The following is a 56314-nucleotide window of genomic DNA, read 5'->3' on the forward strand; positions in this document are numbered from 1 at the left end:
CGGGGGTGGGGCTCGCCCCACCCCCGGCAACGCAATCATCTACACCGGGAAATTACACCACGTGAGCGGACGCTAACCAAAATCGCCTACAGTAAGCCCGCGACGAAACCTAAATCCTTTGAACATATGCGTAGTCTCTCTCGTTTTTGATAGAGACCTCTTGTAGTATGAAATTAAATTGAAAGCGGGTGGGAAATAGCGTGCACAAATAATCTCCTATAGAAAGTCGAAGTCTTAGGATTAGAGGACATACATTGATCCAGATGCTGCCTATCAGGCGGTGTGTGCTGGTCTCCTCCTTCCAGAGTGACTGAGAAATACTCCGAAAACAACCGAATCTTAGGCCAAGATCGACGCTTCGGAAGATATCTTCGGCTGGGTAGTGATCTGATCGGCGTGCTATCAGACGACAGCCTAGTCGTCCTCCAACAGCAATACTGCCCACAAGCATGCCAATTCACGCCGGCGCTCGTTATGCTGGGAGCGGTTATAGGTATCCATCCGGGTAGGGCCGCGGGGTAGTTCAGATGTCTTTCATGAAGTCCGACCGGCGTTCGTCGAGGAGGTCTTCGAGGTAGTCGAGGCCTTTGCGGGTGAAGCCGGTGACGGACGCGGCGTTTTCGTCGAGGCTGTCGATGATGCTGAGGCAGCCATCCTCGGGTTCCATTTGTTCGGCCATTTCTTCGATGACATCGAGATCGACGCCAAGGCGGCTTGCCGCAAAGCGTGCGGTGAACACCATGCTGGGCGCGGCCATCAGGCCGCCCGTGCGAACCTGATCGACGCCGCCCAGTTCCAATGCAGCAGTTCGTCGAGCCGGCTTGCCGGGTGATCGGCGATGCGCGCGAGGACGTCAGTCAGCCACGCCTGCGGGTCGACGTCATTGAGCCGGGCTGACTGGATCAGCATGTAGAGGACGGCCGCGCGGTCACCGCCGCGGTCGGAGCCGCAGAACAGGCATGCTTTGCGGCCAAGCGGCACGCAGAGCAGCGCCCGCCCGGCGGCGTTGTTCGACAGGCAGACCTGGCCGTTATCGAGCAAGCGAGCGAACGCCGCATACCGAGCGTCCATTTCGTTCTTCCGAAGCCGGTCGAACGGTGGTCCGCAAATGGTCCGCAGATAGCCGCACGTTCGCTTCCTGTTCTCGTATTTTAGTGCGGGTTTTCCGCCCATCAGTTTGATGAGTGTTGTCCCCGTCTCCTTTACACGGACAGGGCCGGGGGTTCGAAACCCTCACCGCCCACCGCCCACCGCGCAGCGCGGCTTTGGCCAGTGCGCAGCACTGGACATGGACTCGCGCAAGCGCGGCCGGGCTGGCTGGCGGCCCTCAGGCCGACAGAACAGCTTCGACGGCGCGGCTTTGCCGCGCTCTTTCTTCTCTTTCTACCCAACCCTGCGGACTCGGCGGCTTTGCCGCCGGCCGCGCGGTCACCCTTCAATGATGAGTTCGTGCCTGACTCCCGCGGCCGGCGGCAAAGCCGCCGAGTCCGCTTCTTCAGAAAGAAAAGAAAGCAAGAGCGCGGCAAAGCCGCGCCGTCGAAGCGGTTCGGCGCGCAAGAGCGCGCGCCGCCCGCCCGGCCGGGCTTGCGCCTGTCGGCGCGCGACACGCGCGCTCGCGGCGCTGCGCCGGTGTTGCTGCATCGCAACAGTTGCGTTCGTTATGGCCTCCAAAGCCAACCGTCATGAACCCTCCATGAACCTGTAACATAATCGTCACAAATAGGCGGCAGTGGGCGGGTTGTTACGCAGGCATCCGAATCTTGCGGCCTGCTCGATGTGCAGTCTCCACACCCAACCAGCCCCAGGGGGTATATCCCATGCGTCATCTTCGTCTTGGTGTAGCGCTTGCAGCGCTTGCAATCCCGGCCTTCGTCATTCCGGCTGCCGTTCAGGCCCAGGAAACCACCGCAGCCATCCGCGGCGCCATCGTCAACGAGCAGGGGCAGCCAATTGCTGGTGCCGGCGTGACGGTCATCCACACTCCGTCGGGCACGCGCATTGCGCAGGTGTCGGGCGCCAACGGCGAATTCAATGCCACCGGTCTGCGTCTGGGCGGCCCCTATGCCATCACGGTTGAAGCGCCGGGTTATGACCCTGTCACTGAAACGCTGAGCGGCCTGACCGCCGGTGTGCCACAGCGCGTGGAAGTCATGCTGGCCTCTGCCGGCAAGGCGATCACCGTTACCGCCACCCGCAACCGCAGTGCCATTACCATCGCTTCGGGCGCTGCCACCGTGCTGTCGGCGCGCGATATTGCCGGTGTCGCCAACGTCAACCGCGATATCCGCAACCTGGCGGCACGCGATCCGCTGGTGAACATCGATCCGACCAACGGTGGTGCCATCTCGATCGCCGGCCAGAACAACCGCTTCAACCGTTTCACCGTGGACGGTGTGGCCTTCGGCGACCCGTTCGGCCTCGAGGCCGGCGGCCTGGTCTCGACTCGCGGTCCGGTACCGCTCGATGCCATTTCGGAATTCTCGGTCGAAGCCGCGCCGGTCGATATCCGCCAGGGCTTCTTCCAGGGCGGCGCCATCAACACCCAGCTCAAGTCGGGCGGCAACCGCTTCACGGCCCTGGCTGGTGTCTATTATCAGAACGACCGGCTGCGCGGCGACAACGCGTCCGGCGTGTTGCGCGTTGGCGATTTCGCATCGGAGATCTACACGGCGCAGGTCACCGGCCCGATCATCAAGGATCGGCTGTTCTTCTCGGTCACCTATGAGCGGACGCGTGACACGGTGCCGGCGGCCGTGCAGCCGAACCAGCTCGGCATCACCGATGTGCAGCTCAACCAGATCGGTTCGATCGCGCAGACCGTGTATAATTTCGACACGCTGGGTGTCGCCAGCGACATCTCCGAAAAGGACGACAAGCTGGTCGCCAAGTTCGATTTGAACATTGCCGACGGCCACCGCGCTGCCTTCACCTATATCTACAACGAAGGCTTGGTCCTCGCTGGCCAGACTGGCGTCGGCGCGCTGAACGCCACCAACCCGAACTTTTCGCTGCTGTCCAACAACTACAACCAGGGTGCCACCAACCATTTCGGCATCTTCGAACTGAACGATCAGTGGAGCGACAGCTTCTCGACGCAACTTCGCGTGTCCTATGCTGACTATGTGCGTCTGCAGCAGCCGGTGGGCGGCAACACCGATTTCGGTCAGTTCCGCACCTGCCTGGCGCCCACGTCGTCGGCGCCGCCGAACACCTGCCCGGCTGCTACTCGCCTGCTGACGTTCGGTCCGGACATCAGCCGCCAGGCCAACGAGCTGGAGTCGACTTCGCTGAACGTGGAATTCAACGCCACGCTGAAGATGAACAACCACACGTTGAAGGCCATCGTCGAGCGCCGCACGCAGAATATCCGCAACCTGTTCGCGCAGCGTGTGTCGGGTGACTGGTACTTCGACTCGATCGCCGACCTGCAGGGTCGCCGGGCCAACGAACTTGACATTGCCGTGCCGCTGCGTGGCGGCATCGACACCGTCACGGCGCTGTTCGAGAACAACAGCTGGTCGTTCGGCATGCAGGACACCATCGATTTCGGCAGCAATCTGACCGTGATCGCCGGTTTCCGCTATGATCTGTTCGACACCCCGGATGTGCCGTTCCTGAACAATGATTTCATCAACCGCTTCGGCTTTGCCAATAACGCCACGCTGAACGGTCGTTCGCTGTTCCAGCCGCGTTTCGGCTTCAACTGGCGGCCGATGGAGCGCCTGCAATTGCGCGGTTCGGCCGGCATCTTCGGCGGCGGTAACCCCAACGTCTGGATTTCGAACAACTATTCCAACCCCGGTCCGACGCTGGGCCGCGCCCAGGTCCGCCGCGCCGCAGACGGCACCTTCACGGTCGCCGGCATTTCCGGTCTATCGCCGGCGCAGGTGCAGTCGATCGGTGCCGCCACGCTGAACAATGTCAGCGGCGGGACCGGTGTCCCGGCCGAACTGCTCGCCGCCATCCGCACTGCCGGCACCGGCGGTGCGCCGACCAACGCGCTGGATCCGAACTATCGGATCCCGTCGCAATGGCGTGTGTCGGGCTCGGTCGATTACAGCGCCAACCTCGGCTTCCTGGGTGACGACTGGAACCTGGGTGCGGACGTGATCTGGAGCCGCGTGCGCGACTCGCTGAACTGGATCGATCTGCGCTCGGTGCCGAACGGCACATTGCCCGATGGCCGTCTGCGCTATCAGGTGCTGCCGGGCCAGGGCACGACGACCAACACCGACATCCTGCTGACCAACGCGCAGCAGGGTTATAGCTGGAACATCGTCAGCCGCTTCGACAAGCGGTGGAGCAATGGCTTCCGTGTCAACGGTTCTTACACCTTGCAGCGCGCCAAGGATGTCAGCCCCGGCACGTCTTCGGTGGCCTTCTCCAACTACGTCAGCACGGCTGCCGGCTTTGACTCCAACAGTGCCGCCTATGGCACGTCCAACTATCAGCGCGACGATGCCTATCGTTTCCTGGTCAGCTATGACGCCGCCCTCTTCGGTGACAATGTCACCCGCTTCGAATTGTTCTTCAACTCGCTGTCGGGCCAGCGCTTCAGCTACACGATGGCCGATCAGGCGTCGGGCAACAACCGTTCGGCGGTTTTCGGCACTGTCGGCAACAACACCCGCTACCTGCTCTATGTGCCGAACGTCAGCTCGCCGACGGCGGATGCGCGTGTCAGCTACGCGCCGGGCTTCGATTTCGCCGGTTTCCAGAACTTTGTTCAGAACAGCGAATTGAACGACTTCCAGGGTCAGATTGCGCCGAAGAACCTTGGCCGGGCGCCGCGGTTCAACAAGCTCGACCTGCAGATCAACCAGGAAGTGCCGTTCGTGTTCGGCGGCAAGATCGAGCTGATGGCGGCCGTCGAAAACGTGCTGAACCTGCTCAACAACAATTGGGGCACCATCCGTCAGGTCGGCTTCCCGTATTTCGGCACAGCGGTGAATGCGGTCTGTCTGCAGCAGGCCGGCGGTGCAGCAGCAACGGTGCCGACGCAGCCCTGCGCGCAGTATCAGTTCTCCAATCGCAGCGGCACCACCTTCCGCGAGCCGACCCAGGGCGTGCAGCTCAACGGTTCGTTGTGGGGTGTTCGCTTCGGGGCCCGTGTGAAGTTCTGATCGACCGATTGCCAATCAAGCCAAGGAGAAGGGGCGGCCGAAAGGCTGCCCCTTTTTCGTTTGGCCTGTATTGCAGCGTCAGCCGCGCTGTTGATGAAACTGTGGATAGTCTGTCGCTGCCACTGGCTTGCAACGGATCTGACACGCGTTTGTAATCCGCATGGCCTAGTGCATCCGGGCAAAGGCCGGTTGCCGGGGCAGTTTCCGGTGCAAACACAGGGGGCTTTGATGGCTTCACTGCCGCTCGCCGGTGCAGATGCCGTTGCAGACAGCGTGATGTTTCGCGGTGCCGATCGCCGGTCAGAGCCATTGCCTTTGCCGGTGCCGCCGGCCTGGCTGTTCGATGATGACGAACGCACGCCTTCGGGCAAGCTCAAGCTGCGGACTGTCTGGATCTCCGACATTCATCTCGGCACGCAAGGCTGCAACGCCGATCTGCTGATGGATTTCCTGAAATCCGTGCAGCCCGAGACGCTCTATCTGGTCGGCGACATCATCGACGGCTGGAAGCTGAAGCGCGGCTGGTATTGGCCGCCGCGCCACAATGACGTGGTGCGCCGCGTGCTGAAGATGGCCGCCAAGGGTTGCCGCGTCGTCTATGTGCCGGGCAATCATGACGAGATGCTGCGGCCCTATGCCGGTCTGGCTTTTGGTGGTGTCGAGATCGCGCTGGAGGCCATCCACACCACGGCGGATGGTCGGCGCCTGCTGGTGTGCCACGGCGACGAATTTGATGGTGTGGTGCTGTATCATCGCTGGTTGGCCTGGGCCGGGGACATTGGTTATGCGATGTTGCTGCGGCTGAACGTTCATTACAACGCGGCGCGGCGCAAGCTGGGCCTGCCCTATTGGTCGATATCGGCGCACATCAAGAAGAAGGTGAAGAATGCCGTCGCCTTCATCGGCCGGTTCGAGGAAGCCGTGGCCGAAGCGGCCCGCCTGCGCGGGGTTGATGGCGTGGTGTGCGGCCATATCCATTCGGCCGAAATCCGGGATTTCGATGGGGTCGCCTACTACAATGATGGCGATTGGGTGGAAAGCTGCACGGCGCTGGTCGAACATCCGGACGGGCGCATGGAAATCAAGGATTGGACGCTGGTCGCAGCGGGCGCAGCCGCCCGTTCACCAGAGGGTCAGACTCAATTTGTCAAAACGCTGGCCTAACATTACAAAATAGCAAGAAAGTAGGTAGCGTCATGAAGCTTACTTTGGTCACCGACGCGTGGGAGCCGCAGGTCAACGGCGTGGTGCGCACCCTGGCCACCACGGTGCGTTTGCTGGCGGAGCGCGGCGTGCGGGTGCAGGTGATTTCGCCCGATCAATTCTGGTCGCTGCCGATGCCGTCCTATCCGGAAATCCGGCTGGCGATGACGACGCGGCGCCGGGTGTCGAAGCTGATCCGTGAATTTCGCCCCGATGCGCTGCACATTGCCACCGAAGGCCCGCTTGGCTGGCTGGCGCGCGGCTGGGCGATGAGCAACAACATGAAGTTCACCACCAGCTTTCACACGCGGTTTCCGGATTATGTGGCGGCGCGCATCGGCATCAATCCCGAACGTGTTTGGCGGGTGTTGCGGCGTTTTCATGGTGAAGCCAGCGCGATCATGGTGGCGACGCCGCGGCTGGCCGCCGAACTGGCCAGCCATGGCCTCACGCATACCATGCCCTGGTCACGCGGCGTCGATACCGACCTGTTCCGGCCCGATACGCCGCCGCATCCCGTTGCCGCCGGGCTGAAGCGGCCGTTGGCGCTGCATGTCGGCCGGGTGGCCGTGGAAAAGAATATCGAAGCGTTCCTGAGCGCGCCGTGGGCGGGCGACAAACTGGTGGTGGGCGACGGCCCGGCGCTGGACAGCTTGCAGAAACGCTACCCATCGGCGCATTTTCTGGGCGCACTGCACGGCCCGGCGCTGGCCAGCGCTTATGCTGCTGCCGACGTGCTGGCCTTTCCCAGCCGCACCGATACGTTCGGGCTGGTGATGATCGAAGCGCTGGCGAGCGGGACGCCAGTGGCTGGTTATCCGGTTCCCGGTCCGCTCGACATCATCGGCAGGGATGGTTTTGGCGCCGATGGGCGATCTTCAGGGCGGATCGGGGCAGTGTCGCACGATTTGTCGGTGGCCATGCAACAGGCGACGCGCGCGCGGCGGTCGGACTGTGTGGCGGCCGGCCGGCGCTATGGCTGGGATGCGTGTGTCGATCAGTTCCTGGCGGCGCTGGTGATGGGCGATGGTGCGCCGGTGCCGATGCTGCCGGCGCTGCAACCGTCGCTGGTCGCCTGAAAGGCCTGCTTGCAGCGGCAACTTTGCCGCCCTATCCCTTGGCGATACAGGGGAGAACGGGCAAATGCGGGCAACGATGATGATGGCGGTGCTGCTGGCCGGCGCCGCGCCGGTGGCGGCCGAAACCGTGGCGATCAGTGCAGCACGCATGCTGGATGTGAACAGTGGCCGCATCAGCGACCGCCCGCTGGTGATCGTGGTCGATGGCCGCATCACGGCGGTCGGCCGCCAGGGCGAACTGGCGGTGCCGGCTGGCGCGCGCCAGCTTGATCTGGGCAATCACACCATCCTGCCCGGCCTGATCGACATGCATGTCCACCTGACCAGCGATCCGACGCTGTCGGGGATGCAGGCGCTGCGTTATCCGGGCAGTTTCTGGACGGCGATCGGGGCTGGCATGGCGCGGCGCACCATCGAAGCCGGCTTCACCACGGTGCGCAACGTGGGATCGGTTGATTATGCGGATGTCGGCCTGAAGCAGGCGATCGAGCGGGGTGCGATTGTCGGCCCGCGCATCGTGCCGGCCACCTATGCTATTGGTGCCACCGGCGGCCACTGCGACACCAATGAACTGCCGGCCAATTTCGTGTTTGATCGCCCTGGTATCGCCGACGGTCCGGATGGTGTGCGCCGGACGGTGCGCGAATTGCACAAGCGCGGCGCCGAAGTGATCAAATACTGTGCCACCGGCGGCGTATTGTCGGTGGGCACCAGTGTGGGTGCGCAGCAATATACCCAGGCCGAAATGAATGCCCTGGTGGAAGAAGCGCATATGCTGGGCATGAAGGTGGCAGCGCATGCGCATGGGACAAGCGGTATCAAGGCGGCGATCCGCGCCGGGGTGGACACCATCGAGCACGCCAGCCTGGCCGATGCCGAAGGCATTGAACTGGCCAAGAAGGCCGGCACCTGGTTCTCAATGGATATCTACAATGACGATTATATCCTTGCCGAAGGCGCAAAGAACGGTCTCAGCGAGGAGAATCTCGCCAAGGAGCGCGAGGTCGGGCTGAAGCAGCGGCAGACGTTCCAGGCCGCGTGGAAGGCCGGCGTGAAGATCGTGTTCGGGTCTGACGCTGGCGTCTATCCACACGGCGACAATGCCCTGCAGTTCGGCAAGATGGTGGAATGGGGCATGGCGCCGATCGATGCGATCCGCGCCGCCACCATCCGTGCTGCCGAAGCGCTGGGACGTGAGGCGGATGTCGGCCAGATCGCGCCGGGCCGTTATGCCGATATCATTGCCGTGGCCGGCGATCCGACCCAGGATGTCGGCGTGCTGCGCGCCGTGCAGGCGGTGGTGAAGGGCGGCGTGCTCGTGAAGGGCGCCAACTGACATGCCACGCTGGTTCACCGCCCTGTTCTGGACCAGCATTGCGGTCGCCGCGGTGGTCGTGGGCCTGTCAAGCTGGGACGCGTTGAGCGCCAGTCCGCCCGACGCAGGGCCGGCCGTGAAGCGCGCCGTGCGCATCGATCGCGATGAATGGGGCGTGCCCCACATCCATGGCCGCACCGATGCCGATGTCGCCTATGGTATCGCGCAGGCCCATGCCGAGGATGATTTCCGCAATCTGGAGGAAGTGCTCGCCGCCGTGCGCGGCCGCGCCGGGGCGATCCTGGGCGAGGAAGGCGCCACGCTGGATTATGTCAGCCATCTGCTCGATGCACGCGCCATCGCCGATGCCCGCTACAACGATCTGTCGCCCGACACGCGGGCGCTGGTGGAGGCCTATGCGCAAGGCCTGACCGACTATGCCCGCCGCCACCCCGGTGAAATCCGGCTGCAGGGTCTGTTCCCGGTGACCGGGCGCGATATCGTGGCTGGCTTCGTGCTGCGGTCCCCGTTCTTCTTCGGCATGGACCGGGTGCTTGGCGCGCTGAACGAAGGCAGGCTGCCGCCGCGCGACAGTGGCCCGGCCGACGAACGCGGCAGCAATGCCTTTGCGGTGACGGCGGCGCGATCCGACGATGCCACCACGCGGCTGATCATCAACAGCCACCAGCCATGGGAAGGCGGCGTGACCTGGTGGGAATTGGTGGTGCACAGCGGCGAAGGCTGGGATTTTGCCGGCGCCACCTTCCCCGGCGCGCCATTCCCGCTGCTGGGCCATAATCGCAATCTGGGCTGGGCCAACACCGTCAACCGGCCCGATCTGATCGATGTCTACAAACTGGTGCTGAACGAGGATCGCACCCAATATCGGCTGGACGGCAAATGGCTGCCGCTGGAGGCCAGGCGCGTGTGGCTGCGGGTGCGGCTGGGGCCGTTGGTGCTGCCGATCCCGCGCATGGTCTATCGCAGCAAGCATGGTGCGGTGATCCTGAATGATCTGGGCGGCTTTGCCATTCGCCACACCGGCATTGGCGATGTCCGACAGATCGAGCAATATTATCGGTTGAACAAGGCGCGCAATTTCGCCGAGTGGAAGGCGGTGATGGCGATGCAGGCGGTGCCGGCGACCAATTTCCTCTATGCCGACAAGGAAGGCCATATCGGGTTGTTTTACAACGCCTTGTTCCCGGATCGGCGGCCGGGCTTTGACTGGAAGGGCGTGCTGCCCGGCGATACATCGGCGACGCTCTGGTCAGGCTACAAGCCGTGGGACGCCATCCCGATGGTCGTCGATCCGCGCGCTGGCTGGGTTGGCAATTCGAACAACACGCCGACCGTGGCGACCGCGCCGGACGAAAATCTGCAGGCGGCGGACTTTGCCCCGGTACTGGGCATCGAAACCTACACCACCAACCGCATGCACCGATTTGCCGAACTGTTTGGCGGCGTGAATGGCCCGATCAGCCGCGCCGCGCTGCTGCGCATCAAGTTCGACAAGGGCTATAGCCGCGCCAGCGTGGCCGGGCAGTGGATTGCGGCCGTGCTGGCAGTGGATACCAATGGCAAGCCGGATCTGGCGGCGGCGCAGGCGCTGCTCCGCACCTGGGACTGGACGGCCGACGGCCGCGGCCGCGCCGACAGCCTGGCCGTGGCGCTGATGGCGAGCGTCGGCCGCGAAGTCTATCGCGGTGATGCGCTGTCCCCGGCCGAGCCCAAGCTGCGCGAGGTGGTCGATGCGCTGATGGCCAGTTTTGGTCGGCTTGATGTGCCGCTTGGCGATTTTCAGCGTTTGCGCCGCGGCGGTGCTGATCTGCCGGTTTTTGGCGGCCCCGATACGCTACGCGCGATCTATGCCAGCGTCGCGCCGGATGGCCGGCGCGTGGCCAACAATGGCGACGGCTTCATCATGCTGGTGGAATGGCCGAACGATGGTGCGGTCAAATCCCGCTCGATCCACCAGTTTGGCGCGGCCACCATCCGCCGCAACAGCCCGCATTATGCCGACCAATCGCCGATGTTCGTGCGCGAGGAGTGGAAAAACGTCGATTTTTGAGCAGCCTGCGGTTTCCACCCGATTGCACGGACCCGCAACCATGGTATCGAACGGGAATGACATCTCGTGTTTCCCAACGACTAACGGAACGATATGAGCATCTTACCGTTTCGGAACGGATGATCGCCGGCTGGTTGACCGACAATATCGATCAACTGCCGTTTGAAACCGCGGCCTCGATCGGTGCCCGGGTCGGGGTGTCGGCGATGACCGTGGCACGGCTGGTCAAGCAGCTTGGCTATGCCAATCTGGCGGCGTTGAAGGCCGATCTGCGCGGCGATGCCCGCGATGCGCCCTGGTTGCTCACCCGCCCGGCGCCTTCGGCCGATGCGCGGTTGCAGGCCGAAACAGCGGCCATCGCCGGCGTCTATGCGCAGGCCGAAACGCCCGAGTGGGCGGCTGTGGTGGCGCTGCTGGCCGGCAGTCCTCGTATCCATGTCGCCGGATTCCAGACCGAGGCCGGGTTGGCCGCCGGCTTTGCGCGGCATTTGTCGTATGTGCGGCCGCATGTCGATGTGATCGACAGTGCGGCCGGCATTCATGATGTCGTGCTCGATTCCGGTCCTGGTGATGTGTTCGTGGCGCTGGATGTGCGCCGTTATTCGCGGCAGTTCCGTGTGCTGGCCGAAAAGGTCGCCCAGGCCGGCCGGCCACTGGTGGTGATCACCGATCCTTATTGCCCGTGGGCGCGTGACCTGACACCCCATATCCTGACGGCCGAAGTGGCGCTCGGCCATTTCTGGGACATGAACACGGCGCTGGCGTCGTTGCTCAACCTGTTGGTGGACGGGGTGGTGCAGCGCATCGGGCCCGACGTCGTGCACCAGCGATTGGCGCTTCTGGCGGAAAATTACAGTGATTTCATTGGCTTTCAGGGCCGGGCGCTCCAGGGCCGGGGGCAGGGCCGAAGTGCGGTGGCCAACCCGGCGGCAACGGAGCCTGCACCCGAATGATCTTGCCATCCGGCAGGGTGATTGCCAGCGCGCGGGCGTGCAGCCGCATCGGGCCATTCCCCCCATCGCCGTAAACCGGATCACCGGCAATCGCTGCGCCGATATGCGCTGCATGCACCCGGATCTGGTGGGTGCGACCGGCTTCTGGACGAAATTCGACCAGCCGTGTTGTCGGATCGAGCACGCGCCAATGGGTGCGCGCGGACTTGCCGCCGGCCTGCACCACCATCCGCCAGCCGGCCGCCGCGCTCGAAATCTTGGCGAGCGGAGCATCGATCAGCCCTGAGGTTTCAGTCGGCAGCGCCGACAGCAGCGCCCAATAGATTTTTTCTGCGCCGCCACCCGCAAACGCCGCCGCCAGCGCCTTCACCCCGCGCCGGCTCAGCGCGACGGCCAGGCAGCCCGATGTGTCGCGATCCAGCCGGTGCGCGGCCACGGGGCGGAAACCACCCCGCGCCAGGGACGGCAGATGATCCTCCAGACTCTGCGGTGTGCGCGGCCCCGGATGCACCGCCAACCCGGCTGGCTTGTTGATCACCGCCACATCACCGTCACGGTGCAAAATCGGGAAGGGGAAGGCCAACGCGTTCAATATCCTGCCTTTTCAAAACGTGTTTAAGCATCGTTCACCGCATGCCGTTTCCATGGCTGCGCCCCGCACCTCTGCGGTGGCGGGAAGCGGGAGTATCTCAGATGACCGTGATCAACACCAACATCAACGCGCTGACCGCCCAGAATGCGCAGCGCACTGCCAACAATGCCATGGGCACCGCCATGCAACGCCTGTCGACGGGCATGCGCATCAACAGCGCCAAGGACGACGCCGCCGGCCTGGCCATCAGCCAGAAAATGACAGCCGATGTCCGCGGGCTCGCCGTGGCCATGCGCAACGCCAACGATGGCATCAGTATGGCGCAGACTGCGGAAAGCGCGATGGGCGAAGTCACCAACATGCTGCAGCGCATGCGCGAACTGTCGGTCCAGTCGGCCAACGGCACGCTGACCGGCACCGATCGCACCGCACTGCAGGCCGAAGTCAAGCAGCTCGTCGGCGAAATCGACAATATCGGCGCGCGCACCAACTTCAACGGCCTGTCGCTGCTCGACGGCTCGGCGCGCTCGGTGAAGTTGCAGACCGGCAGCCGCGCCGGCGAAACCGTGTCGTTCAGCCTGGGTTCGGCCCGGGCGCGTGACTTGGGGCTGGGCGCCAGCCCGGCGCTCACCGCCACCGGCGCCTTCGAAGCCACCTCTGCCAACCTGGCCACCAACCATGCCTTGCAGGGCGGCGATCTGGTGATCAATGGCGTGCAGATCGGTTCTTCGTCGGAAGATGACGACAATGTCTCTTCCGCCAACAAGTCTGCATCGGCGCTGGCAAAGGCCGCCGCCATCAACGCTGCCACTGCACAGACCGGCGTACGCGCCGTGGTCGGCCAGACGGTGATGACCGGCACCGCGATGACGGCTGCCGCGCTCACCGGCACGGTCACGATCAACGGCATCACCACCGCCTCGATCACGACCACGACCAATGCGTCCGACAGCCGCCGCATCGTGCGGGATGCCATCAACGCCATTGCCGGCCAGACCGGTGTGCGGGCGGTCGACACCGGCGACAATAATGCCGGGCTGCGACTGGAAGCCGATGATGGCCGCAATATCGAGGTTTCGCTCGACACGCTGACAGCGGCAGCGTCCGGCCTGAAAACCGGTGCCCAGTCGGGCTCGTTCAGCCTGGAAAGCCTGAACGGCAAGCCGATCGAGATTGGCAGCAACAACTCGACCGCTGCCCGATTGAGCCGGTCGGGGCTGGCAGCCGGCAGCTTCGATCGCGGCGTTTCGACCGTGTCGTCGGATGTGCGTGCTGTTGCCACCAGTGCTGCCACCGCCCGCACGCTGAATAGCGGCGATCTGTCGATCAACGGCGTCGCCATTCGCGCTGCCAATGGCGATGATGACACGTTCAGCTCCACGGCGGCGCCATCGTCGGTGAAGGCTGGCAGCGCCATCGCCATCGCCAACGCCATCAACGCCTCCAGCGAGCTGACCGGCGTGACAGCCAAGGCCAATGCGCAAACCATCCAGTCGACCACCACCACCGTGATCGGCACCACGGGTGTCGCATTGCTGGGCATCAACGGCACGGTGATGGAAATCACGCTGGACCAGACCCACACCGCACAGCAAACCCGGGATAACGTTGCAAAGGAGATCAACAAGTTCAGTGGTTTGACCGGCGTTGTCGCCAAGGACAATGGCCTGGGTGGCCTGGATCTGACTGCTCAGGACGGCCGCAACATCACCGTTTACTTCGATACGGCGAGTGCAACTGCAGCCAACCTTGGCCTGGCCGGCGCCACCATCAAGGGCACAGGCACGGCCTATTCGGCGGTGGGTGTGGCCGATGTGGCCGACCTGTCGGCAACGGCGGTGCAGACGGCGTACAGCACGGTGCGGCTGGAATCGGCCAAGACCATCGATGTGCGCGCTGGCAGTCTGGCCTTTGGCGCCACGTCCAACTTCGGCAACCTCGGTTTTGAAGAAAATGCTTATGGCACCAACAAGGGCGGCCTGCGCATTTCCGAGGTTGATGTGTCGACGGCCGATGGTGCCAGCGCGGCGCTTGATGCGATCGATGAGGCGCTGAACAGCGTCAACCTCGATCGGGCCAACATCGGTGCGGTGCAGAACCGGCTGGAAGCGGCGGTGAACAACCTGTCGTCGAACAGCACCAATCTGCAGGCTTCGCGCAGCCGCATCCAGGACACGGATTTTGCCCAGGAATCGACCAACCTGGCCAAGAATCAGGTGCTGGGCCAGGCGGCGCAGGCGATGCTGGCGCGGGCCAACCAGTCCGCCCAGCAGGTTACCCAGCTCCTCCAGTAAGACGAGGGAGGGCCAAGCCCCGCAGCAGCGGGGTCTCGTCAGGGGGGCGGTGCCGCAAGGCGCCGCCCCTTTTCATTTGTGCATGCAGCACACAGTTGCTATCGCCGCCGCTTCCAGGTGCGGAGCGGTGGCCGAGTGGTCGAAGGCGCACGCCTGGAAAGTGTGTATGGGTCAAAAGCTCATCGAGGGTTCGAATCCCTCCCGCTCCGCCAACTGCCTTTCCAACGGGGTCCAGCCCCGTCTGGAAAATTCTGATATATCTGGATATTGCCTGAATCCTTCGTCCAGTGGGCGTCCGTCCAATCCAGCTGCGGCCTGGGCTTTCGGGGGCATCCTCCCGCCAGCTCTGTGACCCGCCCGGCATCACGCGTCATGGCAAGGACCGCTCACAGGCGGGGAATGGTCCGACCTGGAATTCGAAGCCACTGATTGGGCTGAGCCTGGCGCATGTCAGACGGGTCCATGAAACAGCCTCTCGAACGCTGACAGGATGAAGCCTTCTTGGGCGGTCGTGAACTTGCCGAAGCGGCACGCAAGACCTGACCAGACTCGAACATGTTGTTCACATCAGGCTACACCAAGATCGCGCTTGTCCACCGGGGCCGCTGGACCCGGGCGTCAGGCTGCTGAACACACGCTATCGATGCGAGCTACTGTCCGCGAAGGTTCGTGAGGTTCTGGGTGTGCAAACTGGCCCGTTCTGGTCATTTGAATGGCCTGGGCATCGCTGCGACCGGGATTGAAACCGAGCCACCGCGCGGTCTTTCAACCGAAACATGATAGTCGCCGACGTTGCTTTTGCGCGATAACATGCTTGGAAAATGGGGAGGAAGACCACGCCATGTCGATCGACTTCGAGATTCCCGCTGAAGCCAAGGCCGTTCGCGAGCGCGTTCGCCAATGGGTGAATGATGAATGCCGTCCGGCGGAAAAGGCGCTACACGACGGCGGCGATTACCAGACCATCCTGGGGGCGCTGCGGGCCAAGGCGCGGGCGCAGGGGCTGTGGCTGCCGTTCATTCCCAAGGAACATGGTGGCATGGGGCTGGGCCCGCTCGCCAATGCGCTGGTGCAGATGGAGCTTGGCCAAAGCCATCTCGGCGCGCTGTCGATGAACAGCCAGGGGCCGGACGACGCAACCATGCTGACGCTGCTGGCGCATGGCACCGACCATCAGAAGGAGAAGTTCCTCAAGCCCCTGCTCAATGGCGACAAGCGGGTGTGCTATTCGATGACCGAAAAGGCCGCCGGCGCCGATGCCACCGGCATGCGCACTACCGCGGTGAAGGACGGCAACGAAAACTATGTGCTGAACGGCGAAAAATGGTTCTCGTCGGCGGCCAGCGCTGCCGATCTTGCCGTGGTGATGGCACGCACCGATCCGGATGCGCCGCGCCACCAGCAGTTTTCGACCTTCATCGTCGAGCTGCCCAACCCCGGCTACATCATCAAGCGTGACATCAAGACGATGGCGATCGAAGGCCCGCTGTCCCAGGTGATGGGCGGCGGCCACAGCGAGATCGAGATCAGGGATCTGGTGGTGCCCGCCGACAATCTGCTCGGCGGCGAAGGCAATGGCTTCAACATGGGGCAGCACCGGCTCGCCTATGGGCGGCTGAGGCATGGCATGCACAATGTTGCCATGGCGCAGCGCGCGCTTGATCTCGCGGCGGCGCATGTCACCCAGCGCTCGACCTTCGGCAAGCCGCTGCACGAACGCCAGGGCGTGCAGTTCATGCTCGCCGAGTGCGCGAGCGAACTTTACATGGCGCGGCTGATGCTGCTGCACATTGCCTACAAGGCCGAAAAGGGCATGGACCTGCGGCAGGAGAACAGCATCGCCAAGGTGTTCCTCGCGCACATGGTGCACAAGGTTGTCGATACTGCCATCCAGTTGCACGGCGCACTCGGCTACAGCCAGGATACGCCGCTGGCGAGTTGGTACACCCATATCCGATCGCAGCGCCTCGTCGATGGCCCCGATGAAGTGCACCGCTGGACGGTCGGCCGCAATGTCATCAAGGCCTATCAGGCGCATGGCACGACGGCATCGGCAGCGGGTGGCGATCTGATCTAGGAACGCGCGACGCGCGTCACAGCAAGGACAGCGCGCGACGTTTCGGCGCGAAACCGGAAACGCGATCCGCAAGACCGTTCAGCGGCGATGACGGCGACCATTCGGGGGGAGTGCGATGATCCGCAAAGGCTGGTGGCTGTTTCTGCTCGGGCTGGTGCTGGTGCTGGGCGGATCGTGGCAGGCAAGTCGCATCCAGACCGCCGGCGGCATCAGCGTCCAGGATATCCGCTTCCGCTCGCCTGCCGGCACCTTGATGAGCGCGCTGCTCTATGTGCCGCCGGGTGCGACGGCGTCGACTCCGGCGCCGGGCATCCTTGCCGTCCATGGCTATATCAACAGCCGCGAGACGCAGGACGGTTTCGCCATCGAATTTGCCCGGCGCGGCTATGTCGTGCTGGCCCTGGACCAGACCGGCCACGGCTATTCGGGCGGCGCGGCGTTTTCGGAAGGCTTTGGTGGGCCGGCCGGGCTGGCCCAACTGCGCAGCCTGCCGATGGTGGACAAGGCGAATATCGGCCTGGAAGGCCATAGCATGGGCGGCTGGACGGCGCTCGCGGCTGCCGCGGCCATGCCCGGCGCCTATCGCGCCATGGTGCTGCAGGGTTCCTCCACCGGAAAGCCGTTCGCCGCCGATGGCACACCCACCTGGCCGCGCAACCTGGCGCTGGTGTTCAGCCGCTATGACGAATTTTCGAAGATCATGTGGGATGTGGACCGGGCGCAGGATGTGGCGGGCAGCGCCAAGTTGCAGGCGTTGTTCGGCACGACCGCCATCGTGCCCGGCCGGATTTACGGCCGCATCGCCGATGGCACCGCGCGGCGGCTGACCCAGCCCATCACCACGCACCCCGGCGACCATATCAGCCATGCTGCGATCGGTGACGCGCTGGACTGGTTCGGCCAGACGCTGGAAGGTGGCACGCCGCTGCCGGCGGACAACCAGATCTGGTTCGGCAAGGAAATTGCCACCGGGATGGCGTTGGTCGGCTTCTTCGCCATCCTCGTCGGCAGTTTCGATCTGTTGCTGGCGTTGCCGGTCTTCGCGCCGCTGCGCCGCGCGCCACCGCCCGCCAATCCGCGCCGCGATGCCCGCTGGTGGCGGCAGTTTGCGTTTGCGGCCTTGTGGCCCGCCATCAGCTTCTTCCCGGCCTTCATTCTGGTGACGCTGGCATTGCCGCCGTCGTCCCTGTTGCCGCAGACGGTCACGACCCAGGTGACGCTGTGGGCGCTGATCAATGCCGGGCTGACGCTGTTGCTGCTGCGCTTCGCCCAACCAAAGCCGCCGCGCCCCGCACCGCAATGGCTGCTGGCGGCGCTGCTGGCGCTGGCGACGATGGCCATCGGCTATGCGACGCTGCTGGCGATGGCTGAGTGGTTCACGGTGGATTCCCGGTTCTGGGTGGTGGCATTGAAGCCGCTCAGCGCCAGCCAGTTCCGCATCGCGCTGGTCTATCTCGTCCCGATCACCTTCGCGCAGATCGTCATGCTGGCCGCGCTCGGCCGGTTGGCGGTGGCGGGCGATGGCTGGATCAGGCGCTATGGCGCTGCAATGTTGGCCCTTGCCGGCGGCTTCATCCTGTTGCTGGTGATTGATTACGGCGTTTTCTTCGCCACCGGCCAGTTGCCGACGGCGTTCGATCCGCTGACCACCGTCATCGCCATCCAGTTCGTGCCGCTGCTCGCCATCATTGCCGGCATAGGCACCTTCATCTGGGCGCGCACCGGCAGCGCCGTGCCGGGCGGGATGCTGTGCGGGCTGTTTGTCACCTGGTATGTCGTCGCCGGCACGGCCACCCAGGTTTCATGACGGGGGCGCCACGCTGTCACCTGCGCCCAACGCCCAACGGCCGGCAGGTGCGGGCTCGGCGACGCCTCGTCCGCTAGCTCTAGATAGCTTACCGGGCGCCGCATCGCGTGTATCACTGCCAGGCAAGAACAAATCTTGGGGAGAGCCATGCACTACGCGGAACTGGCGAAGGCGCGCGAAGAGCTGACAGGCCCTGGCGGCGCGTTCGAGATCATCACCATCGATGTCAATGGCATCGCGTTGCGCGCCTATCGCAATGCGCTGCCCGATGTGCGGGCGCTGTGGCAATCGACGCTGCAATTCGCCGACCGGACGTATCTGGTCTATCGCGATGAACGGCTGACCTATGCCGAGGCCCACGCCCGCGTGGACGCCATCGCGGCCTGGCTGGCGGCGCGCGGCATCGGGCCGGGCGATCGGGTGGCGATTGCCATGCGCAACTATCCGGAATGGCTGCTGATCTATTGGGCCTGCGTCTGCTCTGGCATTGCCGTCGTCGGCATGAACGCCTGGTGGACCGCCGAGGAAACGGCCTATGCGCTGAACGATGCAGCACCCAAGGCCCTGTTCCTCGATGCCGAGCGGCTGGATCGCTATCGCGAAATCACCGAGCCGCTGGCCGACCTGACGCTCGTCGGGGTGCGGCTGCGCGGGCCGGAGCCGGGCGTGACAGCGTTCGCCGATATGATCGCGGATGGGGTCTCATTGGGCGGTCCTCAGCCGGCGGTGGCGATCGATCCCGATGCCGATGCCTGCATCTTCTACACATCGGGCACCACCGGCTTTCCCAAGGGCGCGCAGTTGACCCATCGCGGGTGCATCACCAACTTGTACAACATGCTCTATGCCGGCGCTTCCACGGCCTTGGCGACGCAACGCGCCACCGGTATCGCGCCGCCCGCCAACCCGCCGGTGCCGGTATCGCTGCTGACGACGCCGCTGTTTCACGTTACCGCCAACAATTGCGGCGCCTATGCCACCACTGCGGCCGGCGGCACCATCGTGCTGATGTACCGCTGGGACGCCGGCGAAGCGTTGCGCATCATCGCGGCTGAACGGGTGACGTCCATCGGCGGCGTGCCGGTGATGGCACGCGAGCTGATCAACCATCCGGATTTCGCCACCACCGATGTGTCGAGCCTGACAGCGATGTCGGGCGGCGGCGCCCAGGTGCCGCCCGATCTGGTGCACAAGATCGAGGACAAGGTGGCCAGCGCCCGGCCGAGCACAGGCTATGGCATGACTGAAACCTGCGGGATCATCACGTCGGTTGCTGGCGACTTCTTTGTCGACAAGCCCGACAGCGCCGGCCCCGCCATGCCCAGCTATGAAGCCAAATGCGTCGATGACGCCGGCAACACGGTGCCAACGGGCGGAACCGGTGAGTTATGGGTGAGGGGCGCCGCGGTCATCAAGGGTTACATCAACCGCCCGGAAGCGACTGCCGCCGCTATCACCGATGGCTGGCTGCACACCGGCGACATCGCCCGCATCGACGAAGATGGCTTCATCTTCATCGTCGATCGCAAGAAGGACATGGTGCTGCGCGGCGGCGAGAATGTTTACTGCGCCGAGGTTGAAGCCGCCATCTATCGCCATCCCGCGATTGCCGAATGCTGCGTGTTCGGCGTACCCGATCACCGGCTCGGCGAGGAAGTCGGCGTGGCGGTGCTGCTGAAACCCGGCGAAAGCCTTGATGAGGCCGCGCTGCGCAGCTTTTGCGGGGGCCTGATTGCCCCCTACAAGGTGCCGCGCCACGTCTGGTTCATGGCCGAACCACTGCCGCGCAACGCCAGTGGCAAGTTCCTGAAGCGCGAACTGCGTGACCGGTTGGCCAAGGATCTGCCGGTGGCGTGAGGGTCAAGCGCTGGCCATTGTCGGCGCACGGTTCTGACCAAAGGGGGCGACCATCATGAAATTGCATCTGCTGCTCGTTTCAACAGCCCTGCTTTGCCTGCCGGCGGCCAGCCTGGCGCAGACGGCGCCGAAAGATTTCTTCAAGCAGCCGCCGGGCAGCGATTATTACCTCGCCAATTACACGCAGTACGAAGCCTATCTGCAGAAGCTGGCCAGCGAATCTGACCGTCTGAAGCTGCTCGATATCGGCAAGACCGCTGAGGGGCGGACCATGTGGGTGGCTGTTGTCTCCACGCCGGCCAATCTGGCGCGGCTGGAGGACTATCGCAGCATCGCCCAGCGGCTGGCGAAGGCGCGCGGGGTGGATGAGGCGCAGGCGAAGGCGCTGGCGGCGCAGGGCAAGGCGATCGTGTGGATCGATGCCGGCATGCACGCCACCGAAACCGTGACATCGCAAGGGCAGATCCAGGTGCTGCACCGGATGCTGACGCAAACCGATCCCGAAACCATGCGCATGCTGGACGATTGCATCATCCTGTTCGGCCACGACAACCCCGATGGCATGGAGTTGGTCGCCAACTGGTACATGCGTCACGAAGACCCGAAGAAACGCGAATTCGCAACGCTACCAAGGCTTTATCAGAAATATATCGGCCACGACAATAATCGTGACAGTTATATGGTGCAGATGCCCGAAACGGAAAACGTCAACCGCGTGCTGTTCCGGCAGTGGTATCCGCAAATCGTCTACAACCAGCACCAGACCGGCCCGGAAGGCATGGTGGTGTTCGTGCCGCCGTTCCGCGATCCGTTCAATTTCAACTATGATCCCATCGTGATGACCCAATTGAACGAGGTCGGTGCGGCGATGCATTCGCGGCTGATTGCCGAAGGCAAGGCCGGTTCCGGCATGCGCAGCGCGGCGCGATATTCGACCTGGCACAATGGCATGGAGCGCAGTGTCGCCTATTTCCACAACAGTATCGGCTTGCTGACCGAAATCATCGGCGGGCCCACGCCCACCACCATCCCGCTGGTGCCGGCCACGCAACTGCCGCGCGGCGACGAGATGCTCCCCATAGCTCCGCGGCCCTGGCATCTGCAGGACACGCTGGATTATCAATGGACGCTCAATCGCGCCGTGATCGATTATGCCGCGCGCAATCGTGAGCGGCTGTTGTTCAACATCTGGCGGATGGGCGCCAACAGCATCGAGAAGGGCAGCCGCGATAGCTGGACGATCACACCATCCAAGGTCGAGCGGCTGGCCAATGCCGCTGCGCTGCCGGGGGCCGGCGCGCGCAAGGTCGATCCGGCGCTATATGCGACCATGCTGCAAGCGCCGGCAGAGCGCGACCCGCGCGCCTATGTGATCCCCGCCGACCAGCGCGACTTGCCCACCGCTGTCACCTTCCTGAATGCGCTTATCAAGAATGGCGTCGAGGTGGAACGCGCCACTGCGGCGTTCACCGCGGGCGGCAAGACCTATCCGGCCGGCAGTTATGTGGTGCGCACCGCGCAGGCCTATCGCCCCCACGTGCTCGACATGTTCGAGCCGCAGGACCATCCCAACGATGTGCCCTATCCCGGCGGCGCGCCGACCCCGCCTTATGATGTGGCGGGTTATACTCTGGCCTATCAGATGGCCGTGCAGTTCGATCGGGTGCTGGAGGCGGTCGACGGCAGTTTCGTGGCTGTCGATGATCTGATGCGTCCGCCGGCGGGCCGCATCAGCGGTAACGGCAACGCCGGCTGGCTGATCGGCCATGAGACCAACAACAGCGCCATCTTGACCAACCGCCTGCTGAAGGCCGGGGTGAAGCCGGCCTGGGTCAGGGACGCGGTGACTCTGGGCAACGACACGCTGGCACCGGGCGCGATCTGGGTGCCGGCGTCGGGCGCAGCTGGGAGCATCATCAACAAGGCTGTGGCCGAACTTGGCCTGGTCGCGCATGCGGTGGCCAAGGCGCCGGCATCCCCGACGATCAAGCTGCGCCCGGTGCGGCTGGGGCTGGTGGACCGTTATGGCGGCTTGATGACCGCCGGCTGGACGCGCTGGCTGCTCGAGCAGTTCGAATTTCCATTCGAGGTCGTCTATCCGCAGCGGATCGAAGCGGGCGGCCTGAAACGCGCGTTCGATGTGCTGCTGTTCGCCGACGGCGCGCTGCCGGGCAAGGGCGCGTGGGGGGTGGATCGGCCGTCGGCACAACCGAAGCCCGAGGACACGCCGGCCGAATGGCAAGCCACGACCGGCACGCTCAGCGACGCGAAGACCGTGCCGGCGCTGACGGAATTTTTCCGCAATGGCGGCGCGGTGGTGGCGATGGGCGGTTCGGCGCGGCTGGCCGAGTTGTTCGGTGCCCCGCTGAAGCTTGCACAGAGCCGCACTGAAAATGGCGAAACGCGCGCCCTTGATACCAAGCAGTTCTTCATTCCCGGATCGGTGCTGCGCGCCCAGGTCGATAACCGCCAGCCGCTGGCCTATGGCCTGCCGGGCGAAATCGACATGTTCTTCAACCGCTCGCCCAGCTTCGTGCCGGCTGCGGGCAATGGCACGGCCGCGCCAGTGTCATGGTTCCAGGGCCGATCCTTGTTGCGCAGTGGCTGGGCCGTGGGTCAGGAGCAATTGGCCGGCACCATCGCGGTGGCCGATATCGATGTGGCGCGGGGCAAATTGTTCGTGATGGGTCCGGAAGTCGTGCAGCGCGCCCAAGCCTATGGCACGTTCAAATTTCTGTTCAACGCGGTCCACTATGGCGGGGCAGAGCGTTAGGCGGAGGCTTTTGGCGGCGCTGGTGGCTGCCAGGTGACGGGCAAGGCGGCGTCATCGGCCACCTGATAGGTCCATACCTTGAAATCGGTGAGGTCGTGCGGGCCGAAGCTGTTGATCAGCGGCACATCGGCGGCGTCGCGGCCGCGGGCGATGACGATGCGGCCGATGCGCCGCGCATTGTTGCGCGGATCGAACGCATGCCAGCCACCGCCCAGATACACCTCCATCCAGGCGCTGAAGTCCATCGGGTCCACCACCGGCACGCCGATGTCACCAAGATGGCCGTTCACATAACGGGCCGGGATGTTCAGGCAGCGGCACAGTGTAATGGCGAGATGCGCGAAATCGCGACACACGCCGACACGGTTTTCCAGCGTGTCGCGCGCCGTGCGGGTGGCGCTGGCATTGCCATAATCAAATTCGATATGGTTCTGCACGAAATCCACAATCGCCTGCACGCGGCGCCAGCCGGGTGGCAGCGCACCAAATCTGTTCCAGGCAAACTGGCTGAGCTGGTCGGTTTCGCAATAGCGGCTGCCCATCAGATGGACGAGGACATCGGCCGGCAGATTGGCGACAGGGATTTCCGCAGCATCCAGGCACTGCGGATCGATTAGATCATCGCAATCCACGATGGCATCGCCCGACAGCACCAGCGCCCCGGCCGGCGCCACCAGCCGCTGGCAGCGGTTGCCGAAGCTGTCCATGTAGAATGTGGTCGGCGTGTTGAGGCTGTTGTGGCGCGCTTCGACCAACGGCCGCGCGCGGACATCATCATCATGCGGGGTCAGCATCAGCACCAGCGCGGTGGGCTGCGCACAATGGATGGCGATGCGATAGCCGCAGCGGATCAGCATGAGACGTGTGACTCCGGACAAGGAAGGTCATTGCTGCAGACCAGGGGTGCCTGCATGTTGAACGCGGGACCATGGCGATGCGGATGGTCGCCGCCATTGGCCAGCAGCGGAATCCACCCGCGTTCAGGCCAATCATCTGCGTAGGGCAGGGGGCAGCGCCTGAGTAGAAGCCGCTGCTGCCGGCCAATACTCAGGGCGGCTAAGCTTTTGTTGCTGCCCCGATCATATCCAGCGGGTCCCGATCCAGACCTTTGATCGGGGCAGCACCGTGCCATATCCGGCACAGGAGGCGTATCATGAGTATCGACAAGAATCGCGTTGAAGGCGCCGGCAAGCAAGTGACCGGCAGCGTCAAGGAAGCCACCGGCAAATTGTTTGACGACAAGGGCCTTGAGATCGAAGGCAAGGTCGAAAAGACCGAAGGCAAGGTCCAGAGCGCCGTTGGCAAGGCCAAGGATGACGTGAAGGACGCACTCGACGATTGAGCCGATGGCCGGGCCCTCGTGGCCCGGCTGACAGGCCGTCCAGTGCGTGTGTCTGCTCGCACTGGCCATTGGGCTTCGTGTGACGTTGCGGGCGCAATCTGGTACATTGCTGATCACGCTGATGGCGTGTCCATTCGGGGGCGTTGATATCTGACAAACGATCAATCTGGACGCGGGCCCGTTCCGCCCGCCGGCAATACGCCGGCGCCGGCCGATGCGGAGTCTGCGAAGCCCGGTACCGCAGCCCACCAGGGGCAGATGGTCGTGGCCATCGGCGGGTCAGCGGGCGGCCTTGAGGCGTTTCGCGGTCTGATCGCCAGCCTGCCAGCCACCAGCGGCATCGCCTATGTGCTGGTCCAGCATCTCGACCCCGATCACCCTTCGATCCTTGCCGAGTTGCTCGGCGCCGGCACGCCGATCCCGGTGGTCGAGGTGTCCGACGGCATGGCGCTGCTGCCTGACCGGGTGCACGTGATTCCGGCGGGGGGCCGTATTTCGGTTGTTGACGGCGTGCTGCGCCTGTCGGCCGCGCTGAAAACCCGCAGCCCGCGCCTGCCGGTCGATTTTCTGCTCGAATCGCTGGCCAAGGATGTTCCGCTGCGCGTGATGGCGATCATCTTGTCCGGCAATGGCGCCGATGGCGCCAATGGGGTGCGCGCCGTGCATGCCGCTGGCGGCTATGTGATCGCCCAGGATCCCGAAGAGGCTGGCCACCGCAGCATGCCGCTGGCGGCCATTGCCACCGCGTGCGTGGACGATGTGCTGCCGGTCGCGGCCATGGGCGCAGCTATCGTGGCACAGCTCACGCATGGGCCGAAGGCCGGTCCGGATGCGTCTGCACCCGATCCGGTCGACAGCGCCTGGCTTCAACCGGTGCTGGCCAGGCTGAAGGCCGGCGGCCATGATTTCAGCGGGTATAAATTGGGCACCATGCAGCGCCGCATCGAACGGCGGGCACGTATGTTTGGCCATACTGGCGCCGATGCCATGCGCAGCTATATCAAGCGGCTGGACGTTGACCGCGGCGAGTTGAAGGCGCTGGCCAATGATCTTTTGATCAACGTCACCAGCTTCTTCCGCGACGAAGCGGTATTTGGGGTGCTGGCGGAACGCATCTTGCCGGATTTGATCCGCAGCCATCCCGGCGACGGACCGATCCGCATCTGGAGCGCCGGCTGCAGCAGCGGCGAGGAAGCCTGGTCGCTGGCGATCCTTTTGCAGGAAGAGATCGAGCGCAGTGGCTCCGTCCTGAAGCTGCAATTGTTTGCCACCGATCTTGATCCCGATGTGATCGCCACGGCGCGGCGCGGGCTGTATCCGGCCAGCATTGCTGCCGATGTCAGCAAGGAACGGCTGAAGCGTTATTTCATCGCCGATGAAGACGGCTGGCGGATCTGCCCCACGCTGCATGCCTCGGTGGTATTTGCCATCCATGATCTGCTGACGGATCCGCCGTTTTCGCGGATCGACATGGTGGTGTGCCGCAACCTGCTGATCTATCTGCAGCCGGCGGCGCAGGCGCGCACGATCAGCCTGTTTCACTTTGCCTTGCGGCCCGGCGGCATCCTGTTGCTGGGCAGCGCGGAATCGGTGACGGAGGCCAGCCGCGGCCCCGGCGCGCCGTTCACCTTGATCGCCAAGGAAGCGCAATTGTATCGGCGCAATCCCGGCAGCCGGCCAATGCTGCCCATGGCCACTGTCGCCGATGTGATGTCGCCTTTGCAGGCCCCGCCGGCGTTGCGGTCGCTGCCGGCGTTGCCGTCGTCGCGGTTGCTGGCGCTCGAATCCGAACTGTCCAGCATTCGCGCCGAGTTGGCGGCCGTGGCCCTGAATCCGGACAGTGGCGGCGTGGAGCAGTTTGCCATTCACACCGACACCCTGCTGCGCAACCAGGATTATCAGACAGCGAATGAGGAACTGATCACTTCGCAGGAGGAACTGCAATCGCTGAACGAGGAACTGGTGGCTCTGAATGGCCAGTTGCAGGAAACCATCGATCGCCAGCGCATTACTGCCGACGATTTGCAGAATATCCTGTACAGCACCGATGTCGCGACGATCTTTCTGGATATGGAAAGCCATATCCGCTTCTTCACGCCGGCAACGCGGGCCTTGTTCAACATGCTTCCCGGCGATATCGGGCGGCCGCTGGCCGATCTTGCGCCGTTCACGCCGGACCCGCAGCTGGATATCGATGTGGCCGCTGTGCGCAGCGGTGCTCCGCCGGTGGAGCGTGAAGTCACTTCGCCGGCCGATATCTGCTATTGCCGGCGCGTGCTGCCCTATCGCAGCCACGATCAGGCCATCGAAGGCGTGATCATCACCTATACCGACATCACCGATCGCAAGCGCAATTCGGCATCGCTGCAGGAGGCGCGCGAAGCTGCTGACGCGGCCAATCTGGCCAAATCGCGTTTCCTGGCGGCGGCCAGTCATGATCTGCGCCAGCCGCTTCAGGCTCTGGTGTTGTTGCAGGAATTGCTGGCGCAAAAGGTCACCGATCCCGAAGGCCGCAAATTGTTGACCCGCGTGGATCGCACGCTCGATTCGATGGCGGCGATGCTGGATGGCTTGCTGGATATCAACCGGATCGAGGCCGGTGCTGTCGAAGTGCGGCCAGGCCGGTTCGATCTGGACGCCCTGCTGGCAGAAACCGTGAACGGGCTTGCCGTGCAGGCCGAAGCGAGCGGGCTGCGGCTGCGTTTTGTGCGCAGCGGGCTGACCGTTGTGTCCGACCGCCGGCACGTGGCCGCCATGTTGCAGAATCTGGTGGCAAATGCCTTGAAATATACGTCGAAGGGCGGCGTGATCCTGGGTGGCCGCAAGCGCGGCGACCGGGTGATGATCGAAGTATGGGACAGCGGGATCGGCATCCCGCCCGAAAAGGTCGAAACGGTGTTTCAACCGTATCAGCAGCTTGGCCCGGCGGCGGCAGATCGTAGCCGGGGGCTTGGCCTCGGCCTCGCCATCGTGCGCAGTCTGGGCGATCTGCTCGGCCACCGGATCAGCCTGCGATCGCGGCTGGGTCGGGGATCGGTCTTCGGCATCAACGTGCCTTTGGCGGCGGACGAGCGCAAGGCGGAGCCGGCGGCAGGCGCTGCCGCCACGCGTGCCGTTTCTGCGGGCAACAAGATCTCGCCGCCGCTGCCCGCCAAGGCCAGCAGCCGTATCCTGATCATCGATGACGATGAGGAATTGCTTGAGCTGCTCGGGCTGATGCTGCGCGACTGTGGCCACAGCGTGATCGCGGCGCGCGATGAAACCGAAGCGCTGGCGGCGCTGATGCCGACGGTGCCGGATTTGATCATTTCGGATTTCCGGCTCGCGATGGGCCTTGATGGCCTGGAGCTGGCGCAGCGGCTGCGCAGTGCCATCCGCGAGGCCAATGGCACCACGGTGCCGGTGATCATCCTGACCGGGGATATTTCCATCGACACGCTGGTGCGCTTTGCCGCCAATGATATCGTCCGGCTGTCGAAGCCGGTGCGGCCTTCGGGGTTGCGCGTGGCGATCTCTGCGCTGCTCGGCTCGCTGTCGGCGAACGCGGCTGGCGATCCTGCTGACGAAGACGAAACCGGATTGGTGCATGTGATCGACGATGATCCGGCGCTGCTCAGTGAACTGGGCTTGCTGCTGGCGCGTTCGGACCTGCCGGCCCGGCTGCATTTGTCGGCCGAGGCCTTTCGCGCCAGTTGGCGCTTTGACCGCGCCGGCTGTCTGTTGATCGATGTCCGGCTGCCAGGCGAAAGCGGCATGGATCTGATGAAAAGCCTGAAGGCTGCCGACATGTTGCCGCCGACGATCCTGATCACCGGGCGCGGCGACATCGGCACCGCAGTGGCCGCAATGCGGGCCGGCGCCTTGGATTTCATCGAAAAGCCGGTGAGCGGTCCACAGATTGTCGACAGTATCCGCCGGGCGCTGGCCAGCGGTGAAGGCCGCAGCGCCGCCGAGGCGGAACGATCGGCCGCGCTGGCCCGGCTGGCCAAGCTGACGGCGCGCCAACGCCAGGTAATGGCGATGGTGCTGGAAGGCCATCCCAGCAAGAATATCGCTGCCGATCTGCAATTGAGCCAGCGCACGGTGGAGAATCATCGTGCCGAAATTATGCGGCGCAGCGGCTGCCGGTCGTTGCCGGAACTGGCGCGGCTGGTGATGTTCGCCGATCCGGGGGCGGTCGGCGCCTGAACGCCCGGCCTTGCCGCCACGATCCGGCAATATTTGCAAATGGGTGTGTAGCCAGGCGAGCGCTGCCGATGCGAATTGTGCATCAGGCATTGTCGCGGGGGGGACCGGCAACGCCTTCGGCCGCGGGGGGGCGGTTGATGAGCAGGCCCACCTGGCAATATCGGTTTAGGGGAGGTGGGGGGTGCCTGCGAGGACCGGATTCTACCCAAAGCTACGAAGGCTTGCCGGGTAGTTCGCGCATGCTGGAAAATGGATGCCCCGCGAGGATTCGAACCTCGATTAACGGTGTCAGAGACCGGAGTCTTACCTTTAGACGACAGGGCATCAGCCTGAGGCGGTGGCATTAGCCGCAGTCGCTGTGCGGGTCAACTCCTGCCCATATCTGGGGCGATTTGCCTTTGGCCTGCGAAGCGATTAGCTTGATTTCAGGTTCTGCTGCGGCGCGGTGACAATCGGCCAAGGCAGGAATGATGATCTGACTGGACTTGCCGATGCCGGCCCATACCAATCCTACCCGGGCCGATCCCGGCCAGCCGCTGCTGCCATCGGGCAGCGCAGCGGCGTCGCCGCGCGGCGGCCTGCAACAGCACCACCGCGGCAACAGCGCCATGGCCAGGCGTGGCCGAACCTATGGCGCGCTCGATCTGGGCACCAACAATTGCCGGCTGCTGATTGCGCGGCCGTCGCCGGATGGCTTCACGGTGGTTGACGCCTACAGCCGGGTGGTGCGCTTGGGCGAGGGGCTGATGGAGGCCGGTCGGCTGTCGGATGCCGCGATGGACCGCACGGTGGCGGCGCTGGCGGCCTGTGCCGACAAATTGGCGCGCCGCGATGTGCGGTTGACGCGCAATGTCGCCACCGAAGCCTGCCGCCGCGCCAGCAACGGCCTGGCGTTCGTGGAGCGCGTCTATGCCGAAACCGGCATCGCGCTGGATGTGATCAGCCCGGCCGAGGAGGCGCGGCTGGCCGTGCTGGGTTGCCATGTGTTGATCGATCCCGATGGCCCGCCGGCGCTGGTGTTCGATATCGGCGGTGGATCGACGGAATTGATGCTGGTGGACAGCAAGGTCGCCAAGGGCCTGAACGGTGCTGACAGCACGGCGCCGCCGGAAATTCTCGACTGGATTTCGATGCCCTGGGGCGTGGTCAGCCTCGCCGAGACCGAGCCGCAATGGCCGGAGGCTGTTGACCGGCTGGCCGGCTATGAACGCATGCTCGGTGAAGTCCTGCCGCTGTTGGCGGGCTTTGCGGAGCGGCTGGCGGCGCGCGGCGTGCGGGAGGTGCAGTTGCTCGGCACGTCGGGCACCATCACGACGCTGGCCAGCGTGCAGCTCGGCCTGCCCGGCTATGACCGGCGGCGGGTGGATGGCTGTGCGGTGGACACACATGCACTGGCGACATTATGCCGATCGATCGGCCTGCGCAGCGTTGCGGACCGGGCGCGCATTGCCTGTGTGGGCCCGGATCGGGCCGAGCTGATCGTGGCCGGATGCGCGATCCTGGAGGCCATCCTCACGCGTTGGCCGGGCGGCGATGTGAAGGTCGCCGATCGCGGCATTCGCGAAGGCATCTTGCGCACCTTGATGACCCGCGATGGCGTCTGGATGCCGAAATGAGCGGCAGCACGCCCGCAGGTGGTGACGGCCGGTCACGCGGCGGCAAGGTGCGGGTGAAGACCGCGCGCCGTCGCAGCCCGCAATCCAACCGCTGGCTGGAACGCCAGTTGAACGATCCCTATGTGAAGGCCGCCAAGGCACAGGGTTATCGCAGCCGCGCCGCCTTCAAGCTGAAGGAACTGGACGCGCAGTTCGACATGCTGGCCGGCGCCGAGCGGGTGGTCGATCTGGGCGCTGCGCCGGGCGGCTGGTGCCAGGTGGTGAAGGAACGCCGGCCAAAGGCGCGGGTGGTGGGCATGGACCTGCTGGCCATCGATCCGCTCGCCGGTGTCGACCTGTTCCAGAAGGACATCACCGATGATGACAGCGAGGCGCTGATCCTCGCCACGCTGGGCGGCCCGGCGGACGTGGTGATGAGCGACATGGCCGCCAATACGGTCGGCCACAAGATGACCGACCATCTGCGCACTATGGGCCTGATCGAGGCGGCGCTGGACATGGCAACACGGCTGCTGCGGCCTGGCGGCTGTTTTGTGGCCAAGGTATTGGCTGGCGGCGGTGACGGGCAGTTGACGGCGGAACTGAAACGCCACTTCACCACCGTGAAGCATGTGAAGCCGCCCGCCAGTCGCAAGGGATCGAGCGAATGGTATGTCGTGGCCCAAGGTTTCAAGGCGGCTTCGACACCCCCACAATAATCGGGCACAATAATCGGGACATTGCGTCGCACGTCCGGGGCTGGCAAGCATTGTCAATGCGATTCCTCCCTATCCTGCTGTTGCTGACCGCAGCAGCGCCACCACCGCAACTCGATCTTGATCAGATGAAGCGCGATGTCGAAATCCTGTCATCTGACGCGTTTGAGGGCCGTGCGCCTGGCACGGCCGGCGAGGAAAAGACCATCGCCTATCTGGCGCAGCGCATGGCGGCCATCGGGCTGACGCCAGGCAACAACGGCAAGTGGCTGCAGCCGGTGCCGATGGTGTCCATCACCACCGATCCTGTCGCGCAGATCAGCATTGCGGGCGGCAGCGCGCCGCTGACGCTGGCGATGAACAGCGATGTCGCGGTGAAGACGCAGCGGCCGCAGGCGCAGGTGTCAGTGCAGGCGTCAGATATCGTGTTTGTCGGCTATGGCATCGTCGCCCCAGAGCGCGGCTGGAATGATTATGCCGGGGTGGATGTGCGCGGCAAGACGGTGATTGCCCTCGTCAATGATCCGGACTGGCAGACGCCGGCATCCGGCAAGGCCGCCGGCCCGTTCGATGGCCGGGCGATCACCTATTATGGCCGCTACACCTACAAATATGAAGAGGCGCTGCGCCAGGGCGCGGCGGCGGCGCTGGTGATTCATGACGACGAACCGGCGGGCTATCCATGGGGCGTGATCGGCACCAGCGTCGGCCGGCCGTCGATCGGGCTGGATCAGGGCGCGACGGCGGCACCGGCGCTGCACTATGAAGGCTGGATCAGCAAGGCCGCAGCAGGGCGGGTGCTGGCCAATGCCGGCCTTGATCTCGCAGCGCTGGAGGCGGCTGCCAAAAAGCCGGGGTTCCGGGCGGTGCCGACCAGGCTGACCGCGTCGCTGACCATCGACAACAAGGTGGTGCGATCGGTGTCGCACAACGTCATCGGCATGTTGCCGGGGAGCAAGCGGCCGGACGAAGTGGTGCTGTTTTCGGCGCATTGGGATCATGTCGGCCGCTGCAAGGCTGACGCGACCGGGGACGATATCTGCAATGGCGCGCTCGACAATGCCTCGGGCACGGCGGGCGTGCTGGCGCTGGCCAATGCCTTTGCCAAGGCACCGCGGACCGAGCGGTCAACGGTGTTCCTGGCGGTGACCGCCGAAGAGGCCGGGCTGCTCGGGTCACGTTATTTCGCCGAGAACCCCTTGTTTCCGCTGGGCAAGACGGTGGGCGGCGTCAACATGGACATCGTCAACATGAACGGGGCCCATGATGGCTTTACCATCTATGGGGCTGGGCAGTCGGAACTGGAGGCGATGGCCGCCAAACTGGCCGCTGCGCAGGGGCGCAAGCTGGTGCCAGAAGCGTCACCGGAAAAGGGCCGCTATTTCCGGTCCGACAATTTCAGCCTGGCCAAGCTGGGCGTGCCGATGCTGATGGCGATCAGCGGCGGTGAACTGGTCGGCAAGCCAGCGGGTGCGGCTGATGCTGCCGCCAACGATTATATCGATCATCGTTATCACCAGCCGGCCGATGAATATGATCCCAACTGGGACTGGTCGGGGGTGATGCAGGATCTGTCGCTGTTTGCCGAGCTTGGCCGCAATCTGGCCAATGGCACCGATTGGCCGAACTGGTTGCCCGACAGCGAATTTCGCAGCATTCGCGACCGCAGTCGCGCAGGAGTGGAATGAATGACCGCCCGCCAGCCCGCCGAATGGGCCCCGCACGCTGCCACCTGGACGGCATTCCCGTCGCACCCTGAGCTTTGGGAAGATGATCTGACGGCGGCGCAGGAAGAAGTCGCCGCCATGATCCGTGCGGTCGCGCGCGGTGAGCGGGTGGAGTTGCTGGTTGCCAATGCCGATGCCGCGGCGGCGGCGCGGGCCTTGCTGGGCGATGCAGATGTGCGCCTGCACGATTATGGCTTTGGCGATATCTGGCTGCGCGATACCGGGCCGTTGTTCCTGCAATCGCCGTTCGGTGCGGCCGCAGCAGGGTTTCGATTCAATGGCTGGGGCGGCAAATATGATCTGCCTGGCGACGATGGTGTGGCGGCGTTCGTCGCTGGCCAGTGCGGCCTGCCGCTGGCGCGGCATAGCTGGGTGCTGGAAGGCGGCGCCATCGATGTGGATGGCACCGGGCTGGTGGTGACCACCGAGCAATGCCTGCTCAACCCCAACCGCAACCCCAAGATGGACCGGGTGGAGGTGGAAAGCCATTTGCGCCGCGATCTCGGGCTGGATCGCGTGTTGTGGCTGGGCGAGGGGCTGCTGAACGATCATACCGACGGGCATGTCGACAATCTGGCGCGGTTTGTCGGGCCGGGGCGGCTGGCGCTGCCGGTGGCAGCCGGCCGTGATGATCCCAACAAGGATGTCTATGATGACGCCGCCGAGCGGGCGCGGGATTTTGGCCTGGAGGTCGTGCCGATCCCGTCACCGGGCCGGGTCGAGGTGGATGGCCGCATCGTGCCGGCCAGCCACATGAATTTCTATATCGCCAATGCCGTGGTGGTGGTCCCGCTTTATGGCACGGCCAGCGACGCGGATGCGGTGCGGGCGATTGCGGCGCTGTTTCCGGACCGTGAGGTGCTGGGCATGCGGGCGGATCATATCCTGACAGGCGGCGGCAGCTTCCATTGCATCACGCAGCAGCAGCCCAAGTAGCCCCTCTCGAACGAGCACAAGGGCAAGGCGTCTTCCCCACGCCACATTCGCGCACTACATGGGCGGCATGACCCGTAGCATCACCGTCGCCGGCCTGCAGCTGGCCTTTTCCGGCAATCGCGACGCCGATATCGCCATGACCGCCGCTGCTGCCCGGGAAGCGGCCGCGGCCGGCGCGCAGGTCGTGCTGCCGCCGGAATTGTTCGAAGGCCATTATTTCTGCCGGCATGAGGACGAAGGGCTGTTCGTCAATGCTTTGCCGGTCGGCCAGCATCCGTCCGTGGCGGCGATGTGCGAAGTGGCGCTGGAAACGCGCACCTACATTCCCTGCTCCTTCTTCGAAAAGGACGGCCCGCACCATTACAACAGCCTGGCGATGATCGATGATGGCGGCAACATCATGGGCGTCTATCGCAAGAGCCATATTCCCGACGGGCCGGGCTATGAGGAGAAATTCTATTTCCGGCCTGGCAACACCGGCTTCAAGGTGTGGCCGACGAAACATGGCGTGATCGGTGTCGGCATCTGCTGGGACCAATGGTATCCCGAAACCGCGCGCGCCATGATGCTGATGGGTGCCGAAGTCTTGATGTATCCCACCGCCATCGGCACCGAACCGCACGATCCGTCGCTGGATACGCGCCGGCTGTGGCGCCGGGCGATGGTGGGCCATGCGGTGTCGAACGTCGTGCCCGTGCTGGCCTGCAACCGCATCGGCACGGAAGATGCCGACACGCCGCACGCGCAGACATTTTACGGCACCAGCTTCGCGTGCGATCAGCGCGGCGATATCGTGCACGATCTGGACGATGCGACGCCGGGCACGGTGATGGCGACGTTCGATCTCGACATGGCGGCCCGCCACCGCGCGGCGTTCGGCTTCTTCCGCGATCGCCGGCCGGAGCTTTATGCGCGGCTGGCGCAGGATATCTGATGCGACGTGCGTACTGTGCCAGCCGCGGGTTCAGCCCTGAAGCAATTCCACCGGAACCGGGGCGCCGTCGGCAAACGGCGCTATTCCCTGATCGAAGGTTGTGAAGACATCCGCCCCGCCGGACAGCGCGAGGTGCAGCATATCGGCAAAGTCGGCGCCTTCGGCGGCCTTGGTGAGCGCGAACTGCAGGGCATCCCGGTCGGGGACGATCATGTTGGGCATCTGGATGAGTTTGGTCAGGATATTCGCTGCATCTGCCTGGGAAATTCGCTTCGGCACGGTGAGAACCCAGAAGCTCTCCAGGGCTACTGTCGTCAGCAACAGCGCCTGGTCCGCCAATATGCTGCGGGCGCGCGGTGATTGGCGCGGGTCATCATTCAGCACCGCCCGCAGGATGATATTGCTGTCCAGGGCGCGCAGCACGGCTGGCGACGTCAGCGGCTGCGGGTGGCAGCATCAAGCGAAGCAAGCACTTCTGCTGCTGTCGCCATTGCATCGGCATCAGCCGTTTCGAACGGCTGGGCCGCAGCCACGATCGCGTCAATTTCGGCAAAGATCATGTTGGCCGATGGCCCTGACGTGGCAGCCGGTATTGCACGCAGCACCAAGGCGCCCGCCGTTTCAATCACCTGAAAGCGGTCGCCAACTTTCCAGCCGTGCCGATCGCGAACGGATTTCGGCAGGACCAACTGGCCTTTTGACGAAAGTGTCGCAATCGCATCCATAACGGTAAGATAGGCTTACTCGGCCATGCTGACAAGGTTGGCCACCGCCAGCACATCGCGCAGCATTTCCGGCGTGATGGTGCCGGTGTTGAAATTGAGGCGACTGGGGTGGTAGCAATCGACCAGCGTCACGCCCGATGGCAGCATATGAGTCGCGCCGTGGCCGAAGCGATATTTTGGCAGCTTGCCGCCGATGGCCTTGATGCTGGCCTGGTGGGCGGTTTCGCCCAGCGCCACCACGACGCGCAGGGCGGGCAGGGCGGCGAGTTGGGCCGCGAGAAAGGGCCGACAGGCGTGTTTTTCGGCGGTTTCGGGCAGGTTGCCGGGCGGTGCGCAGGCCACCGCGTTGGTGATGAACACATCTGGCGCGTGCCAGACGTCGGGGGTTTCGCTGGCCAGGCCGAGTTCGGCCAGCGCCGCGAACAGATATTTGCCGGCATCATCGCCATGGAACGGCTTGCCGGTGCGGTTGGCGCCTTTCAGGCCCGGCGCCAGGCCGACGATGGCCATGCGGGCACCGGCATCGCCCAACGGTGGCACCGGCGCGTTCCACCATGTGGTGTGGCGCGCGCGTTGGTCGGCGCGATAGGCGACCAGCCGCGGGCAGAGCGGGCAATCGATGGGTGGGGTGCCGGGGTGCGGGGTCTCGCCAATTCTCTCGTCAGTCATGGTTTCAGGCTGTAGGGGCTGGGGCCAATATGGCAATCGTGCATGTCGCCATCGGGTCCAACCGTTGCCACGGGCGTTTCGGGCGCCCGGCCGGCGTGGTGCGCGCGGCGATCGCGGCCTTGCCGGGGGTGGTGCGGGTCTCGCCGATCATCGCCACCGATCCGCTGGGGCCGGGCACGCGCCGCTATGCCAATGCGGTGGTTGCGCTGGAGTGGACGGGTTCACTGCCGGATCTGTTGGATGTGTTGAAGGCGATGGAGCGGCACTTCGGGCGCCGGCCGGGGCAGCGCTGGGGCAATCGGGTGCTGGATCTGGATATCATTGCCGCCGGACAGCAAGTGGTGAAAACCCGGCACCTGATCGTGCCCCATCCGGAGCTGACCCGGCGGCGGTTCGTGCTCGATCCTTTGGTGGCGGTGGCGCCCGATTGGCGGCATCCGATGACGTGCGCGGTGCCGCAGTTGACCGCAAGACAGTTGCGCGCGCGGCTGCTTCGCCCTAAAGGGCGGCCCCGCGCTTGATGGCGCGTGTTGTGCGGCATGGGTCCTTAGCTCAATCGGTCAGAGCGCCCGCCTTTTAAGCGGTAGGTTTCGGGTTCAAGTCCCGAAGGACCCACCACGCCGCTGCGCGGCGTGGTGGCAAGGCGAAGCCTTGGCACCCGACTCGCGCCCAGAGTCACACGGGGGCCGGCCGGGCTGGCTGGCGGGCATCAGCCCGGCAGAACAGCTTCGACGGCGTGGCATCGCCACGCTCTTTCTACTTTCCCTTCTCGTTTTGGCGCGCCAGCGGACTCGGCGGCTTTGCCGCCGGCCGCGCCGTCAGGGCTAGATTCAGGCCCGACCACCCCCGGCCCCTCCCGCAAGCGGGAGGGGAGCGGCTTGTCCTTGCATCGAACGCAACCCCGCCGCACCATGATCGCCATGCCACTCCCCGACTACAGCCTCACCAACTTCACCGCCGGCCCCTACACCCGCCCGGTCTATCGCCGCGGCTCTGGCCCGGCCGTCATCGTCATTCACGAGGTCCCCGGCCTCCACACCCAGGTCATCGACTTCGCCGACCGGCTTGCCCAGAGCGGCATGAGCGTCTGGTGCCCCAGCCTGTTCGGCACGCCCGGCGGCACGCCCAGCAAGGGCGCGGCCGCTGTGCAATTGTTCCTCAACATCTGCATCCGCCGCGAGTTTTCGGCCTGGCAGGCCGGGCGCTCGTCGCCAATCGTCGATTGGCTGCGGGCGCTGGCCAGGCAGGCGCACGACGAATGCGGTGGGCCGGGCGTCGGCGCGCTCGGCATGTGCTTCACCGGCGGTTTCGCGCTGGCGATGATGACCGAGCCGGCGGTGATCGCGCCGGTGCTGAGCCAGCCCAGCCTGCCGATCAAGGGTGCCAGCACCGGAAGTCTCGATTGCAGCGCCGCCGAAATCGCCTGCGCGCGGCAGCGCTTTGCCGACGAGGATCTGTCGCTGCTCGCGCTGCGCTACAAGTCCGACAAATTGGTGCCCGATGCCCGATTTCGCCGGTTGGAGCGCGAATTTCCCGGCCGGGTGGAGACGATCGAGCTGGAAGACGCGCATGCCCGCCCCGGCACCGGCCTGCCGCCGCACAGTGTATTGACGGTGCATCTGCCCGACGCTGGCCCTGGCAAGGATGCCGAACGCCGTGTGATCGCGTTCCTGCGGCACCGCCTGGGGCTTGAACCGCTGGCGCTCTGACGGCAGGGAGGCCTGCACGCCAAAGGAACACCGATGAAAACCGTTACCGCTTGTCTGTTGCTTGCCGCCATTGCCACGTCTGTTGCCAGCCCGGTGGTCGCGCAGGCGCCCACAACCGCCGTGCTGCCCGGCGGCACCCGCATCACCGACACCAAACCCGGCACCGGTGAGATGGCCGAACCCGGCCGGATGGTGGCGGTGCACTATACCGGCTGGCTGTATATCGATGGCATGAAGGGCAAGAAGTTCGACAGCTCGCGCGATGGCGGCCAACCGTTCATCTTCACGGTCGGCATGGGCGAGGTGATCCTGGGCTGGGATGAAGGTGTGGCCGGCATGAAGGCCGGCGGTACGCGCACGCTGATCGTGCCGCCGCAGGCCGGCTATGGTGAGGCTGGCGGCGGCGATGTCATCCCGCCGAACAGCACGCTGATCTTCGAAGTCGAACTGCTGGCGGTGCGTTGAGCTTGACTTTGCTGCACTGCCGCAATTGAGTGCAGCCAAGAGGAACCCATGATGCCGACTGCCGCCCCCACCGATCTGGCCATTCAGCCCCGCAACCTGCGCTTTGGCCGGACCACCACCCATGCGCGCTGGTGGCTGGGCGGTGATCCGGTGGCGACGGCCTGGCACAATGCGCTGTCGGCCAGCTTTCCGATGGGTGAGGCGTTTTTCATCGAGACGGTGCGGCGGTTCCGCGATCAGGTGCCGGCGGCGCTTGCCGCGCAGATCGATGCGTTCGTGAAACAGGAAGCGCACCACACGCGGGAACATGTTGCCTTCAACCGCCAGGTGGGTGGCGCCGGCTATGACACCAGCGCCATCGAGCAGCGCATTGCCGACAGTCTGGTGCAGGCGCGCACCACCCATCCCGTCGCGCAGTTGCTGGTGACGGTGAGCCTGGAGCATTTCACCGCCATTTTCGCCCACGCCATGCTGGCCCGCGATGCCCGGCAATTTGCCGGCGCCAGCCCCGAAACGTCGGCGATGTGGGTGTGGCATGCGATCGAGGAAATCGAGCACAAGGGCGTGGCGTTCGACACCTATATGCACATCACCGGCAGCCTGAAGCCGATGAAGCGCTGGGCGATCCGGTCTTTGGTGTTTGGCCGGGTGTCGCGCAATTTCATCAGGAACCGGGTGGCCGATGCGCTGGCGCTGCTGGCGCAGGATGGCATCACCGGCTGGCGGGCGCAGGTGCGGCTGTGGTGGTATCTGGTCGGCACGCCGGGCGTGTTGCGGCAGGTGGCGCTGCCCTGGCTGGCCTATTTCCGGCCGGGCTTTCACCCCTGGGATCATGATGATCGTGCGTTGATTGCGGCGCATGAAGCGGCGCTGGTGCCGGCACCGGTCGCTGCTGCGGCCTGACGGCGAACGGCGATGGCGAGCATTCCGGCCCTGCCCGGTGAACGTGTGCTGGTGCTGCAGGGGGGCGGTGCGCTCGGCAGTTATCAGGCCGGCGTGTTTGCGGCGTTGGATGCCGCCGGTTATTGTCCGCAGGCTGTGGCGGGCATTTCGATCGGTGCGATCAATGGCGCCATCATCGCCGGCAATCCCCCGGAGCGGCGGCGCGAGCGCCTGACCCAATTCTGGGAATTGGTGACCAGCAGCCCGGCACTGGCCTGGCTTGGCGGCATCAACGAGAAAGGGAGCAACTGGGCGGAAAGCCTGCGTCACCAGATGTCGGCGGCGACCACGGTGCTGGTCGGCGCGCCGGGCTTTTTCCAGCCGCGCTTCCCGTGGTGGCCGGCGTGGTGGCCGGGGCAGAACCATCTGTATGACACGGCGCCGCTGCGCGACACGTTGAACGATCTGGTCGATTGGGATTTGCTCAACAGCGGCGAAGTGCGGCTGGCGGTGGGCGCGGTCAATGTCGAGACCGGCAATTTCCGTTATTTTTCCACCGAACATGAACGGCTGGATGTACGGCATATCATGGCATCGGGCGCGCTTCCGCCGGGCCTGCCGCCGGTGGAGATCGACGGCCAATGGTGGTGGGACGGCGGGTTGGTGTCGAACACGCCGCTCGATCATGTGCTCGATGATGATGAAGGCGGCGATCTGGCGATCTTCCAGGTCGATCTGTTTCCGGCGCGTGGCAGCCTGCCAGGCAGCCTGAGTGAGGTGGAAGAGCGTACCGCCGACATCCGCTTTTCCAGCCGCACGCGCTTCACCACCGATGCCCAGGCGCGCCTGAACGGCCCGCGCGAGGCCTGGGCGCGGCTGGCGGCCCGGCTGCCGGCGGAGCTGCGCGACAGCGCGGAAGCCCAATTGCTCGACAGGGCGGCGCGTGGCCGCCGGGCCGTGGTGGCGCAGCTCATTTATCGCGATCAGCCGTGGCAGGGTGCCGCCAAGGGCCGTGAGTTCAGCCGTGCCACGATGGCGCTGAACTGGCGCCGCGGCGAAGAGGACGTGGCAATCATGCTGGAGCGCCATGGCTGGGCCGGCTTGCCGGATGGTCCTGGCGTCTGGAGCTTCGACGCGACTGCAAACGAAAGGAAATAAACTGGTTAATTCGGCTTTTGCGCCTGTGCCTTTCTGATACACTGCCCCGAGTCTGGCCACCAGGGGTGCTTGGCCGGCGGTAGCTTGAGCGGTAATATTATCGCAATATGGGGGGTGACCATGGCTGTGTCCGAACATGTCGATCTGGAAGGCTTCATCGCGGGGGTGAAGCGGCGCAATCCGGGGCAGCCGGAATTCGTGCAGGCCGTTACCGAAGTCGCCGAGGATATTTTCGGTTTCATGGCCGACAAGGTCAAATATCATGAAGCGCAGATCCTGCGCCGCATCGCCGAGCCGGATCGGGTCATCAGTTTCCGGGTGTGCTGGCAGGATGATCAGGGCAATATTCGCGTGCAGCGCGGCTGGCGGGTGCAGAACAACAATGCCATCGGCCCCTACAAGGGCGGGCTGCGGTTCCACCCATCGGTTACCGAGAGCGTGCTGAAGTTCCTGGCCTTTGAACAGACCTTCAAGAACGCACTGACCGGCCTGCCGATGGGCGGCGGCAAGGGCGGCAGCAATTTCAATCCCAAGGGCAAGAGCGTGAATGAAATCATGCGCTTCTGCCAGAGCTTCATGACCGAACTCTATCGCCACATCGGTGCCGACATCGATGTGCCGGCCGGTGACATTGGCGTGGGCGGCCGTGAGATCGGTTACATGTTCGGCCAGTACAAGCGCATCACCAACAACTTCACCGGCGTGCTGACCGGCAAGGGGCTGGAATGGGGGGGCAGCCTGATCCGTACCGAAGCCACCGGTTATGGCGCGGTGTATTTCCTTCAAAACATGCTGAAGACGCGCGGGCTGGACGTGGAAGGCAAGACGGCGGTGATCTCGGGCTCGGGCAATGTCGCCACCCATGCGGCCGAGAAGATCGTGCAACTGGGCGGCAAGGTGCTGACCCTGTCGGATTCGGAAGGCTTCGTTCACGATCCCGAAGGCTTCAGCCAGGAAAAGATCGACTGGGTGAAAACGCACAAGACCCATCGTCGTGGCCGCATTTCGGATTATGCGGCCGAGTTCAAGGGCAGCACCTTCCATGGCGGCGGCGCGCGGCCCTGGGGCGTGCCATGCGATCTGGCGCTGCCCTGTGCCACCCAGAACGAGCTGAACGGTGAAGAGGCCAAATTGCTGTTGAGCAATGGCTGCATCGCTGTATCGGAAGGCGCCAACATGCCGACCGATCTGGATGGCGTGCATGCCTTCAAGGCCGCCAAGATCCTCTATGCGCCCGGCAAGGCCTCCAACGCCGGCGGCGTCGCCGTGTCCGGCCTCGAAATGAGCCAGAATTCGGCGCGGATGAGCTGGAAGGAAGATGATCTGCAAGGTTTGCTGAAGGACATCATGGCCGGCATCCACGAACGCTGCCTGGAATATGGCGCCAGCGGCGATGGCCATGTCGATTATGTGAAGGGCGCCAATATCGCGGGCTTCAAGAAGGTCGCCGATGCCATGCTGGCCTTCGGGGTGGTGTAAGGCGGCAGCCGGGGGAGTCGGAAATGTCGGAACCGTCGCAGCCAAGTGGGCTCCTGCGTTGGGAGCCACAGGTAAAGGCGCTGGCAACCGTTCTGGCTTTCATTTTCGGTCTCCCCAGCCTCATCTATACATGGCGAAGCCTCAGCAACGATCGTCAAATCGCGTTCGACAGGGCCGTTCAGCAGAAAGAAGAAATCGTAAAGAAGAATTACGATATTTTATTTTCTGGTTTAGCTGATTTGCAATCTGATAAAGAAAACTTATCCGGATTGGCGAAATTAGAAGCTGTGTGTATGTTCATCAACAGCCAGTCTTTGGAAATTTCTGGATACGATCTAGGAGTTTTTCCTCCAGATCATGAAACTCAGCAGCATCAAGACGCTAAGCAGCGTCTTTATGATCTCCAATTTGGAATCAAGAAAATACTGAATAATAACACGCCAGTTATTGAACAAATTTCACCGTGTAATAGGTACATTTTGACGGCTGAAGCTAATTTGAACGAGGTTCAAGAACGAGTTGATGTTGAATCAACTCCCAAGCCCGGTGCGACCTCGGATGAAAACGCAGCCCCTCCAATCAAGGAAGCTGAAGCCGAACTTTTAAGGAAAGAGGCTGAAAATAATGCCGATCTGTTGAAAACCAAACTTGACCCCGGAACGCTGAAAGCGGTTGCTATTGTAGGTTTTGGCCGAAACGACGGGTGGGCTGTCGATGTGTTTTGGTGCGACGGGCAGAATGCAAATGTCAATCTTTCGCTGGCAACGCAGATTGCCAAGCAGTTGAATAAGCCAACTTTTGTATATGACAACTTAGAATACCCAGTTGGCCGTGTGCGCTTGCGGATATTGTCGATCGCGCGCCAGCGTGACCCCGGCTATCGCCCGCTGGGATATGAGGTGCGGGGTGAGGCGACGGAACAGCCTGTCGCAGTTGCACTGACGAAATTCCTGTCATCCGAAGGTGCCAAACAAACATTCCGATATCGGCGGTCTCAGCAGGTAACACCATGGTATCTCAGTGTGTTCGTGTGCCAGCCGTGAGCGCCATCATCGATCGCCGGGTATGCGCGGAGATCGATGGCCCGTTCGTGCTGTTCCTGATCGGCGTGCGCATCAACCGGTTGTGGAAGGTCGGCAGTTGGTGGCCGACCTTCATGGCGATGGGGCCGATGATTGCCGAACTGTCGCGCCGGCCCGAACTCGGCATGCTGCACAACCGGACTTACTTCGGCTTTCCCGGCACCACGCTGGTGCAATATTGGCGAAGCCATGCCCATCTGCAGGCCTTCGCGACCAGCCGCGATCAACTGCACATGCCGGCCTGGCAGCGCTTCAACCGGGCGGTTGGATCGAACGGCGATGTCGGCATCTGGCACGAGACCTATCTGATCGAGCCCGGTCAGTATGAAAGTGTTTACAACAACATGCCGGCCTGGGGCCTGGGCCGCGCCGGCACCATCCGCGATGCCACGGGCACCCGCGCCCGCGCCGAGGGGCGGCGGCAAATTCAACTCAACGGGGAATGAATCATGACCAAAGCCTCTGATCTGCTGGTGCAATGCCTGGAACAGGAGGGCTGCGAATATGTGTTCGGCGTGCCGGGTGAGGAAAATCTCGATTTCCTCGACAGTCTCCAGCGCTCCACCAAAATCCAGTTGATCCTGACGCGGCACGAACAGGGCGCCGGCTTCATGGCCGCGACCTATGGCCGGCACACCGGCAAGGCCGGGGTGTGCGTCGCCACGCTGGGCCCTGGCGCCACCAATTTCGTGACGGCAGCAGCCTATGCCTTTCTGGGCGGCATGCCGATGCTGATGATCACCGGGCAGAAGCCGATCAAGAAATCCAAGCAGGGGCGTTTCCAGATCCTGGATGTGGTCGACATGATGCGGCCGATCACCAAATATACGCACCAACTGGCATCGGCGGACAATATCCCGGCGCGCACCCGCGAAGCCTTCCGGCTGGCGCAGGAGGAAAAGCCCGGCGCCACCCACCTGGAGCTGCCGGAAGACATCGCGCATGACCCGACCGATGCGGTGCCGTTCAAGCCAAGCTATGCGCGCCGACCGCTGGCCGATGCCAAATCGATCCTGGCCGCGGTGCGTGCCATCGAAGGCGCCAAGTCGCCGATCCTGGTGATCGGTGCCGGTGCCAACCGCACGATGACCAGCAAGATGCTGCTGGAATTCGTCGAGAAGACCGGCATCCCGTTCCTGACCACCCAATTGGGCAAGGGCGTGATCGATGAACGCCACCCGCAGTTCCTGGGCTGTGCGGCCCTGTCGTCCGGCGATTTCGTCCATGCCGCCATCCGCCGCGCCGATGTGATTGTGAACGTTGGCCATGATGTGATCGAAAAGCCGCCGTTCTTCATGTCGGGTGACGAAACGACGGTGATCCACATGTCGTTCCGATCGGCCGAGGTTGATCCGGTCTATTTCCCGCAGATCGAAGTGATCGGCGATATCGCCAACGCGGTGTGGCAGTTGAAAGAGGCGATCCGCGTGCAGCCGCACTGGGATTTCACCGCCATGCTGGCCGCCCGCGCCGCCGAGGTGGCGCATCGCGATGCTGCCATCGACGACATGCGCTTCCCGATCTATCCACAATATCTCGTTGATCAGATCCGCAAGGCGATGCCGGACACCGGGATCATCGCGCTGGACAATGGGGTCTACAAGATCTGGTTCGCCCGCAATTACACGGCCTATCACCCCAATACCGTGCTGCTCGACAATGCGCTGGCCACCATGGGCGCCGGGCTGCCGTCGGCCATGGCCAGCAACATGGTCTATCCGGACCGCAAGGTGATGGCGATCTGCGGTGATGGCGGCTTCATGATGAACAGCCAGGAGATGGAAACCGCCGTCCGCCTGGGTCTCAACATCATCGTGCTGATCCTGAATGACGGCAGCTATGGCATGATCCGCTGGAAACAGGCCAACATGGGCTTCAAGGATTGGGGCCTGACCTATGGCAACCCGGATTTCGTCGCCTATGCCGAAGCCTATGGTGCGCATGGTCACCGCGTCACCAGCGCCGAAATGCTGCCCGGCCTGTTCGAGCAGTGCCTGAATACGCCGGGTGTACACCTGATCGATTGTCCGGTGGACTATAGCGACAACGACCGCATCCTGAACAAGGAAATCAAGGAGTTGAGCGCCAAGCTCTGATCTGTCATCCGGTCCGTGCTGACCGGTGCACCGCAAGCCGGCGGGGCAGCAGCCATACACCCCGGCTGCCACCCCGCTATGTTGGTGCCATTTTCCGGGCGCAGTACGGCACGCTGCCTGTTCCATGGCGAGTTGCGGCGGTTGGCGCAGCCGGTGCGCCTGGTGCCAGGCAGGTCGGATCTTCGTTTTGTTCGCACGCTGGCAACAACGGCGGATTCTGTTGCCGAGATCCGAATTTGACGCACGGGGCCGCGCAACCGGCGCGAACTGCGGCCGTAATTGGCGTGTCATGAACCAGGGGACGGCCTGATGAAGCATCTGGATGCCAGTGAATTCCTGATTGCCCAGCCAATGGCCCCCCTTCACGAACCACTGCCCGACATCATCGATGGCTTCCTGCGCGCCGCCCGTACCCATCTGGGCCTGCAGGTGGCTTATGTGTCCGAGTTCGATGGCGATGAGGCGCTCTACCACCATGTCGATGCGCCGGGGCTGGAGGCGCTGATCAAGCCGGGTGACCGGCGCAGCCTCGATGATGTGTATTGCCGCCATATCCTGGCCGGGCGCCTGCCGGAACTGATCCCCGATACCGCCGCCGAGCCGGTAGCGCAGGCTCTGCCGATCACCGCCGCCGTCCCGATCGGTGCGCATGTGTCCGTGCCGCTGCGGCTGGAAGGGGACGAGGTGTTCGGCATGTTCTGCTGCCTCGGCCCCGCGGCCGACCCCAGCCTGAACCCGCGCGATCTGGCGATGGTGCGCGCCTTTGCCGACATGGCAGCCGAGGAGCTGAAGCGCCGGCGCGCGGCGCAGGCTGGCATGCGCGAAACCCGGGCTGCGGTGGCGCACGTGATTGCCAGCGGTGGCCCGGACATGGTGTTCCAGCCTATCTGGCGCATTGGCGACGCCCAGCCAGCCGGGTTCGAAGCGCTGGCGCGGTTCGCCGGCGTGGGGGGTGCGCCGCCGCGTGCGCCCGACAAATGGTTTGCCGATGCCGCCAGCGTTGGTCTGGCCGAGCCGCTGGAACTGGCCGCCGTGGCCCGTGCCCTGGCCGCACTGCCGATGTTGCCGAGCGGTGCGTATCTCACCTTGAATGTCTCCCCGGCCACGGCCTGTTCCGTGGCGCTCACGTCGTTGCTGGCGGGCCAGGCTCTCGACCGGCTGGTGCTGGAAATCACCGAGCAGCAGGAGATGGTCGATGGCGAAGCATTGATGGCAGCCCTTGCCCCACTGCGCGCTGCCGGCCTGCGGTTGGCGGTTGATGATGCCGGCATCGGCTACAGCGGCCTGCAGAAGATCCTCGAGGTGCGGCCCGACATCATCAAGCTCGACCGGTTTTTCGTCACTGGCATCGAGGCCGACCCGTCGCGCCGCGCGCTGGCCGCCGCCTTGTCGGAGTTCGCTGGCGGTGTCGGTGCCGAGCTGGTGGCGGAAGGCGTTGAAACCGATGCGCAATTGGAGACGGTGCAGAGCCTGGGCTTTGCCAAGGTGCAAGGCTGGCTGCTTGGTCGGCCGATGAGCCTGGCGGCGGCGGCCGATCTGGGCAAGTAAGCGGCGAGCTATGCAAAGGTGATCAAGGTTAGCCTTTTGCGGGTTTTGATGAACGAAGATATATCGTAAAAGCCAACATGGGATTTTGTGTGAAATTTCTGATGCTTGGTCTTGATAGGACCTTGGCGGAAACAACAATGTGTGCCAGAGTTTGGCGACCGAACCGATCGGAATCCGCCGTTTTCCCCAATGTTATGCAATTTCTGCATATCCATCACGCTGCCAGCTTGCGCGCCACCGCGAAAAAGCCATCGATCTGCGCCGGCGTCGCGTCGCGGATGGTGCCAACTACCTTCAATTGCGTCACTTTCAGGCCGACGAAATCCAGGATCTGCCGGCGCAGCACATTCGGCCAGCCGTTGCGATAGCCCCACCACAGATACCAGGGCGGCGTATCGCCGGTGATCAGCACCCGCGCCGTGCGGCCTTCGAACAGTTTCTTGGGGAAATGCCCGTCCCCCTCATTCGCAAAGGCGATGCCGGGCAGGAAGGCGCGATCGAACACGCCCTTCAGCTTGGCCGGCGCCGCCCCCCACCACAAGGGGTGCACCAGAATGAAGGTATCGCACCAGCGTATATTGTCCAGAAGGGCCTGCAGATCGGGTTCATGGTCCATGCGCTGCTTGTAGCCGTGGGCCAGGTTGGGATCGAACTGCATCGCTGAAAGCTGCATCACCCGCACCTCGGCACCGCGCCCCCGCGCCGCTTCAGCAGCAGCCTTGGCCAATGCCGAACAGAGCGACGTGCCATCAGGATGGCCATCGAGCACGAACACCCGGGTGGAAACTGCCGTCATCTTCAAGCCCTCTGCAACGCGGCGCTGATCCTTGCCACAGGTGGCCGCCCTGCACAGCCGCTGCCAACGCCACAGCCGCTGCCAACGCCACAGCCGCTGTCATGGCCGGCCTGCGTCGCGCTTCAGCTTAGGCCGAAGCACCTTGCGTAGGACAGGCCGATTTTCTCCCTCGTGCGCGGCGGCGCTGGCGGGCATAGACGATGCATGTTCACCGTGCCTCACCACGCATGACCGCGCCGCGCGTCACCCGGCGGGAGGTCTTGATCGCTGGCGGCCTGATCGCTGGCGGCTATGCGATTGCATCGCTGTTGCAAGCGAGCGCGCCGCTGGGCCGCGACGTGTCCGGCAACCGGATTGCCCGGGCTGCGCTGATCGACCCCGACGGGCCATCCGGTGGTGCGGCGCGCGGTGATCTGGCGATGGCGGTCTATACCGATTATCGCTGCCCGGCCTGCCGATCGGCGCACGCCGCCATGCACCGGGCGGTGGCCGACGATGGCGGGGTGCGGCTGCTTTACAAGGATTATCCGATCTTCGGCGCCGTGTCCGACAATGCCGCCGCGCTGGCGATCGCGGCGCATTTTCAGGGCCTGTATGTGCCGCTGCACGATCGGCTGATGACCGGCCGCGCCTCGGTCGACAACGACGATATCGAGGCCGCCGTCATCGCCATCGGCGGCGATTGGCAGCGGTTGCAGCAGGATCGTGCGACACACGCCCCCGCCATCGCCGCACGGCTTGGCCGCATCGCCACGGAAGCCTTCGGCCTCGGCATCGCCGGCACCCCGGCCTATCTGATCGGCAGCTATCTGGTGAATGGTGCGCTGGATGCCGGTGAGTTTGCCGCAATGTTCCGCCAGGCGCGCGGGTTGAGGTGATCGTCCGTAATTGTGCTCGCTCCGTTCAATCGCCGTCCCCGCCATCGGGCGAATAAAGGCCGAATGCGCCGCCGATACGGGCCAGCACGGCCGCCGGTGCCCGGCCCAGCAGGTCCGACGACAGCCCGATGCTGTTCACGGCGTCGGCCTTCAGGATGCCGGCAAGCCCATGCAGGGTTGACCATATGTAAAGGGCATCGAGGTCAATGGCGTTCTCGCTAGGAGATCGCGCCGCCTGCCGGTGCAACATGGCGATATTGTCCCGCAGCAGGGCAAAGGCGTGACGGGCCTTGGCCATCATGTCGGGATGAACGGCCGGGTCGGGCAGGGGCGTGCCGAACATCAGACGGTAGTTCAGCGGGTGCCTGGTGGCATAGGCCAGATAGGCCCGGCCCATGTAATCCATATCGGAATGGGCGGTGCCGGTGCGCGCACCGCTGTCCAGATAATCGGCAAAGGCCGCGAAGGCGCGGCCGATGATTTCGGCAAGAATATGGTCCCGGCTGGCAAAATGCTTGTAGGGTGCCTGATGCGAGACGCCGAGGCGCCGTGCGACCTCTCGCATGCTCAGCTTTTCAAGCCCCTGTGTTTCGATGATGGCCAGGGCTTCGCGCACGATATCCTCGCGCAGATTGCGTTCAGTTGTGCGCGGTTGCCCCTTCACGATGAACTGTCATACCTCCCATCACCTTTCCCATGATGAACGTTCGCATGAACCGTGGCAGCGGGGCCAGTGAATAGGTGAGCAATTTGCCGAGCCGGCCCGGCACAACCGCGCGGCGGCGGCCGAGGGACGCCACCATGGCATCAGCGACCATGGCGGGTGTGTCGGCAGCCCCCATCTGCAAGTTGGCCCGCGCTGCAAAGCCACTGCCCACCGGGCCGGGGGCCATGGTCAGAACGTCGATGCCCGCCGGCGCAAGCTCCACGGCCAGGCCTTCGCCCAGGGTCTGCACCCAGGCCTTGGTGGCGGCATAATGGCTGGCATTGGGCACCCCCTGCCAGGCGACGAGCGACCCGAACAGCACAATGCCGCCGCGCCCGCGTCGGGCAAGCAGCGGCGCAAAGCCGTGCACCAGTGCCAGCACGGCCCCGCAATTCACATCCAGCATATTCTGTTCCGTAGCCAGATCCCCGGCCAGAAACGGGCCGGACGTGCCGAACCCGGCGGCGGCCACGATCAGGCCGATATCCAGTCGCTGCACCGATTCGATCACCGCCGCGCTGCCTGCGCGCTGCGAAAGATCAGCGGCCTGCACCCTGACGTTGATATCGTGCGCCGCCCGCAATGCATCGGCAAACGCCGCGAGCCGCCCGGCGTCGCGGGCTACCAGCACCAGATCGATGCCCATTGCCGCCAGACGTTCGGCGGTGGATCGGCCGATGCCGTCGGAAGCCCCGGTTACCAGTGCCCATGGCCCATAGCGTTCCCGAAACCGATCGGCACTGGCGGATCCGGCCTGCAGCAGGGTTGTGCTCATTTGGCGATCCTGATTGTCTGCGACACCGTCTGGCCCTCGGCAATGGTAACGCTGGCTTCGTCGAACCGGGGTGCCCGCATGCTTGGCCGGCGATCGTTGGTCACACCCCAGGCTTCCTTGGGCATGCCCAGAAAATTGCTGTCGGTTTTCCGGTTCCCGTTGCGGTCGTGTGACAGCGCCACGGCATAGCTGCCGGGTGCCAGCCGATCGAAGCGGCAGGTGACACCGGTTGGATCGGCTTTCTGCCACACCTGCACGGCCTTGCGCGGCTGCATCGGAAAGCCATCCGGGCCGCTGTACAGCGCGCAGCCAATCTCACCGATATTGTCAACAATGCCGATAACGCGAACTTCGAGCGTGCCTGCCATGGCCGGCGCACCCAATATCGTGGCGCATAGTGCGGCAAGCCAGATCCGGCGCCTTCGTTGGCCCGGGCTGGCGTGCATTTGGTGCCGACGTTGGATCATGGCGATTTCCTTGTGTCTCGAACTGCAACGATGACAGCATCCTCCAAACTGGTAGACAGTGTCAACCGAGTCGTTTGACTTGAGTCGGAAGGGCCCACTTGATGGTCGCAAGGCATCACGCAATCAGCGCAGCCGCTGGCTGGGCGCATCAACATCTGGGTCTGCCCGCAGCCATCTGGCTGACGGTGGCCGGACTGATGCTGCCACTGCTGGCCGTCACGGGCATCGGCCTGCTCGTTGATCCGCGCCTGCTGGGCGAACAGAGTGTCTGGGCAAAGCCGACCAAATTTCAGGCTGCCGTCATTCTGCATTTTCTGACGCTGGGGATCGTGGCGAGCCGGTTCTCGCCGACCATCCGGTCGTCGCGCTTGTTGCTGACGACAGCCATATTGTCGGCCGGCGCAGCGCTGGCGGAAATCGGTTATATTCTTGCGCAGGCGGCCAGGCAGTTGCCCTCGCACTTCAACACCGCGACGCCACTGGATGCACAGATGTTCAGCCTGATGGCGGTTGGCGCGGCCCTGGTCACCGGCGCGGCCGGCGTGGTCGGGTTGCTGGCCGCTGCTGATGCGAACGCGCGCCTTGGCGTCGCGCTGCGGTGGGCGGTGGTCATCGGCCTTGTTGCTGGCACCATCTTGACCCTGCTGACGGCATTCCGGCTGGGCGCCAACATGAGCCATCATGTCGGCTTCCATCCGCCAGGGGGCGCGATGATGCCGGTCACCGGCTGGTCGCTGACTGCCCGCGACCTTCGTGTGCCGCATTTTCTTGCGACGCACATGATGCAGATCGTTCCGTTGGTCGGTGTGGTGGCGCAGCGCCTGCTGCCCGGGCGGTCCGGCCTGTGGCTGGTGGTTGCAGTCGCGATTCTCTGGACGGGGCTAACGCTGACGCAATTCCGGTTGGCGCTGAGCGGCCAGCCCTTCTTGCTGCTGTGACGAAGGCGCGCCGCTTGCCCATCGCGCCGCGGCGCGATCGTCCGCAGCCTTCGCTTCCACCCAGCGTGTCGAGCCGTCGGCCCATAACTCGCGTTTCCAGAAGGGCGCTTTCGTCTTCAGCCAATCCATCAGGAATTCCGCCGCCGCAAAGGCATCGGCGCGGTGCGGGCTGGCGGTGAGGACGAGGACGATGGCGTCGCCGGGCAACAGACGCCCGTGGCGGTGGATGATGATGCCGTGCGTGCCGGGCCAGCGGGCGGCGGCCTGGGCAGCGATGGCCTGCATCTGGGGCAGGGTCATGGCCGGGTAGTGTTCGAGGGTGAGGGCGACGAGGCCACCATCGGCGCGCACGAGTCCGGTGAAGCTGACGACAGCACCCAGATCGGTGCGGGTGCCGACCAGGGCCGCTTGTTCAGCGGCGGCGTCGAAGGGTTCGGCTTGCAGGCGCGCGGTGATCATCCGCCCGTTACCGGGGGGAAGATGGCGATTTCACGGGCGCCGGTGATTGGCGTGTCGGGTTGGGCAAATTTCTGATCGACGGCGACATGGATGCGGCTGCGGTCGGCCAGTGCCTCGGCGTGGCCGGGGCTGCGGGTGGCGAGCCAGTCGAGCAGGGCGGCCACGCTGATGATGTGGGCGGGCAGGGTCATGGTTTCACTGTCCATGCCGACGGCTTCACGCACCCAGGCGAAATAGAGCAATGTCACCATCTACATGTGCCTCAGGCCGGTGCGCAGATAATCATAGCCGGTGATCAGCGTCAGGATGGCCGCACCCCACAAGGTAACGAGGCCGATTTCGGTGGCGGGCAGCCAGGGTAGCAGTGGCTCCACACCCACCAAGATAAGCGCACCCAGCGCAATGAGCTGTGCCGCGGTTTTCCATTTTGCCAGTTTGCTGACCGGCATCGAGACCGCCAGCGTGGCAAGATATTCGCGCAGGCCAGACACGATGATTTCGCGCAGCAGGATGATCAGCCCGGCCACCACGCTGTAGCCGTGCAGCACCTGCGCATCGACCAGCATGACGATGACCGCAGCGACCATGATCTTGTCGGCAATCGGATCGAGGAACTGGCCGATTTTGGAGACCGTGCCCCAGGCGCGCGCCAGATAGCCATCGAGATAATCGGTAACCGCCGCCAGCGAATAGAGTGCGAACGCCGCCAGCCATTCCCAGGGGTTGCGGCTCCACATCAGCCACACCAGGCCGGGCACGGCGAGGATGCGCGACAGGGTGAGCAGATTGGGGAGGCTGGACAACACCAGGCCTTCTTAGGCAATCCAGACCAAAGTGGAAAGTTGCTGCAGGGGTTTGTGATGAAGGTTTCCGAAGCCGTGTTGAGCCGCCGTTCGGTGCGCGGGTTCCTGCCGACACCGGTGGACGGCGATGTGATCCGCCGGGTCGTCGAGCGCGCGGCCTGGGCGCCATCGGGCGGCAATCTGCAGCCGTGGCATATCGATGTGGTCGGCGGTGAGCGGCTGGATGAATTGAAACGCATCATGATGGGCAAGCTGATGGCCGGCGGCCAGACCGAGCCGACCGAGTATGACATCTACCCCAAGGTGCTGCCGGAGCCGTACAACAGCTATCGGTTTGCAGTGGGGGAGGAGCTTTATGCCCGGCTCGGCATTCCGCGTGAGGACAAGGCCGGGCGGCGGATGTGGTTTGCGCGCAATTTCCAGTTTTTCGGCGCGCCGGTGGCGCTGTTCTGCAGTGTGGCACGCACGATGGGCCCGCCGCAGTGGAGCGATCTCGGCATGTATCTGCAGACGCTGATGCTGCTGCTGAAGGAGGAGGGGCTGGATAGCTGCCCGCAGGAATGCTGGGCAATCTATCCGCAAACGGTCGGCGAGTTCATCGGCATTCCGGCGGAACGCATGTTGTTCACCGGCATGGCGATCGGCTTCATCGACGAGGCTGACAAGGCCAACGCCGCCCGCCCGGCGCGCGCGCCGATGAGCGACTGGGCGCAGTTCCACGGCATGTGATCCCGGCAGCTTAGCGAAGATGGCCGTGAAGCCTGGCGCCCGCTTTGCGTCGGGCTTCGGTTCAGGCCTGTCTTGGGCCCAGCCCCATCAGCTTGCGGGTGCGTTCGATGAAGGCGCGGTTGTCGGTGCTTTCGCCTGCCTTGTATTTCACCGGCGAAGATTCCGGGATGTGCAGCCCGCGCTCCACCGCCGGCCGCGCGGCGATGGCTTCTTTCCAGCGCAGCAGATGGGGGAAGGGCGCCAGATCGACGCCGCTCCAGCTTGCGGTGCGCACCCAGCAGAAATGCGCGATGTCGGCGATGCTGTAGTCGCCGGCCAGATAGGGGCTGACGGCCAGCCGGGCATCGAGGATGGCGAACAGGCGGCGGACTTCGTTCTGGTAGCGTGACATCACCGCCGGCAGTTTTTCCGGCCAGTAATGCACATAGAGATTGGCCTGGCCCATCATCGGGCCGACGCCGCCGACCTGCAGCATCAGCCATTGCAACGCATCGGATCGCGCGCGCGGTTCGCTGGGCAACAGCTTGCCGGTTTTTTCCGCCAGCCAGATCAGGATGGCGCCGGATTCCATGATGGCATGGCCATCGTCGACCAAGGCCGGCACCTTGCCATTGGGGTTCAGTTTCAGGAACTCGCCGCGTTTCTGCTCGCCGCCGGCCAGATCGAGCGTGCGCACTTCATAGGGCAGGCCCAGTTCTTCCAGCGCAATCGAGGCCTTGTAGCCATCGGGCGTCGGCGCGGTGAACAGGATCATATCATGGGTCCAGCGTTTCGCCGTCGAGCGTGTGCCGGCGGGTCATCAGATCGGCCCAGCCGTAGGGGCATTCATCGGGGAAGGTCGCCAGGGGGAGTTTGGTCTGGGCGTAGGCTTGTCTCCGGCCGCTGCGATAAGCGTCTTGAACAGCATCGTCGCGACGAGACTTGAAGCTTGGATTGGCTTCCATCAACCGCTTCACGCGATCCCGATTGTTTGCAATCGTCAACTGCCAACTGCGCGACCTTCGCGCGGGCTGATGATCCCATTTCAGCATGTGCGACAGGATCAGGCGCAGCGCCGATTCAAACTTGTCATATTGTTCATGCCCCACGTCTTCCAGTTCCTCGGCAATCAGCACGGCATCAGCAAGCTGGAGCTGGCCGGACCGCAGCAACATCGCCTGGTGGAAGGCCCAGCCGGCGAGATCTTCATCCTGTTCCGGCCCGCGCTGCACGGACGGCGCGGGTTCGTCGGGCAGGTCGGTTGGCGATTTCAACTGTGTGGCCATGTGCCATCCTATCCCGTCAACCGTTCGGGTGGAAGTGGTGCCAGATCGCCAGCGCCATCTGCTTGGAAATGCCGGGGGCTTTCTCAAGATCTTCCAGCGTGGCGCCTTTCACGGACCGGCTGGTGCCGAAATGCATCAGCAGTGCCTTCTTGCGGGCCGGGCCGATGCCGGGGACGTCGTCGAGCAGGCTCTGGGTAATGGCCTTGCTGCGCTTGGCGCGGTGGGCGCCGATGGCGAAACGGTGGGCTTCGTCGCGCAGGCGTTGCAGGAAATAGAGCACCGGCGCGTTGGGTGGCAGCGTCATTTCGCGGCCTGAGGGCAGATGGAAAATCTCGCGCCCGGCGTTGCGATCTGGCCCCTTGGCCACACCGACGATGGCGACATCGGCCACGCCCAGTTCCTCCAGTGCGGCCATGACCGCTGATACCTGGCCTTTGCCGCCGTCGATCAGGCAGAGGTCGGGCCAATTGTCAGTCTCCCGGTCCGGGTCCTCGCGATCCAGGCGGGCGAAGCGCCGGTGCAGCATCGCCTTCATCATGGCGAAATCGTCGCCCGGCGTGATCGTCTCGTCCTTCATGTTGAACTTGCGATACTCGCCTTTGCGAAAACCTTCGGGGCCGGCGACGATCATCGCGCCCAGCGCATTGCTGCCCTGGATATGGCTGTTGTCATAGACTTCGATGCGGGTGGGCGGCGAATCCAGATCGAAGATTTCGGCCATTTCGCGCAGCAATTTGGCCTGGGTGGTGGTTTCGGCGCGGCGGCGCTGGATGGCTTCCTCGGCATTGCGCTGCGCCTGTTCGACCAGCCGCCGCGCGCCGCCGCGCTGGGCATGGCGGATGGTGACCTTGCGCTCGGCGCGCACGCTCAGCGCCTCGGCGAGCAGCGCGGCTTCGGGCAGGGTGCGATCGAGCAGCAGTTCGCGCGGCGGCGGCAGATCTTCATAGAGTTGCGCGAGGAAGCTTTGCAGTATTTCGGCTTCGTCCACGCCGTCGGTGTGGCTGGGAAAAAAGCTGCGATGGCCCCAATTCTGGCCGCCGCGGATGAAGAACACCTGCACGCACACGGCGCCGCCATCCACCGCCATGGCGATCACATCGGCTTCGCTGGTATCGTCGCTGGCATGGATGGCCTGGCTGCCCTGGATATAGGTCAGCGCCTTCAGCCGATCGCGCAGCACGGCGGCGCGTTCATAGTCCATGGTTTCGGCAGCATTCTGCATGGCGCCGGCCAGTTTCTTCTGCGCTTCCTGGGTTCGGCCCGAGAGAAAGCCTTTCGCGTCGGACACGAGTTCGGCATAGGCGCCGGCATCGATGCGGCCGGTGCAGGGCGCGGAGCAGCGCTTGATCTGGTGCAGCAAACAAGGCCGGCTGCGGTTGGCGAAGAAACTGTCCGTGCAGCTCCTCAGCAGGAACACTTTCTGCAGCGCGTTCAGCGTGGCGTTGACGGCGCCGGCACTGGCGAACGGGCCGTAATAGTTGCCCTTTGCCACGCGCGCGCCGCGATGTTTGGAAATGCGGGCAAATTCATGATCATCGCGCAGCAGGATGAACGGGAAGCTTTTGTCGTCGCGCAGTAGCACATTGTACGGCGGGCGGTAGCGCTTGATCAGTTGTGCCTCCAGCAGCAGCGCTTCGGATTCGCTGTTGGTGGTGATGATCTCCATGGACCGCGTCTGCGACACCATGCGTTGCAGGCGGCGGGGCAGGCGGGTGACCTGGGTGTAGTTGGTCACCCGGTTCTTCAACGCGCGGGCCTTGCCGACATAGAGCACCTCCCCGCCGGCATCGAGCATCCGATAGACGCCGGGTTTGATCGGCAGCGTCTTCACCACGTTGCGGATCGTTTCCACGCCGCGGTCGAGATCGGGCACATCCTTGCCGCGCACGGCATAGGTGGCATTTTCTTCGGAGAAGCGGTCGGGGGGCGGGGCGCTCATGGGTGGAAAGGCACTACAGGGCCTGTCATTGCAAATCCATATCCGGGTGCTATCGCGGCGCCATGACCATTTCCCGCATCCTCGCACGCGGCCTCACACTGGGCCTGACGCTGATCCTTGCCGCCTGTGCCGGCAATACCCCGCCGCCCGTTGCACCTGTCGCT

General features: G+C 64.2%; 48 protein-coding genes, 3 tRNA genes and 1 pseudogene (1 of these 52 cut by a window edge). 34 read left to right on the forward strand and 18 right to left on the reverse strand.

Features of this window, described 5'->3' with window-relative positions:
• Positions 1-523: 523 nt before the first annotated feature.
• On the reverse strand, positions 524-757 hold the full coding sequence (locus ACTIEZ_RS02525; RefSeq protein ID WP_439545083.1) for a hypothetical protein: 234 nt from the start codon (positions 755-757) through the stop codon (positions 524-526).
• A pseudogene (locus ACTIEZ_RS02530) lies at positions 757-1062 on the reverse strand (transposase domain-containing protein); the annotation flags it as partial. The pseudogene ACTIEZ_RS02530 and the gene ACTIEZ_RS02525, both read right to left, overlap by 1 nt.
• A 755-nt stretch (positions 1063-1817) precedes the next feature.
• On the opposite strand from ACTIEZ_RS02530, the gene ACTIEZ_RS02535 reads away from it, so the two are divergent.
• The 6 genes from ACTIEZ_RS02535 (at position 1818) to ACTIEZ_RS02560 (ending at position 11744) form a co-directional block, all read left to right on the forward strand.
• Positions 1818-5123, forward strand: coding sequence for a TonB-dependent receptor (locus tag ACTIEZ_RS02535; protein WP_439545084.1), 3306 nt, complete (start codon positions 1818-1820; stop codon positions 5121-5123).
• 228 nt (positions 5124-5351) lie between these two features.
• On the forward strand, positions 5352-6287 hold the full coding sequence (locus ACTIEZ_RS02540) for a UDP-2,3-diacylglucosamine diphosphatase (protein ID WP_439545085.1): 936 nt from the start codon (positions 5352-5354) through the stop codon (positions 6285-6287).
• A 32-nt stretch (positions 6288-6319) separates the two neighbouring features.
• Positions 6320-7405 (forward strand): glycosyltransferase family 4 protein, encoded by a 1086-nt coding sequence (locus tag ACTIEZ_RS02545; RefSeq protein ID WP_439545086.1) that lies wholly within the window; start codon positions 6320-6322, stop codon positions 7403-7405.
• A gap of 64 nt (positions 7406-7469) precedes the next feature.
• Positions 7470-8741 (forward strand): Xaa-Pro dipeptidase, encoded by a 1272-nt coding sequence (locus tag ACTIEZ_RS02550; protein WP_439545087.1) that lies wholly within the window; start codon positions 7470-7472, stop codon positions 8739-8741.
• A gap of 1 nt (position 8742) precedes the next feature.
• Entirely contained in the window at positions 8743-10791 is a 2049-nt protein-coding gene (locus ACTIEZ_RS02555; RefSeq protein WP_439545088.1) for a penicillin acylase family protein, read from the forward strand.
• 56 nt (positions 10792-10847) lie between these two features.
• Positions 10848-11744, forward strand: coding sequence for a MurR/RpiR family transcriptional regulator (locus ACTIEZ_RS02560; protein WP_439545089.1), 897 nt, complete (start codon positions 10848-10850; stop codon positions 11742-11744).
• Here the strand turns inward: ACTIEZ_RS02560 and ACTIEZ_RS02565 are convergent.
• Positions 11653-12336, reverse strand: coding sequence for an RluA family pseudouridine synthase (locus ACTIEZ_RS02565; RefSeq protein ID WP_439545090.1), 684 nt, complete (start codon positions 12334-12336; stop codon positions 11653-11655). The two genes, ACTIEZ_RS02560 and ACTIEZ_RS02565, sit on opposite strands and share 92 nt — an antisense overlap.
• A gap of 101 nt (positions 12337-12437) precedes the next feature.
• Here ACTIEZ_RS02565 and ACTIEZ_RS02570 point away from each other — a divergent pair, with 101 nt between their 5' ends.
• The 6 genes from ACTIEZ_RS02570 (at position 12438) to ACTIEZ_RS02595 (ending at position 23144) form a co-directional block, all read left to right on the forward strand.
• Positions 12438-14630: a flagellin N-terminal helical domain-containing protein gene (locus ACTIEZ_RS02570; protein ID WP_439545091.1), complete on the forward strand. Its 2193-nt coding sequence runs from the start codon at positions 12438-12440 to the stop codon at positions 14628-14630.
• 121 nt (positions 14631-14751) lie between these two features.
• Positions 14752-14842, forward strand: a tRNA-Ser gene (locus ACTIEZ_RS02575).
• Positions 14843-15471: 629 nt separating this feature from the next.
• Positions 15472-16707: an acyl-CoA dehydrogenase family protein gene (locus tag ACTIEZ_RS02580; RefSeq protein WP_439545092.1), complete on the forward strand. Its 1236-nt coding sequence runs from the start codon at positions 15472-15474 to the stop codon at positions 16705-16707.
• 115 nt (positions 16708-16822) lie between these two features.
• Entirely contained in the window at positions 16823-18514 is a 1692-nt protein-coding gene (locus tag ACTIEZ_RS02585) for an alpha/beta hydrolase family protein (RefSeq protein ID WP_439545093.1), read from the forward strand.
• A gap of 147 nt (positions 18515-18661) precedes the next feature.
• Positions 18662-20371: a class I adenylate-forming enzyme family protein gene (locus ACTIEZ_RS02590; protein WP_439545094.1), complete on the forward strand. Its 1710-nt coding sequence runs from the start codon at positions 18662-18664 to the stop codon at positions 20369-20371.
• Between the two features lie 55 nt (positions 20372-20426).
• Complete coding sequence (locus tag ACTIEZ_RS02595; RefSeq protein ID WP_439545095.1) at positions 20427-23144, forward strand: M14 family metallopeptidase; 2718 nt, start codon at positions 20427-20429, stop codon at positions 23142-23144.
• Here the strand turns inward: ACTIEZ_RS02595 and ACTIEZ_RS02600 are convergent.
• On the reverse strand, positions 23141-24001 hold the full coding sequence (locus ACTIEZ_RS02600) for a transglutaminase-like domain-containing protein (RefSeq protein WP_439545096.1): 861 nt from the start codon (positions 23999-24001) through the stop codon (positions 23141-23143). The genes ACTIEZ_RS02595 and ACTIEZ_RS02600 overlap by 4 nt on opposite strands.
• Positions 24002-24297: 296 nt before the next feature.
• Between ACTIEZ_RS02600 and ACTIEZ_RS02605 the strand changes: the two genes are divergently transcribed.
• Together ACTIEZ_RS02605 and ACTIEZ_RS02610 are read left to right on the forward strand one after the other, a co-directional pair.
• Positions 24298-24486 (forward strand): CsbD family protein, encoded by a 189-nt coding sequence (locus ACTIEZ_RS02605; RefSeq protein ID WP_439545097.1) that lies wholly within the window; start codon positions 24298-24300, stop codon positions 24484-24486.
• Between the two features lie 258 nt (positions 24487-24744).
• On the forward strand, positions 24745-28674 hold the full coding sequence (locus tag ACTIEZ_RS02610) for a CheR family methyltransferase (protein ID WP_439545098.1): 3930 nt from the start codon (positions 24745-24747) through the stop codon (positions 28672-28674).
• A 250-nt stretch (positions 28675-28924) separates the two neighbouring features.
• Here the strand turns inward: ACTIEZ_RS02610 and ACTIEZ_RS02615 are convergent.
• Positions 28925-28998: transfer RNA gene (locus ACTIEZ_RS02615), tRNA-Gln, on the reverse strand.
• A 167-nt stretch (positions 28999-29165) separates the two neighbouring features.
• Between ACTIEZ_RS02615 and ACTIEZ_RS02620 the strand changes: the two genes are divergently transcribed.
• The 5 genes from ACTIEZ_RS02620 (at position 29166) to ACTIEZ_RS02640 (ending at position 34582) form a co-directional block, all read left to right on the forward strand.
• Positions 29166-30290, forward strand: coding sequence for a Ppx/GppA phosphatase family protein (locus ACTIEZ_RS02620; protein ID WP_439545099.1), 1125 nt, complete (start codon positions 29166-29168; stop codon positions 30288-30290).
• Complete coding sequence (locus tag ACTIEZ_RS02625) at positions 30287-30988, forward strand: RlmE family RNA methyltransferase (RefSeq protein ID WP_439545100.1); 702 nt, start codon at positions 30287-30289, stop codon at positions 30986-30988. The genes ACTIEZ_RS02620 and ACTIEZ_RS02625 overlap by 4 nt, the downstream gene beginning before the upstream one ends.
• Positions 30989-31044: 56 nt before the next feature.
• Positions 31045-32673 carry a M28 family peptidase gene (locus ACTIEZ_RS02630; protein WP_439545101.1) on the forward strand — a complete coding sequence of 543 codons (1629 nt, stop codon included), beginning with the start codon at positions 31045-31047 and terminating at the stop codon, positions 32671-32673.
• Positions 32674-33648, forward strand: coding sequence for an agmatine deiminase family protein (locus ACTIEZ_RS02635; RefSeq protein ID WP_439545102.1), 975 nt, complete (start codon positions 32674-32676; stop codon positions 33646-33648).
• A gap of 67 nt (positions 33649-33715) precedes the next feature.
• Positions 33716-34582 (forward strand): nitrilase-related carbon-nitrogen hydrolase, encoded by an 867-nt coding sequence (locus ACTIEZ_RS02640; protein ID WP_439545103.1) that lies wholly within the window; start codon positions 33716-33718, stop codon positions 34580-34582.
• A 30-nt stretch (positions 34583-34612) separates the two neighbouring features.
• On the opposite strand, the gene ACTIEZ_RS02645 is transcribed toward ACTIEZ_RS02640, so the two are convergent.
• Genes ACTIEZ_RS02645 through ACTIEZ_RS02655 form a run of 3 tightly spaced genes read right to left on the reverse strand, consistent with a single transcriptional unit; the run spans position 34613 to position 35976 of the window.
• Positions 34613-35005 carry a type II toxin-antitoxin system VapC family toxin gene (locus ACTIEZ_RS02645; RefSeq protein ID WP_439545104.1) on the reverse strand — a complete coding sequence of 131 codons (393 nt, stop codon included), beginning with the start codon at positions 35003-35005 and terminating at the stop codon, positions 34613-34615.
• A gap of 11 nt (positions 35006-35016) precedes the next feature.
• Entirely contained in the window at positions 35017-35307 is a 291-nt protein-coding gene (locus tag ACTIEZ_RS02650; RefSeq protein WP_439545105.1) for an AbrB/MazE/SpoVT family DNA-binding domain-containing protein, read from the reverse strand.
• Positions 35308-35322: 15 nt separating this feature from the next.
• Positions 35323-35976 (reverse strand): uracil-DNA glycosylase, encoded by a 654-nt coding sequence (locus ACTIEZ_RS02655; RefSeq protein ID WP_439545106.1) that lies wholly within the window; start codon positions 35974-35976, stop codon positions 35323-35325.
• 29 nt (positions 35977-36005) lie between these two features.
• On the opposite strand from ACTIEZ_RS02655, the gene folK reads away from it, so the two are divergent.
• The 11 genes from folK (at position 36006) to ACTIEZ_RS02710 (ending at position 46395) form a co-directional block, all read left to right on the forward strand.
• Entirely contained in the window at positions 36006-36497 is a 492-nt protein-coding gene (folK, locus tag ACTIEZ_RS02660; RefSeq protein WP_439545107.1) for a 2-amino-4-hydroxy-6-hydroxymethyldihydropteridine diphosphokinase, read from the forward strand.
• 20 nt (positions 36498-36517) lie between these two features.
• Positions 36518-36594: transfer RNA gene (locus ACTIEZ_RS02665), tRNA-Lys, on the forward strand.
• Between the two features lie 302 nt (positions 36595-36896).
• Positions 36897-37685 (forward strand): dienelactone hydrolase family protein, encoded by a 789-nt coding sequence (locus ACTIEZ_RS02670; RefSeq protein ID WP_439545108.1) that lies wholly within the window; start codon positions 36897-36899, stop codon positions 37683-37685.
• A gap of 33 nt (positions 37686-37718) precedes the next feature.
• Positions 37719-38150 carry an FKBP-type peptidyl-prolyl cis-trans isomerase gene (locus ACTIEZ_RS02675; protein ID WP_439545109.1) on the forward strand — a complete coding sequence of 144 codons (432 nt, stop codon included), beginning with the start codon at positions 37719-37721 and terminating at the stop codon, positions 38148-38150.
• Positions 38151-38198: 48 nt separating this feature from the next.
• Complete coding sequence (locus tag ACTIEZ_RS02680; RefSeq protein WP_439545110.1) at positions 38199-39053, forward strand: metal-dependent hydrolase; 855 nt, start codon at positions 38199-38201, stop codon at positions 39051-39053.
• A 12-nt stretch (positions 39054-39065) separates the two neighbouring features.
• Positions 39066-40190, forward strand: coding sequence for a patatin-like phospholipase family protein (locus ACTIEZ_RS02685; protein ID WP_439545111.1), 1125 nt, complete (start codon positions 39066-39068; stop codon positions 40188-40190).
• 120 nt (positions 40191-40310) lie between these two features.
• On the forward strand, positions 40311-41669 hold the full coding sequence (gene gdhA, locus ACTIEZ_RS02690; RefSeq protein ID WP_439545112.1) for an NADP-specific glutamate dehydrogenase: 1359 nt from the start codon (positions 40311-40313) through the stop codon (positions 41667-41669).
• A 23-nt stretch (positions 41670-41692) separates the two neighbouring features.
• The gene (locus ACTIEZ_RS02695) at positions 41693-42712 is read left to right on the forward strand and encodes a hypothetical protein (protein ID WP_439545113.1); all 1020 of its coding nucleotides are present in this window, start codon (positions 41693-41695) and stop codon (positions 42710-42712) included.
• Positions 42709-43197, forward strand: a complete 489-nt coding sequence (locus ACTIEZ_RS02700; protein ID WP_439545114.1) for a DUF4188 domain-containing protein — start codon at positions 42709-42711, stop codon at positions 43195-43197. The genes ACTIEZ_RS02695 and ACTIEZ_RS02700 overlap by 4 nt, the downstream gene beginning before the upstream one ends.
• A gap of 3 nt (positions 43198-43200) precedes the next feature.
• Positions 43201-44847 carry an acetolactate synthase large subunit gene (locus ACTIEZ_RS02705; RefSeq protein ID WP_439545115.1) on the forward strand — a complete coding sequence of 549 codons (1647 nt, stop codon included), beginning with the start codon at positions 43201-43203 and terminating at the stop codon, positions 44845-44847.
• 309 nt (positions 44848-45156) lie between these two features.
• The gene (locus ACTIEZ_RS02710) at positions 45157-46395 is read left to right on the forward strand and encodes a sensor domain-containing phosphodiesterase (RefSeq protein ID WP_439545116.1); all 1239 of its coding nucleotides are present in this window, start codon (positions 45157-45159) and stop codon (positions 46393-46395) included.
• A 214-nt stretch (positions 46396-46609) separates the two neighbouring features.
• On the opposite strand, the gene ACTIEZ_RS02715 is transcribed toward ACTIEZ_RS02710, so the two are convergent.
• Positions 46610-47191, reverse strand: a complete 582-nt coding sequence (locus ACTIEZ_RS02715; protein WP_439545117.1) for an NAD(P)H-dependent oxidoreductase — start codon at positions 47189-47191, stop codon at positions 46610-46612.
• 200 nt (positions 47192-47391) lie between these two features.
• On the opposite strand from ACTIEZ_RS02715, the gene ACTIEZ_RS02720 reads away from it, so the two are divergent.
• Positions 47392-48069, forward strand: a complete 678-nt coding sequence (locus ACTIEZ_RS02720; RefSeq protein WP_439545118.1) for a DsbA family protein — start codon at positions 47392-47394, stop codon at positions 48067-48069.
• A 25-nt stretch (positions 48070-48094) separates the two neighbouring features.
• Here the strand turns inward: ACTIEZ_RS02720 and ACTIEZ_RS02725 are convergent, their stop codons facing one another.
• From ACTIEZ_RS02725 to ACTIEZ_RS02735, 3 genes are read right to left on the reverse strand one after another with little or no spacing between them, the layout of a single operon-like run.
• Positions 48095-48733, reverse strand: coding sequence for a TetR/AcrR family transcriptional regulator (locus ACTIEZ_RS02725; RefSeq protein WP_439545119.1), 639 nt, complete (start codon positions 48731-48733; stop codon positions 48095-48097).
• Positions 48708-49550, reverse strand: coding sequence for an SDR family NAD(P)-dependent oxidoreductase (locus ACTIEZ_RS02730; RefSeq protein WP_439545120.1), 843 nt, complete (start codon positions 49548-49550; stop codon positions 48708-48710). The genes ACTIEZ_RS02725 and ACTIEZ_RS02730 overlap by 26 nt, the downstream gene beginning before the upstream one ends.
• Positions 49547-49918, reverse strand: a complete 372-nt coding sequence (locus ACTIEZ_RS02735) for a DUF2141 domain-containing protein (RefSeq protein WP_439545121.1) — start codon at positions 49916-49918, stop codon at positions 49547-49549. The genes ACTIEZ_RS02730 and ACTIEZ_RS02735 overlap by 4 nt, the downstream gene beginning before the upstream one ends.
• Before the next feature lie 296 nt (positions 49919-50214).
• Between ACTIEZ_RS02735 and ACTIEZ_RS02740 the strand changes: the two genes are divergently transcribed.
• On the forward strand, positions 50215-50955 hold the full coding sequence (locus ACTIEZ_RS02740) for a hypothetical protein (protein ID WP_439545122.1): 741 nt from the start codon (positions 50215-50217) through the stop codon (positions 50953-50955).
• Here the strand turns inward: ACTIEZ_RS02740 and ACTIEZ_RS02745 are convergent.
• The 3 genes from ACTIEZ_RS02745 to pgsA are packed head-to-tail and all read right to left on the reverse strand — an operon-like array spanning position 50899 to position 52217.
• The gene (locus ACTIEZ_RS02745) at positions 50899-51414 is read right to left on the reverse strand and encodes a molybdenum cofactor biosynthesis protein MoaE (RefSeq protein WP_439545123.1); all 516 of its coding nucleotides are present in this window, start codon (positions 51412-51414) and stop codon (positions 50899-50901) included. The two genes, ACTIEZ_RS02740 and ACTIEZ_RS02745, sit on opposite strands and share 57 nt — an antisense overlap.
• The gene (gene moaD, locus ACTIEZ_RS02750; protein WP_439545124.1) at positions 51411-51665 is read right to left on the reverse strand and encodes a molybdopterin converting factor subunit 1; all 255 of its coding nucleotides are present in this window, start codon (positions 51663-51665) and stop codon (positions 51411-51413) included. The genes ACTIEZ_RS02745 and moaD overlap by 4 nt, the downstream gene beginning before the upstream one ends.
• Positions 51666-52217: a CDP-diacylglycerol--glycerol-3-phosphate 3-phosphatidyltransferase gene (pgsA, locus tag ACTIEZ_RS02755; protein WP_439545357.1), complete on the reverse strand. Its 552-nt coding sequence runs from the start codon at positions 52215-52217 to the stop codon at positions 51666-51668. It lies immediately after the preceding gene.
• Between the two features lie 57 nt (positions 52218-52274).
• On the opposite strand from pgsA, the gene ACTIEZ_RS02760 reads away from it, so the two are divergent.
• On the forward strand, positions 52275-52946 hold the full coding sequence (locus tag ACTIEZ_RS02760) for a nitroreductase (protein ID WP_439545125.1): 672 nt from the start codon (positions 52275-52277) through the stop codon (positions 52944-52946).
• Between the two features lie 61 nt (positions 52947-53007).
• On the opposite strand, the gene ACTIEZ_RS02765 is transcribed toward ACTIEZ_RS02760, so the two are convergent.
• Genes ACTIEZ_RS02765 through uvrC form a run of 3 tightly spaced genes read right to left on the reverse strand, consistent with a single transcriptional unit; the run spans position 53008 to position 56150 of the window.
• Entirely contained in the window at positions 53008-53700 is a 693-nt protein-coding gene (locus ACTIEZ_RS02765) for a glutathione S-transferase family protein (protein WP_439545126.1), read from the reverse strand.
• A 1-nt stretch (position 53701) separates the two neighbouring features.
• A complete protein-coding gene (locus ACTIEZ_RS02770) occupies positions 53702-54211 on the reverse strand; it encodes a DUF29 domain-containing protein (protein ID WP_439545127.1) in 510 nt (169 codons plus the stop codon).
• A gap of 16 nt (positions 54212-54227) precedes the next feature.
• Entirely contained in the window at positions 54228-56150 is a 1923-nt protein-coding gene (gene uvrC / locus ACTIEZ_RS02775; protein ID WP_439545128.1) for an excinuclease ABC subunit UvrC, read from the reverse strand.
• Between the two features lie 62 nt (positions 56151-56212).
• On the opposite strand from uvrC, the gene ACTIEZ_RS02780 reads away from it, so the two are divergent.
• Positions 56213-56314: the beginning of an ectonucleotide pyrophosphatase/phosphodiesterase gene (locus tag ACTIEZ_RS02780; RefSeq protein WP_439545129.1), read on the forward strand. 1161 nt of this gene lie beyond the right edge of the window; the window shows 102 of its 1263 coding nt (coding positions 1-102); it begins with the start codon at positions 56213-56215; its stop codon lies beyond the right edge, outside the window.

The sequence above is a fragment of the Sandarakinorhabdus sp. genome, from assembly GCF_051860625.1.
GTDB lineage: Bacteria > Pseudomonadota > Alphaproteobacteria > Sphingomonadales > Sphingomonadaceae > Sandarakinorhabdus.

What these genes read in the sequence shown, in the direction of transcription:
- ACTIEZ_RS02605 (WP_439545097.1), top strand. Translation starts at nt 24,298, where the DNA reads ATGAGTATCGACAAGAATCGCGTTGAAGGCGCCGGCAAGCAAGTGACC.
- ACTIEZ_RS02745 (WP_439545123.1), bottom strand. Translation starts at nt 51,414, where the DNA reads ATGATCACCGCGCGCCTGCAAGCCGAACCCTTCGACGCCGCCGCTGAA.
- ACTIEZ_RS02705 (WP_439545115.1), top strand. Translation starts at nt 43,201, where the DNA reads ATGACCAAAGCCTCTGATCTGCTGGTGCAATGCCTGGAACAGGAGGGC.
- ACTIEZ_RS02625 (WP_439545100.1), top strand. Translation starts at nt 30,287, where the DNA reads ATGAGCGGCAGCACGCCCGCAGGTGGTGACGGCCGGTCACGCGGCGGC.
- ACTIEZ_RS02695 (WP_439545113.1), top strand. Translation starts at nt 41,693, where the DNA reads ATGTCGGAACCGTCGCAGCCAAGTGGGCTCCTGCGTTGGGAGCCACAG.
- ACTIEZ_RS02525 (WP_439545083.1), bottom strand. Translation starts at nt 757, where the DNA reads ATGGCCGCGCCCAGCATGGTGTTCACCGCACGCTTTGCGGCAAGCCGC.
- ACTIEZ_RS02555 (WP_439545088.1), top strand. Translation starts at nt 8,743, where the DNA reads ATGCCACGCTGGTTCACCGCCCTGTTCTGGACCAGCATTGCGGTCGCC.
- ACTIEZ_RS02630 (WP_439545101.1), top strand. Translation starts at nt 31,045, where the DNA reads ATGCGATTCCTCCCTATCCTGCTGTTGCTGACCGCAGCAGCGCCACCA.
- ACTIEZ_RS02595 (WP_439545095.1), top strand. Translation starts at nt 20,427, where the DNA reads ATGAAATTGCATCTGCTGCTCGTTTCAACAGCCCTGCTTTGCCTGCCG.
- ACTIEZ_RS02770 (WP_439545127.1), bottom strand. Translation starts at nt 54,211, where the DNA reads ATGGCCACACAGTTGAAATCGCCAACCGACCTGCCCGACGAACCCGCG.
- ACTIEZ_RS02710 (WP_439545116.1), top strand. Translation starts at nt 45,157, where the DNA reads ATGAAGCATCTGGATGCCAGTGAATTCCTGATTGCCCAGCCAATGGCC.
- ACTIEZ_RS02550 (WP_439545087.1), top strand. Translation starts at nt 7,470, where the DNA reads ATGCGGGCAACGATGATGATGGCGGTGCTGCTGGCCGGCGCCGCGCCG.
- ACTIEZ_RS02610 (WP_439545098.1), top strand. Translation starts at nt 24,745, where the DNA reads ATGGTCGTGGCCATCGGCGGGTCAGCGGGCGGCCTTGAGGCGTTTCGC.
- ACTIEZ_RS02585 (WP_439545093.1), top strand. Translation starts at nt 16,823, where the DNA reads ATGATCCGCAAAGGCTGGTGGCTGTTTCTGCTCGGGCTGGTGCTGGTG.
- ACTIEZ_RS02590 (WP_439545094.1), top strand. Translation starts at nt 18,662, where the DNA reads ATGCACTACGCGGAACTGGCGAAGGCGCGCGAAGAGCTGACAGGCCCT.
- ACTIEZ_RS02545 (WP_439545086.1), top strand. Translation starts at nt 6,320, where the DNA reads ATGAAGCTTACTTTGGTCACCGACGCGTGGGAGCCGCAGGTCAACGGC.
- uvrC (WP_439545128.1), bottom strand. Translation starts at nt 56,150, where the DNA reads ATGAGCGCCCCGCCCCCCGACCGCTTCTCCGAAGAAAATGCCACCTAT.
- ACTIEZ_RS02680 (WP_439545110.1), top strand. Translation starts at nt 38,199, where the DNA reads ATGATGCCGACTGCCGCCCCCACCGATCTGGCCATTCAGCCCCGCAAC.
- ACTIEZ_RS02740 (WP_439545122.1), top strand. Translation starts at nt 50,215, where the DNA reads ATGCTGCCACTGCTGGCCGTCACGGGCATCGGCCTGCTCGTTGATCCG.
- ACTIEZ_RS02675 (WP_439545109.1), top strand. Translation starts at nt 37,719, where the DNA reads ATGAAAACCGTTACCGCTTGTCTGTTGCTTGCCGCCATTGCCACGTCT.
- gdhA (WP_439545112.1), top strand. Translation starts at nt 40,311, where the DNA reads ATGGCTGTGTCCGAACATGTCGATCTGGAAGGCTTCATCGCGGGGGTG.
- ACTIEZ_RS02760 (WP_439545125.1), top strand. Translation starts at nt 52,275, where the DNA reads ATGAAGGTTTCCGAAGCCGTGTTGAGCCGCCGTTCGGTGCGCGGGTTC.
- ACTIEZ_RS02655 (WP_439545106.1), bottom strand. Translation starts at nt 35,976, where the DNA reads ATGACTGACGAGAGAATTGGCGAGACCCCGCACCCCGGCACCCCACCC.
- ACTIEZ_RS02720 (WP_439545118.1), top strand. Translation starts at nt 47,392, where the DNA reads ATGCATGTTCACCGTGCCTCACCACGCATGACCGCGCCGCGCGTCACC.
- ACTIEZ_RS02570 (WP_439545091.1), top strand. Translation starts at nt 12,438, where the DNA reads ATGACCGTGATCAACACCAACATCAACGCGCTGACCGCCCAGAATGCG.
- ACTIEZ_RS02535 (WP_439545084.1), top strand. Translation starts at nt 1,818, where the DNA reads ATGCGTCATCTTCGTCTTGGTGTAGCGCTTGCAGCGCTTGCAATCCCG.
- ACTIEZ_RS02635 (WP_439545102.1), top strand. Translation starts at nt 32,674, where the DNA reads ATGACCGCCCGCCAGCCCGCCGAATGGGCCCCGCACGCTGCCACCTGG.
- ACTIEZ_RS02730 (WP_439545120.1), bottom strand. Translation starts at nt 49,550, where the DNA reads ATGAGCACAACCCTGCTGCAGGCCGGATCCGCCAGTGCCGATCGGTTT.
- ACTIEZ_RS02765 (WP_439545126.1), bottom strand. Translation starts at nt 53,700, where the DNA reads ATGATCCTGTTCACCGCGCCGACGCCCGATGGCTACAAGGCCTCGATT.
- ACTIEZ_RS02540 (WP_439545085.1), top strand. Translation starts at nt 5,352, where the DNA reads ATGGCTTCACTGCCGCTCGCCGGTGCAGATGCCGTTGCAGACAGCGTG.
- ACTIEZ_RS02685 (WP_439545111.1), top strand. Translation starts at nt 39,066, where the DNA reads ATGGCGAGCATTCCGGCCCTGCCCGGTGAACGTGTGCTGGTGCTGCAG.
- ACTIEZ_RS02620 (WP_439545099.1), top strand. Translation starts at nt 29,166, where the DNA reads ATGCCGGCCCATACCAATCCTACCCGGGCCGATCCCGGCCAGCCGCTG.
- ACTIEZ_RS02670 (WP_439545108.1), top strand. Translation starts at nt 36,897, where the DNA reads ATGCCACTCCCCGACTACAGCCTCACCAACTTCACCGCCGGCCCCTAC.
- ACTIEZ_RS02560 (WP_439545089.1), top strand. Translation starts at nt 10,848, where the DNA reads ATGACATCTCGTGTTTCCCAACGACTAACGGAACGATATGAGCATCTT.
- ACTIEZ_RS02600 (WP_439545096.1), bottom strand. Translation starts at nt 24,001, where the DNA reads ATGCTGATCCGCTGCGGCTATCGCATCGCCATCCATTGTGCGCAGCCC.
- moaD (WP_439545124.1), bottom strand. Translation starts at nt 51,665, where the DNA reads ATGGTGACATTGCTCTATTTCGCCTGGGTGCGTGAAGCCGTCGGCATG.
- folK (WP_439545107.1), top strand. Translation starts at nt 36,006, where the DNA reads ATGGCAATCGTGCATGTCGCCATCGGGTCCAACCGTTGCCACGGGCGT.
- ACTIEZ_RS02715 (WP_439545117.1), bottom strand. Translation starts at nt 47,191, where the DNA reads ATGACGGCAGTTTCCACCCGGGTGTTCGTGCTCGATGGCCATCCTGAT.
- ACTIEZ_RS02735 (WP_439545121.1), bottom strand. Translation starts at nt 49,918, where the DNA reads ATGGCAGGCACGCTCGAAGTTCGCGTTATCGGCATTGTTGACAATATC.
- ACTIEZ_RS02640 (WP_439545103.1), top strand. Translation starts at nt 33,716, where the DNA reads ATGACCCGTAGCATCACCGTCGCCGGCCTGCAGCTGGCCTTTTCCGGC.
- ACTIEZ_RS02650 (WP_439545105.1), bottom strand. Translation starts at nt 35,307, where the DNA reads ATGGATGCGATTGCGACACTTTCGTCAAAAGGCCAGTTGGTCCTGCCG.
- ACTIEZ_RS02580 (WP_439545092.1), top strand. Translation starts at nt 15,472, where the DNA reads ATGTCGATCGACTTCGAGATTCCCGCTGAAGCCAAGGCCGTTCGCGAG.